Below are 48,729 nucleotides of genomic sequence, written 5' to 3'. Positions count from 1 at the left end.
AAACGGCTGAAGCTTCTCTCGACACTGCTCTACACCATCCCCGGAATGCCGGTAACGTTCCAGGGTGACGAGTGTGGCTTCCTTGGAAACAAGAACCACTACGATGAGCAGCGGTATCCCCTCCAGTGGGACAAGTGCAACTGGAGCCTGGTCGACCACTACCGGAAACTGGCGAAACTGAGGGAAAGCGTTCCCGCACTGACCAGCAGCAAGATAGAGTTTTACACGGCCAAAGGCGGGGTCCTGGCGTTTTTCAGGGGACACAGGAACGAGGCGCTCGTCATCGCGAACAATGGAAACAACGCAACTCCAATCAAACTTCCGGCAGGAACCTGGAAGGAGGTCTGGCCCACTGTCGAAGGCTCCATTAAAGGGAGAATAAGCGTCCCTCCGGTGAGCGTGCTGGTTCTCATCAGGGAGACAGACGGAGAATGAGCTTTTACTTTTTGCATCTTTTACAGTCAGGGGGCAGGGAGTTGGCACGTGTATCACCCCCTTTACAAATTGTGATTATTATCAATTCAACTGTGGGATATTGTCTGAGATTATTCTAAAACCATGGAAATTAGAACAGGTAATCTTTATATAGATCCAAAGTATATTCCCCACCGGTGGGATAATATGGGACGGATTTCTATCGGGGTGCCCGGACTCGATAAAATGCTCCACGGAGGCCTTATTCCTGGGAGAATATACCTAGTCAAAGGGGGTCCGGGTATGGGAAAGACAACCCTATCTATGCATTTTTTGATGGAGGGCGTTAGAAAGGGAGAGGGAGCCCTGTATATAACCATGGAAGAACCCGCGGCGCACATAAAAACTGACATGGGTAAGTTTGGGTTTAACGTGGAACACCCCAACCTTAAGATAATAGATGCGACTCCAACTGGGACAAAGACAAACATACTGGGAGATATTCGGTACATGGAGTTCGGTATTAGTTTTGATAAGCTTATAGCGGGCATAAAAGACATCCTCAAAGAAGAGCGATACACACGGATCGTGATTGATCCGATAACAATGGTCCGGGTTATCCTTAACAACGAAGCCGCTTACAGAAAGACGTTCCTACTGTTCGTTAACACCCTCATCTCAAACGACGCAACTATTATCTTGACAATGGAGAGCGACGAGGTTGGTGTCGAAGAGTATCTGGCGAATGGGGTTATTGAGCTTTTCAAGTTTGTTGAGCGCGGTAAGGTTCTACGAGGGATAGGTATAAGCAAGTTCAGAGGAAGCTCCTTTGACGAGGAGATACGGCCGTATAGGATAACAAACAGGGGGGTAGAGGTTTATCACAACGAGTCCCTTTTTATGGGGGAGGAGTATTGAAACTTGGCATCCCCAAACTCGACAAGCTGCTGGGCGATATTAAACCCGGTGCTCTCATCCTTATATCCACCGTCGGCGACCTTGGAATAAGCATTGTTATACAGGCACTTAAGAAGAACAGCGGCGGCAAAGTCATCCTTGTAACATCCAGACTAGAGAAGCAACTCAAGAGGGTGCCTGGGCTTGAAAACAGCAAGTATTTAACCCTCGGGAAGGATTTTGGGCCGCAAGAACTCTTCAGAGTAACACATCTTATGAAGGAACTACCTCATCAACAGCTCATTGGAGTGCTCTTCCTTCAACCGTTGCTTATTTTTCACCCCCCGATCACGGTGTACCGTTTCCTCCTAGAACTCGCTGATATCGCAATCTCCCATGATTTTGTGCTTGTGACGATAATCGACAAGCGTCTCATTGACGACAGAACCCTGGCAATGTTTGAGGAGCTCTCGACGTATGTGATTGATATCATCGAGGTCCTGGAAGGATTTCATATAAAGCGGGGGATAAGGATTAAAAAATCACCCAACAATATCACAGGATTTTACACACTGGATGTTAAAAACGGGAACGCGGATATAGGTGAGCCCCTTGAATGAGTATTCACTCATTATTCTTCTAATGGGCTCTATCTTGGCATGCGGGGTAGCGTACACTATCGGTCTCTTTCATAAGCTTAACGTCTATACCGTCCATAGCAGGTATCTTGAGGCTACCCAGTTAACCGGCGCGGTGCTACTGATCATGGGGAGCTCAATAACCAGTGTGAAAGGGATAACCTCTCCATACTGGCCTTGGATATTTCTTCCAGTCCTCATCTCTTTTATCGGGGCTTCCCTGCTAGTGTTCCCTTTCTCCAGAATGGGCTACCTTTTCGCGGATAGAGAGACCCTGCTCCAGGCAGGGATCATCAGTGCTTCCATTGTCCTGTATTCGCAGTTCACTGCTTCTCAACTTAGAGGATTTGTCTGGGGCACTCTGGTTGTTGGAACCTTAATATTAATGATGCTGATGATAAAGATCCCCTTATCCCTCCGGATCAACATGCCGCTTGGCAGATGCATGCTCCGCCTAGCATCCTGGATCCTAGTCCTTCATTCATGGGTCAGATATTATGGAATAGAGAAATCAGCCACGTGCCCCCATTACTGGATTATGTTACTGTACCTCTCGGCCCTTTTAATGTGGCTCTATTCCGTGGTGATGGTACATTGGATTCTCTCGAGGTGGCTGTAATGGAGTGTCCAGCTATCTATGAACTCCCCGATTTGATACTCGGTGTCATCCTGATCATTGGATTTTTTAAGGGGAAAAACTCGATTGTAGGGGGTTTTTATCCTGCCCTACTTGCAGGTCTCACTTTTTTAAGTAGCTCAACCGTCCAGCTTTTCCTAGGAATCCATCTTGAGGTTTTAGAGTTCCTTGCGATGCTGATCTTTATGACCATACCAGAAAAGTTTCTCAGGAGGAGCGGTAGTAAAAGGTTCTCATATATCACGTTTGGTTTGATCGTCATCATTACCTCCCTGATCGTTGATATAAAAGGGGATGTCTCATATTTCCGTGTAGGTACCCTTCTATTTCTCTCGGTTATGATGGCTAAAGTCTATTTACACCCCGAAGTTGCTGGAGAAGGGGTAGCAGAACCTCTTGCACTTTCGAGCGGTTTTGCACTCTTAGGAGTGGTCGCCCTTGTTCTTGGTTTCCGTGTTTTTTCAAGCTTCCTTTACTTCGCCTCTGTTTTGCTCCTTATGATGATAACTATTGAAAGGGGAACCGAACTGAGGGCTCGAACCTAAGAGTTTGCCCCCAAACCGTTAAATACTACGGACGTGTTTTCTAAATAGCATTCACCCGAAGGTGCGGACATGCCCGAGCGCGTGATTGGTATCCTGGGTGGTATGGGACCCTTGGCGACTGCAGACCTGTTCAGGAGAATAATAGAAAAAACCCCCGCAAAGCGGGATCAGGATCATCCCCGAGTGCTCATCTACAACGATTCAAAGATACCTGACAGGACGGACTTCATCCTCGGTAGGGGTGAGGATCCCCGACCGGAGCTCCTGGCCGCTGCAAAGAAGCTCGAGGAATGTGGAGCGGACTTCATAATAATGCCGTGCAACACCGCCCACTTCTTTGCCGAGACCGTACGGAGGGGTATAGGCATCCCCCTCGTCAGCATGGTGGAGGAGACTGCTGAGAGGGTTAAAGAAATGGGCATCCGGAAGGTTGGCCTGCTCGCTACTGACGGAACCGTGAAAGGACTGGTGTACCACAGGGCGCTGTTAAAGCACGGCGTTCAAATAGCCCTTCCATCGAAGAAGTATCAGGCGATGGTTATGGAGGGCATCTACGACGGTGTCAAAGCCGGTGACCTTACAAAGGGGCGTGAGCTGATTCTAACCGTTGCAAAACGGCTGGAAAGGCGGAGTGAAGCTATAATAGCAGGCTGCACCGAGGTCAGTCTGGTGCTGAAGCCCGGGGACCTTAGGGTGCCCCTTGTGGATCCAATGGGCGTAATAGCTGAGAGGGCTGTGAGGCTTGCACTGGGAATTGAGGACTTCTAAATCCACCCCTTATTCCTGAAGTAGCCCAGCATGGTCAGACTGATTCCGAGCATCCCAAGCAGAACCGCTGGGTAGCCGTAGTGCCAGTGAAGCTCCGGCATGTACCCGAAGTTCATGCCGTAAACTCCTGTTATGAAGGTCAGCGGGATGAAGATCGTAGAGATCACCGTCAGTATCCTTATTATGTCATTGGTTTTCGTCGAAAGCGTGGAATAGTACAGCTCCACCAGGCTGTTGGCGAGTTCCCTCTGTCCCTCAAGTATATCGAGAACTTCGGCCACGTGCTCGTGCAGTTCCTCCATGAGCTTGGCACCATCCCCGCGGAAGAAGGAGCCACCCTCAAGCCGGAGCTTCCTGAAGGCCTCAAGTAGGGGAAATATTGTGCGTCTCATGAAGAGTATATCGCGCCGAAGGCCGTGGATACGGCGCAGGAGCCCCGCATCGGGTTTCTCCAGAATCCGTCCCTCGAGCTCCTCCATCTGGGAGCTTATCCTCTCAATTATCGGCACGTAATTCCCAATCACAGCCTCCAGGAGGGCAAAAAGAAGGTAGTCCGAACCGCGCTCACGGAAGAGTCCTTCCCCCTGACGGATGCCCTCTCTCACGGGATCGAAGACGTCCCCCTCACGTTCCTGAACTGTAATAACGAAGTTGTCCCTCAGGATAAGTGCCGTCTTCTCCCTTCTAAGACCTCCCTGAGTCTCGTACACCTGGTAGATTAGGATAAAAGCGTAGTCCGGGAAGATGACGACACGGGGATGCGCCGTGGGACGGGAGCTGAGCCTCGATGGGAATCCCCTGAGGTCGAGGAGTTTTTCCAGTTTTGGAATGGCGGAGAAGCCGGTTATGTTTATCCAGACTGTAGGATATTCTTTGAACTGGAGAGCGGATTCCGGGCCGGCCACCTTCCTGCTCATGAAAGAGTCCTTTGAATAGGCCATTATGGTTATTGGGGGGTTCTCCATGGGGATCACCCGAGGTCAATGACCATGCCGGAATGGAGCTTGTGGAATCCCTTTCCGTAGGCGTCCATGAACGCAGCCTCAGCCCGAAGGCCCGTGCAGTGGCCGGTGTAAACCTGTTCAACACCCATCTCCAGGAAAGCCTTCACGGTTCTCTCTATCCGTGCTCTTCCAGCGTTTATTAGGTGGAACCCACCAACGACGGCTTTCACGTGCCGTTCTCCCGTCATCTTAATGGCGTGCCTGACTATGCTCACTATCCCAGCGTGAGAGCATCCACTGACCACCACCAATCCGTCGGGGCCCCTAATGACCAGGCTCATATCGTCCATAAGGCTGTCCCGTACGAGCCTGCCGTTCTGAAGGGTGTAAACAGTGAGCTCGGACTCCTCAAACCCCTCACGTTCCCGAACTTCCCCGGTAGAGTAGATAGTACCGTTGATAATCTCGAGGGGTTCTGGGGTGAGGATGAGCTCGCCCAGCTCCTCGATCTCGGACCTCCTGAACGGAATCCCAACGCTTCTTAGATAGGGTTCTGTGATGAAATGAGGACGGAAGATATCGGGATGTGCTATTACCGGTACCCTCCTCCCGATGCTCTCCAGAACTCCTTTCAGGCCCCCCGTGTGGTCGTAATGGCAGTGGGAGAGAAAGACGTAGTCCACGTTCCTGGGTTCAAGTTCGAGCAGTTCCATGTTGTGAAGGAGGGGTTCGGCGCTCTGGCCGGTATCGAAGAGTATCCGCCTTCCTCTGGCCTCGATAAGAAAGCTGATGCCATGCTGCGCAAGGAAGGGACTCTCATAGCCCGAATAATCTTCGACAAGGGTGTATATCCTCATAAGACCCACCGAAAGAATTAGGGCGAAGGGGAAGTTATAGTTTTCGGAAACCGCAACCCCTTAAAACCATAGCATTGAAATTGAGATGGTGAAATGGATGGAGATAGGAGTAGTCGGAAAACCGAACGTTGGAAAATCGACCTTCTTCTCGGCCGCAACCCTAGTTGATGTTGACATCGCCAACTATCCGTTCACTACCATAGACGCCAACGTCGGGGTTACCTATGCAATAACAGGACACCCCTGCAAGGAACTCGGTTGTAAACCAGATCCGCAAAATTACGAGTACCGGTCGGAACTGGCTATGATCCCGATAAAGATGATAGACGTCGCCGGCCTCGTGCCGGGGGCCCATGAGGGGAAGGGGCTGGGGAACAAGTTCCTCGACGACCTTAGAATGGCATCTGCCCTGATTCACGTTGTCGACGCAACGGGCAAAACGGACGTCGAGGGGAACCCAACCGACCACCACGACCCCGTTGAAGATATAGAGTTCCTTGAGCGGGAGATAAACTTCTGGGTATTCGGTATACTAAAGAGGGGCTGGGACAAGTTCTCGAAGAGGATAAAACTTCAACACCTGAAGCTGGCACAGGCGATAGCCGACCACCTCACCGGAATAGGTGTGGACGAGGAAGACGTCTGGGAGGCCCTTCACAGTGTTGGACTTCCGGATGATCCTACGAAATGGAGCGATGAGGACATAATGACCTTCGTCAGGGAGCTGAGGAGAACCAACAAGCCCATAATAATTGCCGCTAACAAAGCCGATGCCGCCGCGGACGCCCAGATAGAGCGTCTCGTAAAAAAGGGAAAGAGCAGGGGATATATAGTGGTTCCAACCAGTTCCGCCGCGGAGCTCACCCTGAGGAAGGCGGCAAAGGCCGGTTTCATAGACTACATCCCCGGCTCGGGCGACTTTGAGATCCTTAAGAGCATGAGTCCCAAGCAGGAGAAAGCCTTGGAACTGATACGGGAGAGGGTTCTTGAGAGGTTTGGTTCCACTGGCGTCCAGAACGTTATAAACAGGGCCACCTTTGAGCTCCTCAAACTTATTCCAGTGTATCCAGTCGAGGATGAACACAAGCTGACGGATGGGTTTGGGAACGTCCTACCTCACGTTCACCTTCTCCCGGAAGGTTCAACGCCAAGGGACCTGGCGTTTAAGGTCCATACGGATCTCGGCCGAACCTTCCTGTACGCCGTAAACGCAAAGACACACAGGCGCGTTGGGGACGACTACAGGCTGGAGTTCAACGACGTGATAAAGATCGTGGCCACCGCGAAGTGACCCTAGCTTCGCGGGGTCCGCCCCTACTACCTTTTGGCATCTCCAGAGAAGATCAAACGGCCCGTTACCGGGGGACCGATGCTCACAACCTCATGAGCTCCTGGTACAGCCTCGGCTCCACATCCGCTCTACTGAGCCCGAGCATTTCAGCGGTCTCCCATATCTTTCTCTTGGCCTCCGCGACGTCCTCGGTAATGACCTCAATGTCAAGGAAGTCCCCTAAGTTCTCCACACGGTTGAGCTCAAAGGTTACGTCACCAAGCCTATAGACCCTGCGGTATTTCTTAACCCATACGTCCTCCTCGTATCCCAGTCTCCTGAGGATCTCAACGGTGGTTTCGAAGTCGGAGACCTCCACCTCAATCTCGTCGAATTCCTCGTTCTGTCCTGGATCCTTGATGAGCTTATACGTCAGAAAAGAGCGACCTAAATTTGATATCCGGCGGACACGGAGAAGCTGGGGATACGGAAGGAGAAAGTACAGGTCCTCCTGGATCTCCTCATGAACGAACTCGGCGCCTATTCTCTCTATCCTTCTCATGACACTGTTGAAGTCTACCCTGAATTTAACCTCAACCTCCATTCAGACACCTACCAAGAATCCTACCAGATCCCTGCCCTTGGTGAACCCGTCGAGGTAGAACACCTCAACACGCTTGAGGGTCGGCAACACTCTTATCGTGTCATCTATAAAATGATCCAGCTTCTCGCGGTCCCCCTCTCCTATTAGGGCAATCAATCCGTCCTTCCCACTGCGTGCGACGGCGAGAACGTTTGGCAGAAGGGAGAGCGTTTTCATGATGTGGTTAACGTACTTCTCAAGGAAGTCTTCTATTATCGGGGTTTCAGTCTGGATATATACGATGGCAAGGTCCCTGGGCCAGAGATCCCTTCCAAGGATTATGGTGTACTTATCTATAACCCCCCGTTCTTGGAGTTTCTTGATCCTGAAATGTATGGTTGACTCGGGCCTTTGCAGGTGCTCGGCTATATCGGATATGGTCAATCGGGCGTCCTCTTTGAGCAGTCTTAGTATAGCCCGATCAAGGTCGTCAAGTTGGGACACCATCACTCCCCCACCGTGGGTATATGTTATGTTTAACTCCAATGATATCTAGGATTTTACCGATTATAAAGTTTGTTATATCCTCCAATGTTTTAGGTTTTGTGTAAAATCCTGGAGATGCCGGCATAACAACTGCACCGGCCTGTGCGACCTTCATCATGTTCCGGAGGTGAACCAAACTCAGTGGAGTTTCCCTGACGAGCAGCACAAGCTTCCGGCGTTCTTTGAGGGCGACGTCCGCAGTTCTGGTTATCAGGTTGTCGGCGTAGCCGTTTGCTATTGCTGCCAGTGTTTTCATGGAGCAGGGAGCTATCACCATGGCGTCGAAGGGGCTGGAACCCGATGCTACCGGGGCGAAGAGGTCCATTTCCCCGTAGTCCGGCCGGAACTCAATGCCAAGCTCGTACTCTATCACCCTGAGTCCGACGTCGGAGGCTATGGTGATGACATCGTGCCCCAGAGACCTAAGTGTCTCCACGAGTCTGACGCCGTATATGGCACCGCTGGCCCCCGTCAATCCAACGACGATCCTCATATCGATCCCACACGAAACTTGGATAATCCAGTTTTAACCTTTTCCACCGTCCGTTGGACAAAGACGGTAAGTTTTTATACAACGTTGGAGAATTTAAAGTGGCTGATCGGGATGGGGAGTACCTTTGAGACAATGCTGAAGAGTGCCATTGGGGTAGCGAGGGAGACCAATGCCAAGGCCCTTGTGGTCTTGGGGGATGTGAAGCCAGAAGAACTGCCCCAGGTGAACATCACGCTCGTGGTAGTCGGCTCCGTGTTCGACATAGAGGATGAACGCGTCAAGAGGGTCTCGATACCGCACAATCTCGACCTCAACAACGTTCTGAACTTGATCTCGGCGTTTCTCCTGGAACACGAACTCCTCAATGAGGGTGATTCCTTTGTCTATGCCACCGAGGACCTGATCGGTATAAAGAGCGTTAAAAAGGGAATCTCTGCAATGCGCGGCTTCTTCGCCCAGAACCAGAACGTGATGCAGAGGCTTCTTGAGATAGCAATTGAGCTGAGTGTCGAAGGGAGGGAAGGCGCCCACGTTGGAACGGTGTTTGTGATAGGTGACACCAGAAACGTCCTCAAGCACTCTCATCAGATGATCCCCAACCCCTTCAAGGGCCACAAGATCAACGTTCTCGACAGGGACAGCAAAGAGATAATAAAGGAGTTCGCCCAGCTCGATGGGGCGTTCGTGGTCAGCGGCACGGGCAGAATCCTAGCGGCAGGGAGGTACATCGAGGTGGATCCCAAAGCGATAGACCTTATGCTACCCCCCGGACTCGGTAGCAGACACATAGCGGCCGCGGGTATAACCAAACTAACGAAGGCCATTTCCATAAGCCTCTCCGAGAGTGGAACCATAAGGATATTCAAAAACGGCCTCATGCTTCTGGAGTACAACCCGAGGATAAGGTACTGAAGGAAACTTTGCGCCAGCAAAGTTTCAACAAAAGGTTTTGACTTTCAGCAGGATTAATTTTGGGGTGCATTATCATGTGATTGACTGTTCTCACTGAATTCCCCGTCAGTCTGCAGTTCAGCTTGAGTCCCGCTCACCCAACGTCCGTCGGACGTCTAAAAACAGTGAACTCGGTAACAACTCAGAACGAAAGAACTAAATGAAAAAGCTCAAAAGAGCCACTGGTTCTCTATACACTCATCACAGGGCGGTTTTTCGCCGGCTATGGCCTTGAACTTCTTGTAGATACATTCAGGTAGCCCCAGCGGGCAGTGATCGGGGGTTGCTCCCGGCCGGACCTTGGTTGGATCCAGCTTTATCTTAATGAAGGCCTCGTACTCCTCGACTTTCTTCCACGGAAGAACCTTGGCACCGTAGATGACGAGATCGTCATATATCTTAGCGTAGTCGCCGACCACCGCGTTTTCTTTGAGGATGACGTTTTTACCCACCACGACGCCCTCACCGAGTATCGAGTCCTTCAGCTCCGCACGCTCCTTGATGATGTCGTTGCCTATAAGGATGGCGCGTTTGAGGTACGCCCTCTCGCCGACCACGGTGTTCGGGCCTATGTAAGTGTACGCCTTGATCTTTACACCGTGTCCGATCTTCGCACCCTCGTCTATGTACACAGGACCCTGAATCTCCACGTCTTCCGGAACCTCCGCGGTCTCTTTTATGGTGTAGTAGCCGTTCTCTTTGGAGATCCTGTCGAGGGCCACCTGATGGGCGTAGAAAAGATCCTCAGGCGTCCCGAGGTCGATCCAGTACGTTTCCCTCGGCATTTTGTGGGCGTAGACCTCCCCGGCCGCCACGAACTTGGGGAGTACCTCGCGCTCGAAGTAGACTTCCCTGTCCTTGGGTATAGCCTCTAGCACCCTCCGGTTGAGGACGTAGATGCCGGCGTCCACCAGGTTGGTCTTTGGTCTTCTCGGCTTCTCCTCAAAGTGGGTTACTTTCCCCTCCTCGTCGGTCTCGATAACACCGTAGCGCTCGGGATCGTAGACCTTCGTGACCGCAACAGTTATGAGACCGCCGCGTTCCTTGTGGGCCTCTATAAGCTCCCCAAAGTCGAAGTCGGTGAAAACATCACCGTAGATCACCAGGAAGTCCTCTCCAACGTAATCCCCAACGTTCTTGATGGCTCCTCCCGTTTCCAGGGGCATGGGGTCGTTAACGAACCTTATTGACTTCGGGTAGTCTCCCATCCTTTCGTCGATGAACTCCCTTATCTCACCCCTCATGTAGTGGACGGAGAGTATGATTTCGTCGATCTCTGATACCCGCTCAAGGCTCTCCAGCAGATACTGGAGGTTTGGTTTCCCAAGAACCGGAACCATCGGCTTGGGCCGGGTTGATGAGAGCGGCCTGAGTCTGGTCCCAAAACCACCGGCAAGAATGACAGCTTTCATAGCATCACCGGTAGTTACTTCGCGGGCGGACTTATATATTTTACGCTCATTAAATATGGCCTCGTTTGAGGGAGAAACTCTTTCCGGTGATCTGGTATACGGTGGCGGTCTTTCTAACGCAGGATCCAAGGCAGATACTGCGGAGGGGACAGGCCTCACAAGCGTCCGATCCCCTCTCAATCCGTTCAACGTACCCCATGCTCTCCAGTATCTTTATGATACCATCGACTTCCTCGCGGCTCATCCCGAGTTTTCCCGCGATCTCGGCTGGGTTTCTCTCCCCATCCCGTATGAGATTCAGTACCATCTCGATCTTGCTCATCTTCAAGCCCCCACCTCAAAGGCCCAGGAAAAGGCCGATATGCCATATCAGGATCCCAATTACTGAGGCCACGGTTATCATGTATGCGGTAGAGAAAGCGGCCCATTTCCAATTGCTTTCGGCCCTTATGGCGCCAATCGTCGCTATACATGGAATGTACAGGGTTGTAACGACACCAAGGACGTACGCTTGCAGCGGGCTTAAGAGTCCTGCCATCGCACCCCTGAGTGCCTCCTCTCCGCCGCCCACCCCGTAGATGATGCTGTACGTTGAGATCACGTTTTCCTTTGCTATTATCCCGAAGAGCAGGCTGACCGCGGCCCTCCAGTCCAGTCCCATCAGCCCCATGTAGGGGGCAAAGATGTGACCGAGCCGCTCGGCGTAACTCTTTCCCGTCCCGATGGCGGCGGGGTAGTTGCTGAGGTACCAGATGAATATCGACCCGATTAGGATTATAGTGCCGGCTTTTTTAACAAACTCCTTGCTCCGTTCCCAGGAGTGTAAAAGAAGTGTTTTCCAGCCCGGAAGGAGATACTCCGGTAGCTCGATCACGAAGGGGCTCTCCTCCCCCCCGATTACGAAATGGCTGACAATCCACGCAGAGAACAGGGCGATCAGTATCGCAAGGGCGTAGATGCTAACTGCCACAATTGCCTGGTTTCCCCTGAAGAACGCTCCGGCAAGGAAGCTGATAACGCTGAGCCTCGCCGAACAGGGAATGAACGGGTTGACGAACATCGTGACCAATCTATCCCTCTCATCTTCCAGGGTTCTGGTGGCCATGACCGCCGGAACGTTGCAGCCGAATCCGAGTATTAAGGAGATGACGCTTTTACCCGGAAGGCCGAACTTTCTCATGATCTTCTCCATCAGGACTGCCACCCTCGCCATGTACCCTACGTCCTCCAATACGGCAAGGACAAAGAACAGCAGGAACACCAGCGGGAAGAAGCTCAGCACCGCCCCCACACCACCTACTACGCCATCGACCAGAAGACCCCTGAGAGCTCCGCTAGTTATATGGGGAGCAAGCCACCCTCCGAAAGCGCTGAACTCTGCCGCCAGCCAGCCCTGGATGGGGAGTCCCACCGCAAACACGAACTTGAACATCGCGTAGAACACGAGCAGGAGGGCAAAGAAGCCGTATACCGGGTGTACGAGGATCCTGTCGAGCTGGTCGGTCAGGTTGGGACTTTCCTTTGATGTGTAGCGGATGAACCTGTGCATCAGTGAGTCCACGAACTCGTATTTCTGGCCCGCTATTATGAGGTCCATAGTCCTCCCGTACTTCGACTCTATCTCCCCGATGTGCGTCATTACCTCATCGAGTTTCTCCTTCCCCAGGTGCCTAAGCACGAGTTTCATGACCTCATCGTCACGCTGGAGGAGCTTCACCGCAAGCCACCGGGGGCTGTACTTCGTGACCAGCCCTGTCCCGCTGAGGACCCCTTCAATGTGTGTGATTTCGCGCTCGATGTCCGGTTCATACTCCGGAACGATTGGGGCAGTCTTTATCCTTCCATTGGACATCTCATATATCCGTTTTTTCAGGTCGTTCACGCCGATTCCGGCCTTCGCGTTGAGTGGAACCACGGGAATGCCAAAGAGCTCCTCCAGCTTCTTAACGTCTATGCGGATACCCCTCTTCTCCGCGAGGTCCATCTTGTTAAGGGCGAGCACCACGTTAGTTACGCCCATCTCAAGGATTTCCATCGTTAGAAACAGATTCCTCATAAGGGCCGTTGCGTCCACCACGTTAACGACGACATCCGGGCCTGAATTTAAAAGGAAGTTCCTTGCGACGAGCTCGTCCACGGAATGGGCCGTCAGTGAGTAAGTTCCGGGGAGATCAACGACCAGAAACCTCTGTCCCCCGTATTCAAACACTCCCTCCTTCTTCTCCACGGTAACCCCCGGCCAGTTGCCAACGTGCTGCCTCATCCCGGTTAGTGCGTTGAAAACCGTGGTTTTTCCAACGTTTGGATTTCCAGCTAGAGCAACGACCTTCATCGCCATCTTTGAGCACCCTCAGAGTTTTTTAATCAAAATCCTGGCTGCCATCCCCTTCCCCATCGCAAGTCGGGTGCCCCCGACGTAGAAGATTATCGGGCCTGCCGCATACGATTCAACCACATGAACCGTTATACCGGGGGTTATACCCATGGATACAACACGGCTCCTGAACTGGTGGCCCCCCTTGATATCGACCACGATGCCGTTCTCCCCCGGTTTCAGTGAGCTTAATGGAACAATCATGTTCATCACCATTAGGCTTCCCTAATACGTTTTACGTTCTATCGAGAACCTTAAAAAGCTTTTGTTAGCCTAATAAAACGCTAAGGTTCGAATCCAAAAATCAGTGGGTGCTATCCCCCACCGCAAACTCGGAAAGGTATTTAAGGGATTAGAGAATTAGAGATTGTTTTAGGTTTGGAGGTGTACACCTATGGAGGATGTTTCCGATACCAAGCCGAGGGGGAAGACTTCCCTTGGCATCGAGGAGAATTTGGAGGGCCTGCTAGCCTACCTGGGCTGGTGGCTGACCGGGATAATATTCCTTCTGCTTGAGAAGGACAGCGATTTCGTCAGGTTTCACGCCATGCAGTCAACGATAACCTTCCTGGGCATTACGATTCTCGCATGGATACTGGCCGTTATACCATTTGTCGGATGGGTACTGTCAGAACTCCTGTGGCTCTTGGGAGTCATACTCTGGATAGTCGGCATGGTAAAGGCGTACCAGGGAGAGCGCTACAAGTTTCCCTTCATCGGGGACCTGGCGGAGCAGTGGCTCGGAAAGGTTAACCTGTGAAGTTAGATTTTTAAGGCCCTCCATTATTTTTTCCCTATGCTTGAGTCGGCCGTCAAAGCAGTCCGGGAGTTCTCAGCCGAGCAGGGACTCACTGGAGAGAGCATTCTCCTGATGTTCTCCGGTGGGAAGGACTCCAGCCTGGCCCTTTATCTTCTGAAGGAGGCAGGCCTCGATGTATCCGCAATCACCTTCTTCCACCGCTGGAGCTGGAAGGAACCCCTATACTGGGCCATGAGGTTCACGAAAAGACTCGGTGTTGAGCACTACCTCGTCGATATAACAGAAGGTCTCCTCCGCGAGGCGAGGGGAAGAAAGGGGCCAGTATGCATCAATTGCAAGAAGGTCATGCTCTGGAACGCCAAGTGGTTCGCCCTCAACAACGGCTTTGACATCCTGGCCAAGGGCGACAACGCCAACGATAAAATTATTGGGGCCCTGCTTGATCAGTGCCACGGCGATATAAGGCTCTGTGATATTCCAAGGATTGGGATTCCCCTCTTCAGGCCCCTGATAACGTACACCGTCAGACGAGTTGAGAAACTGGCGGAAGAGGCCGGTATAAGGCCCTACCGCATGTACGAGCACGCGAGGCGGAGGCAGTGGCGCGAGGGCTGTCCTTTACAGTATATAGATCGGGAGGAAATCGTCACCGAGGAGCTTATGGATTTGGTTTACAGAGTTAACTGCAGAGTCAGCAAAATCGCCAGGCAGAGAAAAGTTCGCGTAAGCGTCCGTGTCCCGAGCTTTGAGATAATGGCCTGGAACCCGGATGAAGAAACCCTCCTTGAGGTTAAGAGTGTAATAGAGCGATTCAAAGGTGAGAAAAATGCTCCCGTCCGGAAAGCTTAGGAACGACGTTCTGCACGATGCAGTCTTCCCAAATCTCGGTGTGGAGGACGCGAAGGTAATCTATGGGCCCAGGGAAGGCTTTGACTCGGCGGTTCTCGAATACGGCGAGGGGAACTATCTCGTAGTCGCAACGGACCCGACGCTCGGTGTTTCCTGGGAGACCTTTGGTTTCTTCATTTACCACTTCGCCTCGAGTGACGTTGCCGTCTTTGGAGCAAGGCCAGAGTGGCTCGTGGTCGATTTGCTCTTTCCTCCCGGGGCTTCAACGGATTTCCTGAAAAAAGCCATGGAGGAACTTAACAGAGAATGCAAGCGCTATGGCACCGCAATAATCGGCGGGCACACGGGGGTTTACCCCTCGATTTCCGAGCCCACGGCGACGACAACGGCAATGGGGTTGGTGGGGAAAGACGAGCTTAGGCTCCCCCTCGCGAAGCCCGGAGACAGAATAGTCGTCACAGGCAAAGTTGCCCTTGAGTTCGCGGTTTCTTCCGCTTATTTTAGAGCAGACGAGCTGAGAAAGGTCCTGACCCCCCGGGAAATTGCGGAGCTGAGATCCCTCTACCGGCTCGAAACCGTCGTCCCGGACGCTTTAATCGCTAAATCTTTCGTCAGGGGGATGCACGACGCGACGGAGGGTGGTTTAACGGCGCTCCACGAGATTGCCGACAACTCTAGAGTTGGCTTCACCGTTTACGGCGCGAGGCTACAACTCAACCCCTTAGTGGAAAAGGTTCTCTCCTTTTACGGCCTTGAACCCTGGAGCGTATCCTCGAGCGGGACGCTAATAGCGATAGTCCCACCAGAAAAATACAATTTCTTAATTAAAGAATTAAATAAAAATGGGGTCAAGGCCTTTGAGCTCGGGGAGTTCACAGCTAAAAAGAGGCGCGTCCTCGTGGAAAAGGGGGAAGAAAGGCCGTTTCCAAGGTTTGAAGGCGACCCCTACGTGGAGCTGTACGGCAAGGAACTCACTTCACTCTGAACCTCAGCAACGCCGCCAGGCCCCCCAGCGCTTTCAGCTTGTCGCCGCCCTCGTGCCCAGAACTGACCACGATGACCTCGCCGCGGGAACGTCTGACGGTTTCTAGAAGCTCCTCGATTTTATCCCTGTACTCCCCTTTCAGCAGTTCGTCCAGAACCAGAAGGGTTTCAACCGCACCGTAGTTGACGGCCTCTTCAACTTCCCTCAGTCCGTAGGTCACCATCCCGGTGTTCCTTCCGATGCCCTCAAGAACCTTCTCGACGAGCTGGACTTCTTTAGCAACGCGGTTCTCGTGGTAGACCTTGTCAACCGTTCCGCGCTTGATGACCTCGTAGATGCCCGTTCTGCCGGTTACACTGGTGTCCTCAACGACGACCTTCTTGGCCAACTCCGGGTAGTTCTCGCGCAGGAACTTGTAGAAGTCTTCCTTCACGAAGCCAGGGCCCGCAACTATGGTTTTCTCAACCTTCTCGCGCCGCATTATCTCCTCCATCGTCCTTGCAACGTCGTGAAAGAACCTCTTTTGCTCGCTTTCCCTCTCGGTGCTGTACTGCTTTCCACCCAGATTGCGTCTGATACTGTTCAAAATCTCAACGCCGTACTCCCTCACCAGGGCCATATCTGCCTCGCCATCGTCCATGACGACTATCATCACGCGCGCCCGCTTGGAGGCCTCAACGGCTTCCTTAAGTCTGTCCAGGAAATAACCCCTCCAGCGGGGCTTCTGGATGGTGACGACGGTTCCCTCCTCGATAATTATCGTGTGGTACTTCCCCACGGGGACGTCCTCGCGTGAGGAGTATACTATGGGCCCGGTAACGCGCACGTGGTTGGCGAACTTGTGAAAGCTGACCTTTTCAGCCTTGATGCCGAGGAAAACGGGGATCACCTCAACTTTCTCCGCCCTCAGGGAATCGGCCCGCTGGCTCTGCTTGCGGAGGGTCTTGGCGTAGATGACGTCGCCTTCCTCGATTATGTGGTACAGGTGCCAGAGGTCATCGAGGGTCTCCGCCTTGACCTTTATCTTGCCCTCCTTGACGTCCTGGTGAATTATCTGCATCCCAACCACCTCAAAGGTCTTCGTATATGCCCTCTCGTCTTCCGATTATAACGACATAGACGGTTTTGAATCTTTACCAGAGCACCCACTAATCGCTTCTTATTTTGACGAGGCACACTTTTTCAAGAAATTTCTGGAAAACTAAATCAACTCCCTCTCTGTCTTGGTGAGTCTCCTAGCCCCGCTCTCCGTGATGACGAGGGTGTCCTCTATCCTCACTCCACCGAACTTGGGCAGGTATATCCCTGGTTCGATGGTTATCACCATCCCCGGTTTGAGCTTCGTATCGTCCGTCTGACTGACCCTCGGCCACTCGTGTATCTGAAGTCCGACGCCGTGTCCGGTGGAGTGTATGAAGTAGTCTCCGTAGCCGTACTCCTTGATGACGTCCCTGACGATGGTGTCCAGCTCCTTGGCCGTCATGCCGGGCCTGGCATTTTTAACACCTTTCCGCTGGGCTTCAAGAACGATCTCGTATATCTCTTTCTGTTTCGCGTTGGGTGAACCTACTATTATGGTACGCGTCATGTCCGAGTGGTAGTGTCGGTACAGGGCCCCCTCGTCGATGACTACCAGATCACCCTTCTCTATTCTCTTGTCGCTTGCCACTCCGTGGGGCAGGGCGGCCCGCCAGCCGCTGGCTATTATTGTGTCAAAGGCCGGCTTTTCAGCACCGTTCATCTTCATGACGTACTCCATCTTCGCCGCTATCTCCCTCTCGCGCTTGCCCTCGCTTATCTCCTCAAGGGCAGCCATCATCGCCATGTCCGCTATCTCGCAGGCGGCCTTTATGACCTCAATCTCTTCGGGCGTCTTGATAATCCTTAGCTCTTTGATGATGTCATCAATTGTCTTGAACTCGGTTACCCCAACCTTTTCACGGAGGCTTTGAGTCAGGGAAAAAGATGTTCCCCCCTCTATGCCCAGCCTGCGGAGTCCGAAGGAGGAAAGCCTTTCGTAGAGGTCCTTGCCGCCCTTGAACTTTTCCACAGGAACCTTTGAGGTCTCCCGAGCCTCTTCATACTCAAGTTCGGGCACCATGAAGAGCGACTCGTCTGGTGTTACTACCAAGTAGCCGCCGAGAACCGGCGATGATCCAGTGAAGTAGTACAGATTCGGAGAGGAAATTATTAAGGCCCCGTCCAGCTCGTTCTGGGACAGGAATTCTTGGAGATGTTCTATCCTCATTGATACCACCGATGGGCATTGACCTCGCTGGATAAAACTCTTTCGGAAACCCATATAAACCTCCGAGGAGAGCCCAGCATATGACCGTCTATCTTTTTGACTTTGATGGAACGCTCGTTGACAGCACAGGGGCCGTTGAGAAAGCCCTTCGCCTCGCTATCGAAAAGACGGTTCCTGCAGTTATAGAGAGCGATCTATACGACGAGTACTACAAGGCGCTCTTCCTCTTCATAAAGGGAAGGCTGACGTACCGCCATCTGGGGGTCATTCATGAGCTCGTGGCCCAGGGCACTATACACGAGTACTACAGTCTGATGCCCCGCTTCATCAGGGACTTCCCCCATGCGCGAAGGGTTGTGAGGAAGCTGCGGAGGAGGGGAAGAACCGTGATCTCCTTCTCGGGCGAACACACGTACCCAGGAGGTAAAGTACTCTTCCTCAAGAAAACCGGCTGGTACGACGAGTTTGATGAGATAATAACCTTCAAGGGCACCAGAGATATGCTCCAGAAATTCGGGACGGTGAGGGAGCTTTATCCCGATTGCCCGGTTGTCTGGATTGACGACAGCCCGAGTAGATTTACGTACATCCTGGATGAAAACGCCCTCCTCGTCCAAAAGGCCTCCCCCTACAAGAGCGATGTTGCCCTCCTCTTTGAAAGGGACAACTTCATCAAGATAACAAGCCTGAGGGAGCTCCTTGAAGTCGACGACAGCCTTACGGAGTTTGGGGATGGAACAGGAGATCAGTGCACCGGCTCACAAAGAGGCTTGCTGGGGTAATAGATCCAGAATACCCCTGTAGACTTCGATGAGGACGGGCAGGTGGAGGAGTGATCAAGCGCCTTACCTAGATCATGGCAGGGGGGCAGAACAACCGCCGTATGATCTCCCGGTTCTCCTGACGTCGAAATCCTTTAAACCTCCCAACCTTTTCTTTTCCCGGTGAGATGATGGAGTTTGTTGAGGTGCGGGAAGGACTCGCGAGGATACTCATCCCAAAGGCCAACCGTATCTACGATGCGCCGGTCTTCTACAACCCCGTGATGAGATTTAACAGGGACATAAGCACGCTGGCGGTGCGAATCCTAGGCGTCAAGTCGGTTGTCGATGCCCTTTCTGCCACCGGAGTTAGGGGTATTCGATACGCGCTTGAGACGCAGGTTGAGGAGGTCTGGTTGAACGATATAAATGAAGACGCCTTCCGTTTGATAGTTGAGAACGTGAAGCGCAACATCGAGATCGAACCGGAATTAACGGGGAGAGTGGCCAAATTCCAGGGAGCAAAGAGGATTACCGTAACAAACGACGACGCCAACAGGGTGATGGCGAACAACTTCAGACACTTCGAGTTCGTTGATCTGGATCCATTTGGCTCGCCGATGGAGTTTCTGGACACCGCCCTTCGCTCTGTCAGGCGTAGGGGAGTTCTGGCGATTACAGCAACGGACACCGGCGTCCTGTGCGGGGCGTATAAACACGCCTGCAGGAGGAAATACCTCGCCGAGCCCATAAGGAGGGAGCTGTGTCACGAAGCAGGACTTAGGATACTGATAGGCGCTGTGGTAAAGTACGCCGCCAAATACGACCTTGGCGTTGATGTCCTTCTAGCGTACTACCGTGATCACTACTTCAGAGCCTTTCTAAGGCTGAAGAGCGGGGCAAAGAAAGCGGACGATACCCTGAAGCGGCTTGGTTATGTATGGCAGGAAAAAAATGGAAGGTTCGAGTACAATGATGACTTCCTCCCCAGGCGGCCCGGAGCCCACGGCCCGCTGTGGCTCGGTCCGCTGAAGAACCAGGCGTTTGTGGAGACCCTTCTCTCTGCCGTTGAGAGCGTCCCCCTCGGTGATCCCAGAAAAACCCCTAAGTTCCTCAGAACCTTGGCCGAAGAGCTGGACGTTCCGTTCCACTACGACACCCACGCCCTCGCGAGGAGGAACAACTTCCAAGTCGGAAAGCTCACGGGGGTCATCAAAGAACTGCGTGATAGGGGGCACAGGGCAACCAGGACGCATTTTTCACCGACAGCTCTGAAGACAGATGCACCGTTTGAAGATGTGCTGGACGCCTTGCGGGATCTTCGATGACCCTCATGAACCGTCGGGAGGTCCTACGGGGACACGTTCAAGGCTGCAAAAACTTAATAAACATTGCACCCTACCTGTAAAGCCAGAACCGGGGAGGTGAATCCTTGGGGGTTTAACACTTCTGGGACTCAGAGTGGGGGCAACGTTATTTGTTGGACTAATAGCGTTACTGGTCGCGGCGTACTTCATGAAGCCGGGTGCCAAAGTTGCCGGGATGGGGAACCCCACCCTGGGCAAAAGCCTCGTTGCGATACTGAGCGGAGGAATCTTGGCAGGGATCATTGCGGCGGTACTCTTCTTCTTGCCCGGGATAAACATTATAACAACGTTCATCGTGTACATCTGCGTGATCAAAGCCATTTTCAACACCGGTTGGGAAGGGTGTTCCTGGCATGGCTTATCTCAATAATAATAGCCGGGGTTACGTTTTTTATCCTCGGACTGATAGTCGCGGCCCTGTAACGTGCTCTTCCTTTTTGACTTGGCCTGTTTCAGACTTTCACGTACTTCCACTTGCCCCTCCTAAATATCCACCAGTACATCGCGGCGCTCGTGAAGGTTTCCAGACTCATCGCGACCCAGGCCGCGACAACCCCCATGCCCTCAAGGCTCAGCGGCCCAATGGTAAATCCAAATCCCAACAGATAGGCAGGGATTATCCTGAACAGAAGTTTACTGACCGCCGTCACGTACATCGGACTCTTGGTGTCGCCGGCACCCCGCAGGGAGCCGCTTAAAACGAAAACCCATCCAAGGGGAATCTCGCTTATTCCGACTATCAGGAGATATATTGAGGCGAGGTGCAGAACCGTACCATAGTTTGGATCGCTGGAGGTCAGGAAAGGCATCACTAGATAGCGGGGAAAGAGTATAAGAACCATGGCCATGGCACTCATAAAAAGGGACACCATCTTGATAGCCTCTTTTACCGTTCTCTCAGCTTCCTCAGGTCGCCCGGCACCGAGGTTCTGTCCCACCAGGGCAGAGGAGGCAACGTTGAAACCGAAGGCAGGCATATACGCTATACTTTCGACCCTAAGACCGATCTGGTGGGCAGCCAGGGCCACGTCCCCAAAGCGCGTGACGATGCTCATGTAGAGGAAGTTGTAAAAGCTGAACAGACCCCTTTCAACGAGCGTTGGAGTCCCTATCCTCACTATGCGTCCGACCATCTCCGGATAGAAGCTCCAGCTCGGCGAGAATTTTATTATCAGCCTTCCGGAGAGGAGTAAAATCATCACAACGACCGTGGCCGTCGTTATCCCTATACCAGAAGCCCACGCGGCCCCAACTGCCCCAAGTCTTGGGAACCCCAGCTTGCCGTATATGAGGAGGTAATCGAAGGTGGCGTTGAGAACGTTCATAAGTATTCCAACCTTCATGGGCGTCTTTGTATCTCCCGCACCCCTAAGTGCCGAGTTTGAAGTGAACAGGACAAAGCGTATGGGGTAAAAGAGAAAGACAACCTTGAGATACGAGTCGGCCAGTGACAGGAGCGCATCCTTCGCCCCCATTATCCTGAGCACGTCGTCACCGAAGAACCAGCCAAAGAGCATAACCGGGACGCCGAGGATGAACGCCAAGTAGAGGCTCTGCTCAAGAACCAACTCGGCGCTCTCAAAGTCCCTAGCCCCGACGAAGCGCGCCACGAGGGCCAGGGTCCCCACGGAGACCGTCATCATTATCGGAAACATGAACCAGCTGACCTGTCCGCCAAGGCCGACGGCGGCTATAGCGAGGGCGCTCACATGACCAACCATGAGCGTGTCTACTAGGTTGAGCATCGTCTGGGAGATGTTGGCTATTATAGCCGGCCATGCCAGTGACCAGATCCTCCGCTGGGTATTATTAAACTGAAACATTAAGACGCCCCTCTAATCGATGAAAGCATCATAGAGGTTTAATAAGGTTTCTGCTATGGGTTAGATGAACATGAAGATGTTCAGAAAAGGTCGGATGGAACTCCTCACGTGAAAAACCAAAATAAAAAGAATCAGTACGCGAGGTTCCTCTTCTTCTTCCACTTGTGGGACCAGCTGTACTTCCTCATGCGCCTGCTCCTGCCGAAGCCGCAGGCGGCGCAGTAGCCCTTCTGGACGTTAAAGGCGCGCCTACCGCAGCGCCTGCACCGTATGTGAGTTGGAGTGTGATTCCTCCTTCCCTTCGGCTCTGTTCCGCTTCCCATCGTATCACCTCGCTACTCAAAGCGCTCACTCAAGCTCAACCGGGGAGATGGCCAGAACGTTGTCTCCCCTGATGACGATTTTACCGTACTTCTTAACCACCTCGCCCTCCTGAATCAGGTCGGCATCGGCGAGGACTATGTTCAGGTGTATGTCATAACCGATAAGCTTACCCCTAAACTCCGAACCCCTCTTGAGGAGCACGAGGACATCCTTATCGAGGGACTTGTGTATAACGTCAAGTGGTCTTTCCGCCATTTTCACGCACCTCCAAATAATCAAAGCTCGTAACGATAACGAGGGAAACGGTTTATAACTCTTTCCCCCTTTGAGAATCAAAAATCGAGGAGAATGGGGAAAACCCAGTTACGGGACAGTGCGTTATCAAGTTTAACTAACACTTTTTAATTTCACGAGAGCGAAACGCTTAAATACTACAAACTATCTGACTTTACTTGACAACCCCGTTGGGGGGGTCGGATGCGACAGAAAGTGGTATGGTTCGTACTTGGTGTTTTGGTTGGAAGTCTGTTTGTTGTTTCAGCGTATCCAACAAACAGTAGCGTTCAGTACTCTGTCCCAGTGGTTCAGAAGATAAACAACACAGTTCCAGTTTACTACGTGGGGAGCAACGTCTCGAAATATTTCAAGGAAGCGATACGGATGAACCCTTCACTGAGCATTAAAACTCCACATATACTTGTCGTTGAAAGTTCCCACGTGAAAAACAGCTCCCAGCTCAGGGAACTCGTGAAGAAAGAAATCCTCTCAGGAATACCTGTTATTGTTATCGGTAGTCCCGAGGTTATCAGCGGAACTTTCAGGGGCCAGTTCTTTGCAGAGCTTGTAGCTGGTAGAGGTCCAGGGAGAAAGCCGGTTAAAAAAGCAACCGTCTACGGTTACGTAACCTATCCCTCCGATGCCATTCTTGTAAGCAGAGAGTTCGTTTCCATTGATAGCGTGCCAGGGGCAATTAAAGAGGCCTACATTTGGGCGGTCAAGAACTTAAAACCCAACGCCGGAACTTTCAAACTCGGGGTAGGGCCTCTGTCATCTGGAGCGTACTGGTCTTATCAGAGTCAGCTTGATTTTACCAGCGGTGATGACTGGAAACCGTATGGCAGGCTCAACGTTAGAACAATATACTACAAGCTCATAAACGACGGATCCACAACCTACGACTGGTACGATGTACATGTGAGACAGCAATCAGTCCCAGGCAAAGAACTGTGGAGTGACTCGGAGTGGAGAACAGCGGACATGTACACTTGGGTAGACGCTGATTATTACAACAGTTATGGTTTCCTTTCTGACTATGCCCCCACTACAACTTCAGGAGCCTCAACTGTGGGAGTTTCAATTGGGGTCTCTGCTGGTGAAGATGGAGCCACGATCAGTGCATCACAATCTTGGAGCTACACAATCCCCGATGTGTTTGTGCATGATCAAAGTGACTATTCACAGGAACTTGCAAAATGGTGGCACGATGTGGCCGAAGACAAGGCGGTTGGCTCGGACACGTACCAAATCGAGCCTGGAGCAACATTGAGGTTTCCAGAGTACGGGCTCAAAGGAGTGGAAAGAACACTATGGTGTAAAATATGGGCGACCGCCGACACTAACAGAATGCATCGTATCACCCGTATTACTTTGCCATTGGTACTACTCCTCCGAGGGCTGGGTTGAGTTCCGCATTTCCATGGGATGACGTCAAAATTCTTTCTTGCTCTACTCCCTTTATTCCATCTGCAGAGCATCACCAAGAGTTTCCAAAAGCTTTTTATGAAATGGCCTTACTCCAGTTTCAGGTGGTGAGTGATGGGAGAGGTGGATAAGTACGAGATTCTCCAGGATTTGATGAGGAGAAGGGGGTTCGCCTGGGGTAGCTTTGAAATCTACGGCGGTTCACGCGGATTCTATGACTACGGCCCGCTCGGTGCGGCAATAAAACGTAAAATCGAGCGGAAGGTACGTGAGGCCTTCCAGAGGGAGGGTTTCTTCGAGCTGGAAACACCGGACATCACGCCGGAGAAGGTCTTCATAGCGAGCGGTCACGTTGAGAAGTTTGTGGATCCATTAGTGGAGTGTCAGAAGTGCGGGGCCCGCTTCAGGGCCGACCACATAGTGGAGGAAGCCCTTGGTATAGACACAGAAGGCATGAGCGCCGAGCACCTCACCCAGCTCATCCGGGAGCACAACATCCGGTGCCCGGAGTGCGGCGGTGAGCTCGGCGAGGTGTGGTACTTCAACCTCATGTTCGAAACCAAGATCGGCCCCTACGGTGACCAGAAGGGCTACTTGAGGCCCGAGACTGCACAGGGTATCTTCGTGAACTTCAAGAGGCTGAACGCCTTCGCGAGGAACCGGCTCCCCTTCGGCGTATTCCAGATAGGTAAAGCATACCGCAACGAGATTTCACCGAGGCAGGGGATGTTAAGGCTGAGGGAGTTCACCCAGGCGGAGGCGGAGATATTCTTCAACCCGAAGGAGACCGAACATCCGCACTTCGACGAGGTCAAGGACGAGGTTTTGAGGCTCTACCCGATAGAGCACCAGCTCAAGGACCTCGGCATGATTGAGCTTACTGCGGAGGATGCCGTGGAGAAGGGCTACATCATGAACACCTTCTTCGCCTACTACATGGTCATGGTCAAAAGAACGCTCCTCGACATCGGCATCCCCGAGGATAAGATACGCTTCCGCCAGCAGCTGCCGGAGGAGCGCGCTCACTATTCGCGCGACACATGGGACGCCGAGATACACAGCGAGCGCTTCGGCTGGGTGGAGTGCGTCGGAATAGCCAACCGCGGCAACTACGACCTGAGCAAGCACATGAAGATGAGTGGTGCTGACCTAACCGTCCTCATACACTACGATGAACCCAGAACAGTCAAGCACCTAAAAGTGAGCCTCAACATGAAGCGCGTCGGACCTAAGCTGAAGAAGGACGCCAAGAGGATAAACGAGCTTATCCAGGGCTGGGAAGAAGAAAAGAAGCACGAGCTGGTTGAACTCCTCGAAAGGGGCGGAAATGCTATCATCGAGGGCCACGAGCTGGAGAAGGATGACTTCATAATCAAGGAGGTCGAGGAGAAGGTAACGGGGGAGAAAATAGTGCCCCATGTTCTTGAACCCAGTTTCGGTATCGACAGGCCTTTCTACCTGCTCCTTGAGAACAGCCTCGTCGTAGATGAGGACAGGACGTACCTTAAGATCAAGAAGGATATGGCGCCGATCGAGGTCGCGGTTCTTCCTCTCGTCGCCAAGGAGCCGCTCAAAGGTATGGCCTACGATATCCTAAGAACCCTCCAGAAGGTGGGCTTCATAGCGGTCTACGACGAGAAGGACACCGTCGGCAGGCGCTACCTCCGCTACGACGAGATTGGAACCCCCTACTGCGTCACAATAGACAACCAGACTCCCGAGGACAACACCGTCACGATTCGCGATCGCGATACGAGGGAGCAGATAAGGGTGGGCATCGAGGAGCTGCCCGGGAAGCTCAGGGAGCTGATTTTCGAAGAGTAATCTCCCCCTAACTCTTTTTGGTGTTTCTAATGAAAATCCACCTCATCTACCGCCGCCTTCCGAACAGGATTCTTGAGCGTGATGATGAGGTAGTCGCTGATTTGGGAGATGTCATAGTTGCCAAATCCCGCTTTGAGGGCATGCTCGCCCCGCTGAGGGTGAACGGCGTCGAGGTAATCAATAACGGTTATAATATGCTCTATTTCGCCTTTGTCGGAGAGAACTACGACGTCCTGAAGCTCTATGACGAGAAGGGCAACTTCAAAGGCCTCTATATCGACGTTCTAGCTTATACGAGGCGCGAAGGAAATACCCTTGAGATGCTGGACCTCTTCCTCGACATCTTCGTCTTCCCGGGCGGCGAGGCCTTCCTCCTCGATGAAGAGGAGCTTGAGATGGCGCTCAACTACGGCGTTATTGACAAAGAAACGTTTGAATTCGCCTACCGCGTTGCGAGGGAAATCCTCGAAAAGATTAAACGGAATGAGTTCCCGCCCGATATCGTGTGGGAGTACATTGGAGGGATTGATAATGAGCGCGAAGTTCCTGAAGGAGACCAAGGACGGGACGATTCTACTCGTTTACGTCCAGCCAAAGGCGAAGAGGAACGAGATTGAAGGCGTTGATGAGTGGCGCGGGCGTTTGAAGGTCAAAATCAAGGCCCCGCCCGTAGATGGAAAGGCAAACAAAGAACTCGTAAAGTTCCTCTCAAAGGTTCTCGGTGCGGAGGTTAAGCTCGCCAGGGGTGAGACGAGCAGGGAGAAGGATCTGGTGGTTAAGGATCTTAAGATTGATGAAGTGAGGAGAAGGATGGGGGTATAATACTCTGGCCAGTTACAATTAAACACTTGAACCAATAACTATATAAATGATGACTTCTGAGATGTAATTACCCACCACTAAATGGGGGGGAAGATGAACAAAAGAGAGTTGGCCTACACCATATTTGGGATAGTTGTGTTGGTGATAGCGGCAACCACAACACCCGCGTTGGCAACGCAGAGTGGGGTTGTTACCCTTGACACTATTCTGCATGGTAGTTTCTCAACTGCAAGAGTTTACATAGCTGCACAGTATGAATTCCAGGGAGATCAGCTCCAGCAGGGACCAATGACTCGAGTTCATTTTGGATCTTCAAGTGGAACAGGTTCAAATGCTTACTGGTACAGTACTGATTCGTACACTACCCCCCACTCAATATACGGGCAAGGCTCTTGGCACTTAAACAACTTTGAGCACTATGGTTTAACTGAATCCTCGTATGATGGCTCAAGTGAACTTCAGGTGTATCTGCAACCAGCCGGAGATGCCCCAACAGCTAACAAACCTGCTCCCATAGGGCGGATGTCTACTCAAGTTATATCCACGGCATCGGATGAACACTTCGAGATCATTATAGAGGCATATGTGGATAGCCATGGAGGAAACTCACTTAGTAAGTATATGACTGAGAACGTGGGTGCTTCTGTTGAGATACCAATAGATATTGAATAAAGCACCACGTTATAATCTTTAATTTTTTAAATACAAATATAAGGGGGGGCTACTAGATGGGTAGGAAGAAGACCTACACATTATCTGGTTTCATCGTTATATCCCTAGGAATTATGGTCGCCATGTATCCCATCGTGAATTATTATGCATCAAATTACTCCCACGATCCTCATGCAGTTTTAAAGCCAGGAAACAACTTTGTTTATGCTGGGATAATCCCGTACCAAAAAATGCTGATTATGTACAACATAACTTACATCGGAAACGGCAAATTCAATGTGAGCTTTGACACGTATAACATAACACAAAAAACCTCTCAATGTACTACGTTTCCAGCCTCTCGAAGCCTGGGACTATAAAAGGACGGTTAAAATTGCTCTCGAAAGTGAAGCTGGTCCTCAACGAGAACGATCCTCTCATAAGAACCCTGTTCCCCTCAAGTGTTGTGACGGTCTCGGCCCTAAATAGAACGAAGACCTCAAAGCTCTCGGTTAGGGAAATCCCATTTCCCTCCGACTTCAGTCCCAGTTCCGTGGGATTCCCATTTATCTACAGCCCCTCTTTACCGGAACCGTTATCCAAGTACGTAGGGGTAAGTTATTACCGTGGAGGGGATAGGTACTTCGCCAGAGTTCTAAGGGTTATTGGTCCCAGATTCCCGGCGCCAAATACCAGCGTGATAGACGGTCTGCCCACACATGTACCGATAGGGGTGAATCCAAAACAACTCGACCTGCCCAGACTCTTACCCCGGTTGGATTGGAACTTTGCTGAACGCAATTATGCAATCATTACCGACATTGGCCTCTTCAAAACCAGCGTCCAGCCAGTCCATCAGGATTGGACCGGGGCTCTAAAATATAGCTTCACTCAGTACAGCGCCCCGGTGGATTATGTCCTTGTTTTGATGGGGATAATCCTCCTTATATTCGCCGGGAGGTCCAGCCAATGATCGTCGAGGCTGAGAATCTTGGCGTGAGCTATGGTGGGACATGGGGGATAAGGGATCTCACCTTCAAAGCTAAGACTGACAGACTGGCCCTTATTGGACATAACGGAAGCGGAAAGACCACTCTCCTTTCTATTCTTTCTGGAATAAGACATCCAACCATTGGACGAGCTATGATAAATGGGCGGGAACCATACGAACGAAAAGATAAGTGGGTTGCTATAAGGTACTCATTTGAAAAACCCCAGTTCAGAATTCCCGTTAAAGTGCGTGATCTCGTGGAGGTGCTCCAGACAAATCCACGATGTCCACGAGTAGATGAGTTCATTGAAGCCCTTGGGATAATCCAGTTCCTTGATGGGCGGATAGACTCTCTCTCCAGTGGACAGGCACAGCTCTGCAATCTGCTGGTGGCACTCTCATGCGACTCTGAAGTCGTTGTACTTGATGAACCTACGGCTCATCTTGACTCGTACCGGGCCGGTATCGTGGATGAGCTGATATCTAAGAAGAAGGGAGTCATAATAGCCACCCACGACTTTGAGGAAGGTGAAGCCGTGGCCGACTACTTTTTAATCCTAAGAGAGGGAAGGCTGGTTTGGTCGGGAACAAGAAGGGAACTTTTCTCGAACGACGTTTATGAAGTAACTCTAGTTGAAACAGGGGGGCAACTGCCGTTTAAAACCCTCTACCGCTTTGGGGCAACGTTGATCGTAAAGGCTGACGGAGATGAGCTGGTGGATATGCTGTTCAAAGGGATCATAGCTGGATTCAAACGGGCAGGGTTGCGCTATGCTTACGCGAAAAGCAGTTAAGTGGCACATTAAAAACATGTTTCCCCATCCTGTGACTGAAATGCTGCTTGGACTGATGGTTCTGGCCACGTGGTATTCTCTACAGGACGCTAAGAGAATGGGGTTCTATGAGTCCGAAGTAATTGCTGAGATGGTGTTCCTGCCTGTTTATGGTATCCTGGTGGCTTCTCATGTTTTTAAAGGACAAAGGGTCACCCTTTTCGAGCTTACCCTTTTCAACGGGCCCGGTGGAGTGTTCGTTGGGCGTTTGGTTTCCGCAATTGCAGGTCTCCTTGTTGGCATTCTAAGTGTGGCCATTACAGTCTACGTTCAGGGGCACCCTTTGTTGATGGTTTCTGTTCTCCTCAAACTGCCCACGTACCTTGCTATAATGATGGTTCTGATGGTCTGGATGGATTCCCTCGGCGCCATCATATCTTTCTACATATTAACCTCAGCGGTCCCCATGGCCCTTTTTGTAATTCTAACCAAACCGTACCCCCCCGGTACTGCCGTGAGCCTGTTGGCCTACTTCCTCTCACCGATCGGGGCTACAGTTGAAACCGGAAAGCTCCCGATACCGGTTCTGGATGGCTATACCGTAACCATATCCCTGTCCACGGTGATGATACTACTGTCATATCTAGGCTTCAAGATGAAGGACTTTAACTCTCAATAAGAAAACGACCGAGGCTACCCCACAATCCCCAGGCTCTCGTTCGTCCTCCTTATGCTATCCCACTTCTCTGCCATCTCGAACATCGCCCTTATCGCGTCTATGTTCTCCGGAACGACGTCGCTCTCCTGGTGGACCGCCTGGATGTAGAAGAGCCTGTTTCCCCTCACGTTTACACTCTCCCTCCAGACGGCAATCTCGTATAGGTTGTTCCACTCGCGGTGCAGGTCGCGGGCGAACTCTATAAGCTGTGCCGTGCTCTCAAATCCCTTCTCCTTCTCAAAGAGGAGAACGCGTGTGGTGTCCTCGAAGATATCGATGATGTCCTTTGCCTCCACCGGCTTCTTCAGGTCGACCATGATGCTGTGGACGTGCATTAGCGTGGTTGGAACGATGAAGGCACTCGTTTCGATGTTAATCGGAATCACCGTCTGCACGTCGGGGCCGTGGTGCGAGGGAACGGTAACGCCAGGGGTTATCGCGTTCACAGGCCCGCGCCTGGTGTCGTTTGGGTCTGCTGCACGGCGAATCATGACCGCGTAGACGTGGTCGACGTACTCCTGAATGGCCGAGAGCGTTCTGGTAAGGCCCGTGGTGTTGCAGGAGACGACGCGGACGTAGTCTTTTCCGAGGGCCTTCTCGTAGTTGGCCTGGGCCACGAAGGAAACCTCCGCGGTGGTAGCCTTCTCGCCGCCCTGGAAAATCGCCTTGACGCCGGTCTTCTCGTAGAGGGCCTTGTTTCTAGCCCCCATACCGCCGGGGGTGGCGTCAACGATGACATCAACCTTTTCGAGCAAATCGCCGAGCGTTCCGACAACATCAAAATCGGCCTTTTCAAACCTCAACAGGAACTCCTCGCTAGCGGCGTAGACCGGGATTCCGAGCTCCTTCGCGCGGTAAGCCTCAAAGTCCGGCCTCGTCTTGGTAACGCCCATGAGCTTCATATCATCCTGCCTCATGACGGCGTAAGCGACTCGCTTTCCTATCGTCCCGTAACCGTTAATTCCAACCTTCACCTTCATGCTACCACCGGAGAATTTTATCGCAATAAAATACTTAAACGTTGTTTTCACTCCTGGTGAAATCCACGGCAATGAAGACGCCCGAAAAGGTGATAAGGGATTAATCCAAAAGAATGAGGCCGGGATAACCGACAGGGGTGCGGTGGATGATTCCCCATGAGGTGCAGTTGATACTCAGCGAAATGGAGGCGGAGCGAATACGGGGTGCCAGCTGGCTGGCTAGAAAAGGTGCCGAGACGTACGTTCTCCTTTCGGAGCTCCTCGAAGGGGACGAACTGAAGAGGGCACTGGAAGAGTTGAGGGAGAAACTTCCGGCCATCAACAGGACCATGGCGTCTCTCTACAACCTGGTCAGGTTCATCCCGATAACAGGGGACCCCGAGCTGGTCAGGTTGAAAGCCGAGGAGTTCATCCGCATAGGGAATGAAGCCAGGACAGAAATAGGAAACATCGGAAGCGAGCTTATTGACGAGAATGAGGTGGTAATAACGCATTCCTTCTCATCCGCGGTTCTGGAGATACTCAAGGTGGCGAAGAAGAAAGATAAAGCCTTCAGGGTAATCCTAACAGAGAGCGCCCCGGACTATGAGGGAATTGCACTAGCTGGTGAGTTGGAGCGTCTGAAGATACCTTTTGAGGTCATCACCGACGCTCAGCTTGGCATCTCCGCCAAAAACGCGACCCTGGCCTTGGTGGGAGCTGACAATATTACCCAGGATGGTGCGGTCGTGAACAAGGCCGGGACGTATCCCCTCGCCCTCGCCTGTCACGACAGTGGTGTTCCGTTCTACGTGGCGGCGGAGAGCTTCAAACTCCACCCGAAGCTGAAGGGTGATGAGGTTGAGATAGTTGAGAGATCGTACACCAGACAGGGGTTCAGGGTCAGAAACCGCCTGTTCGACGTGACCCCTTGGAGGTACGTCAGGGGGATAATAACGGAGTTTGGAGTTCTCATACCTCCAAAAGAGATCTAACCCCGGATAATTGACGGTTCTTCGGGGCAGATGATGCAGAAAAGTCAGGGAAAACATAAAAGGAAGAAAGAAACCTCAGTTCTCATGGATAAGCCACATTAAAGCGCCTTTTATGAAAGGCCAGTTGCTGGCTAGGTATTTACCGTGGTAGCTGTCGCTGAGCGCCCTACTGGAACCGTAAGCTATCACCCTGCCTCTTCCGACTTCCACCGCGGCAGCGATAACGGGCTCGCTTCCCTTGGCGTTAACGACGTTCTTGCTTGCATCTATGGAGTACGCAGTGTCGTATGCCCTGACCAGCCAGACCGCGTTTCCGCTCACATCAAGGGTGTCCCCACTATAGTACATCTTCCATCCGTCCGACATGAACTTCATCGCCGGGTGGTCCGTGTTGTATACCCCAACGAACGGATAGTACGACCGGCCGCTGTTCTGATCGTCATCCTCGAGCTCATCGTCGTTGAACTTGATACCGTACCCATTGACCAGCGCGTTGAGACTCTCAAGGTTAACGTACTTGTACCAGTCACCGGCTATGAAGAGACCGCCACCGTTTTCAACAAACTCCCTCAGGGCGTTTATCTCCCCACTGGTGAGGTCCTCCTTGGGGTTGAGCAGTATAACAACGTCGTAGTCCTTGAGGACGTCGGGGGTAAGGGGCAGTTGGGTAACGTTGACTTCCCACCCGAGCTCATTCTTTATCCTTGCGGTGAGGTTGGCAACACCGACGTCGTTGACGTAGTACTGACCGTGGCCTGCGTCCACGAGGACACGGGTTATATGAATCGTGATGTTGGTGGAGGGCATCACGTTGCTCTGGTTGGAAGGCGCAACGCTGGTTCCGTTTCGGGCCCCGCCGCTGTTCGTCTGATTTCCGGTGGTGTTGGTCTGGTTCTGGGAAGCAGGCGGCTGCGTTGTGGCTTCTATCTCCTCAAGGGTGGAGGTGAGGTAGGGCATGACGTACTCGATCTCCTTGAGGACCTCCCTGCTCATGAACGCGGCTTTTCTTATGTGTATCATGACGGCGTAGTAGTAGCTTATCTGATTGGGATTCTGGACAAGAAGGCTCCTCTTGAGGGCGTTGTATATTCCGTACTGCCTCTCCATCTCTTTCATCAGGTTCTCTATCCTCTGGATGCTGGGGGCAAGGTCCCCGAAATCAACCCCGTACTGTTTGAGGGCGTTGACGGTTGCAGTGAAGTTCTCGTAGAGCGGGGTGAGGTTGGCCATTTCTTCATTGTAGAACCTCTCGTAGTAGGGGGTGAGGCCGTAGGCTACCACGTTCGGGTCGGGAGCAACCCACACGTCCCCGTACCTGAGATCGTAGGACCCTATCCTAACCTGGATCCTGTGGACCCCGGTTGAGGCGGGAAGCCACTTGTAGTTAAAAGTCTCACTCTTTCCAGGATAGAGTGTTACGGAGTTGTTGAAGACGAGCTGATCATCCACGTAAATGCGTAATGGGGCGTTTTGAGTACCTTTTCCACTGTTCTTAACGGTTACGGTTATGGTCACAGGATGACCCTCTATTGCGGGTCTAGAAGTCTTGAGTCCAGTTATGCTTATAGGCACGTAATACTCCACCACGAGCCTTGGATCTGGGTTGTACTTGTTCTCTCTGGATGCGAAGTATATGTAGTCCTTGGTGTGAACGTGGCTGAGGTTTGAGTGGAGGTAGAAGCTGACTACACCGTCACCCGGCACTTGGCCAGCGACAAACTCCGTAACGTTCCAGCTGTAGTCGTGGTTTACGTTGCCCTTGGGAAGGCTTATAACAGTCCATGAGAGGGGACCGGTCACGTTGGCTGGCTGGTTGTACCATCTAAGTGATTTCTCGCTCCAGTTGTCATCGTAGACACCGTAAACGCTTACGTTGTGAGGGAGGGTTCCGTAGTGGTTGTAGGCGTGGAGTATGAGGGTAGCCTTTATGACCACCGCCGAGGGCGGGATGTACTTGCGCAGGTCGAATTTAACGTACGTTCTCTCCTCCTTCCCGTAATACGTTCCGACGGCCAGTCTCCATGTCTTATGGTCCACATAACCGCTCTCCGCTATCCACGTATCCGCCGTGGCGTTCATGATTACGGTCTTAGTTGTGTACTCCATCTGGGCACCAACCGGTTTAAGCGCCCACACGGGTACCATACTCAGGACTAAAATGACTGCCACAACTAGTGCCCATCTCTTCATAATGAACCACCCAAAGAAAAACGGCGTTGATGTATAAATAAGTTTTTCCTTCATTTACTACAGGTCTTTATCATCGAAGGTGTTCCCTAATGCCCGCAAACCCTAAAAGCCTGAGGTCCATGATGGGATTGGTGGTCAAAATGTCCATTACCACAAAAACCGGGGACAGGGGGTTGACCGGCCTCTTCACCGGCGATCGCGTAGCGAAGTTCTCGCCGATCATGGAGGCCAACGGAACGATCGACGAGCTCGACAGCTTTCTGGGAGAGGCCAAGCACTACGTTCCAGGGGAAATGGCTGAGAGTCTCGAGAGAATCCAGGCCCAGCTCTACGACCTCATGGCAGAGATAGCGAGCAGGGGAAGGTACACGAAGGTTGATGATGGAGAGATTGGATGGCTCGAAGGACTCATCCACAGATACGAGGAAGAGGTTCAGCTACGGGTCTTTGTCCTGCCGGGTTCAACCCTTGGCAGTGCAAAGCTCGACGTATGCAGAGCGGTAACCAGAAGGGCTGAGAGGAAGGTTGCGAAGCTCGTCCTTGACTACGGCTTTGGCCAGAACGCCCTCGTCTACCTGAACAGACTGAGCGACCTGCTCTTCATAATGGCGAGGGCGATAGAGAAGAGGGAAGGAAAGCTAAAGGAAGTTAAGTAAGCACCTACTGAGCTTCTCCATCCCCAACGAGCACCGCTGAGTAACGAATCCAGTAATATGCTACCACAACCCCCATCCCAGTCCACAGGGCCAGGGTAACCATCCAAGTTGGGAACCTGTCCAATAGGGGTCCTATCAGAACCAGGCCAAGCGGACCCGAAAGGTTCATGAGAACTATCATAGCGGACATAACCCTACCCCTCAGCTCACTTGGGATGGCCCTCTGTATCTTTGAGTTGAGGGGAACGTTGATAAAGGCCTCGATGGCACCCCAGAGCACGTTAACACCCGCCAGGAGGAAGAACGCTACGTCCCGCGACAGCCCTGAGTAGGGACTCACCACCCAGGCGAAGATCAGAATCATCACCCCATCGAAGAGCAGGGCATAGAAGAGGTACCTCCCGGCCTTCCTTCCAACTTTTGCCGCGATTATCCCGTTTCCAATCAGTGCCCCCGCCATAAAGGTGCTCTCCAGGAGACCGAATTGGTAGCTTGAGAATTTCAGCACCTCCCTGAACGCATAGGGCATTACAACGGCCCCGAGGGGCTGACCCAGGGCCACCATGAACAGGGCAAAAAACATGAGCGTCGTCAGGTACCTGCTGGAGCGGAAGAATGCGAAACCCTCCTTCAGATCCTCAACCACCTGGGAAAAGCTCTCCAGCTCCCGCGTCTTCCACTCGTACTCTATCAGGATCTCGAAGAGGCCGGAGCCAAAGAAGCTAACCGCGTTTATCAGAATAGCAAGCCTAATCCCGCCCATTGCGTAGATGAACCCGCCGAGGGCGGGGCCGATGAGTCTCGCCAGTATGTTCGAGGAACCTGCTATTGAGTTTGCCCTCTCGAGCTCGTTGGGTTCCACCAAGTCAGGGAACATAGCGTTGGTCGCCGCCCCGAAAAACGCGCTCATGGTACCCATAGCGAGCTGAACGACAAGAAGCTGATGTATCCCGAGGAAGCCAAAGGCAATGACTGTGAAAAGAAGAACACCCCTAATCAGATCAAACCCCACCATTAGGTGTTTTCTATTGTACCTATCCCCAACGACCCCCGCTATCGGCATGATCACAAGGACGGGCACCATCTCAGCGAGAATGAAGAGGGTCATCATGCCTCCGCTGTGTGTTTTGTCGAGAACGTAGAGCGGCAGGGCAACGTCCTGCACGGCCCAGCCAAGCTGGGAAACGAACCTGCCAACCGCGAAGAGCCAGAAGTTTCTGTTGAGGCTCAAACCACCACCTCCGGTATCTCCTCTCCGACCTTCATAATGGTTTCGCCGAACCGCAGGTAATAGAAAACGCTCACAGAGAAACTAACGGCCAAGAGAGCAGTTATAAGTGCGTAGGCGGGAAACACATTCAGAAGCGGACCGATGAGTGCCATTCCAATAGGAGTAGTTGCCATTACGACGGTCTCAAATGCCGTGAAGAAGCGGGAGCGGACTTCCCCGGGAACCGCCTTCTGGAGCTTGATGAAGAGGGGGACGTTCACCAGTGTGTTGAAGACGCCGAATAGGACAAAGGTGGCAAGGAGGAGGGGATAGGCAATTTCCCGGAACGCAGGGTAAGCTGCCACTACGAGAAGGGACAGTGAGACAAACTGAAGGAAGGCAGCCCTGAACAGAAGGTCCTCTGAGTGCTCTTTCAGTTTTCCGGCTATGAGAATGTTTCCGACCAAAGCCCCAAGGGTCGCAGAGGTCTCTACACTCCCGAACTGCACCGATGAAAGTCCAAGGGTGACCCTCGTGAGGTAAGGCAGAACCACTGCAAAGACGGGGTTGAGGAGGGTGTTCAGGACTATTGCGAGGCTGACAAGGATGAGCAAACTTTTGGAGGACTGTATAAAGAGGAAGCCCTCCATCATGTCGTCCCAGATCTCGCGAACGCTTGAAAGCTCCCGCGTCTTCCACTCGTACTCTATCAGGATCTCGAAGAGGCCGGAGCCAAAGAAGCTAACCGCATTTACCAGAATAGCGAGCTTAACCCCTCCGAACGCGTAGATCAAGCCACCCAGAACTGGACCGACTATCCTGAGAACCTGTCCGCCGGACCTCAAAATGGAATTTGCCTGTGCGAGTTGCTCCTTTCTAACCAGATCAGGAAACATCCCAACTATCCCCGCTGAGAAGAAGGTTCCAAGGACGCTCATGGCAACCTGGGTGAGCAGGAGCTCCCCAATTCCTAGAAGATTGAACGCCAGGAGACCAAAGAGAAGGATCCCCCTAACAATGTCAAGGCCGTACATGAGCTTCTTCCGGTCGTATCGGTCGCCTATGACACCGGCTATCGGATTTAGGACTAGCCTGGGTATCAACTCGGCCAGGACAAAAGCGCTCATCATCGCCCCGCTCCCCGTCTTGTCCAGTACGTAGAGTGGAACGGCAACATCCTGAACGACCCACCCCGCCTGCGATATCCACCTGCCGGTGGTGTAGAGCCAGAAGTTCCTCCCCAACGTCCTCAAATCCTCGAACATCCCCTCTAACCCCCATGTTTCTCCCACTTAATTACCCAATTAAGTAATTGAAGAATTAAAGAATCAAATCAGCTCGACCCTCACGTCGCCGTTCACGGTGCTGACCCTGACCTCAAACTCGCCCGTTCCTATAACGGGGTCGTTGGAATCTATGCCGACCAGTTTGACGTCTCCATTAACCCTCTTGCTGACAATTCTGGCATCGCAGAACTCGGTCAGGCGAAGCGTTATGTCTCCGTTGACGGTGCTCACTTCAACGTCCCCCTCGAGCTCCTCGATGGTAAGCTCGATTTCCCCGTTAACCGTTGAGGCCTTCAGGGGGCCGGCAACCGCTAGATGGGCCTTTACCTCGCCGTTCACGGTGTTAAGCTTTTCGGCCTCGCAGTCTTCTATGCTTATTTCGCCGTTTACCGTCGTGACGTCCTCAAAGCGCACGCCCCTGGCCTTAAGCTCGCCGTTCACGTCCTTCGCGCTTATCAGAACGCCCCGCGGAATCCTCACCACTATCTCGGCCCAGCCGTTTCCCCTGAGCAGGTTCAGGAACCTCCTCTTCGGTTCCTCCCTGATGATGAGCCTGCTTCCCTTCTGCTCGACTTCAACGGTTACCTCGCCGTGGACGGTGTAGCCCACCTCGACGTAGTCGTTTTCCCAGCCCCCAATCTCGACCCGACCGTTGGTGGCCTTTACCTCCACTTCCCGGACGTTTTCAAACCTCATCGGACTCACCCCAGGAACTCCATCAGCTCGTCGAGGAGCTCTTTAACGCGCCTGCTGAGCCGCGTCCTGTCTACCCCAAGGCCGTCTATCAGCTCGGCGCTCTGCTCCTCCACTACCTCCTTCGCCTTCCTGACCACCAGCCTGTAAGCGTCGCCGTTCTCTATGGTGTACGTTCTGCCCCCCGTCCTTATGCGCACCGTCCCATCTCTCGCGGAGATCACGATGTCCTCGATACGTATTTTGGCCCTTCCTCTGCCAACGCTGACCGAGACATCGCCCGAACGGAGCGAGACGGTCTCACCAAGGCTCAGCGTTTCGTTTCCGCTCCGGTAGGTCACCCTCTCACCGTCAACCTCAATGGAGTACTCGTCGGTCTGGACCTTCAGCCTCTCGCCGACCTTGGTGAGCTGGAAGCCGTTGCTTAGTTCTTTGATAGTCAGCATCTCAGCCGGGGGCATCTCTGGATTGCCCTCTCTGATGTGGATTGGACCTATCTTGACTTCCTCTCCGCCCGGCGTCTCTATGACCTCGATGAAGGGCAGCTTCACGTACTCGAAGCCTTCACCCTCATAGACCTTGATGAAGCCGAGGTCGACCACGCTGTCCCTCTTGCCCTTTTGATAGAGCCTCTCCGGGTTCACAAGTCCGTTTACCCTATCCACGAAAGAGGGATCGGGAGATATCTTCTTACCCCCGAGGTTTCCCTCCGTCCAAACGATAACGGGCGGGAGGAGCTTTTTGCTCACCCTTCCAAGTGGGGTCTCTGCATCCACCCTCACATCTCCGTCGATAACCCAGCCAATCTTCTTCCTGCCGAACCTCACAGGATACACCTTTCCGCTTCCTGATAGCCTGACATCGCCGAAATCAGCCTCACTGAACTCGTAGGCTTTCCTTTCAACCTTTAGATCAAGCCTCCATTCGTCGAACTTCGCGAGCAGCAGCCCGGCTATGGTCAGAATGACGGCGTAGGCGAAGGCCGTCCCATCGTAGGAGTGAAGCTTACTGCTCATGCTGAGCCACTTTCCAAAGAACAGGAAGACCGACGTCCAAAAGGCCCCCTTGGCCAGTGCGAACACCACCCCGCTCATAGTCACACCGAACCATCTACCGACGCTCAGCAACTCGAAGGCAAAGATTAGGGCTATTATGATATATACCATCTGATCGTTGTAGCCCTCAAGTCCCAGCGGCCCCTTGAAGAGCCATGCAATGAGCAGTATTGCTGTGAGGGCTTTGAGGTACTCCGCTAGCTTAAACCTTGGGCCTTGGTGCGGGACGGCCCGATACCCCCAACCAAAACTCATTCTTCCACCTCCCCAAGTGCGGTTATGATCTCAAGCAAGCGCAAAAATAAACGTCCGTTGGGCGTTATCTCATAAACGGTTCCCCTCCTCACCATTCCCGTCTTCGTAAGGAGCTTGAGGTGATGCGAGACCGTGGGACTCTCGACCCCAAGGGCTTCTTTTATCTCCTTGAAGCCTGCGGGCCCCTCAGACAGCATCTTCAGGATTCTTATCCTGTCCGGGTTGGCGAGGGCCTTGAGTGTCTTCGCGGCCTTCTCCTCGTCTATCTCGGGCAGGCTTCCGCCTTCGAGCTTTCTCCTGAGACGGGCCTTTATGGAGAGCATCACCTCATCAACAGGGTCTATACTCTCTTCAACGAGTTCCAGCCTCTTCTTCAACTCCTCCAGTTGAACCCTCAGGTCATTTTCCATGCTACCACCAGGTACAAATTTTTGTAGTACATTTTCTTGTACTTAACTAGCGTGCTAGGTATATAAAAATTTATCGGTCACCGGGTCAACTTCGACAGACTTTTAAACGCTAAGTCAAAGCTCTAATCATGGACATCTATGAGATGCTCGCACTCATCGGACTCGGTTACGTCCTGAAGCGTATAATCAGAAGCGAACGGTTATTCCGGGGAATAAACGTGCTCTCAACCCAGGTTCTGCTCACCCTCTTCGTCTTTGGAAACGTCGCGAGCAAGAACCTGGAGTATTTGATGAGTATAAAGACGGTCTTCATCTACGTGGTCCTGATAATCGTTCTCAGCCTCGGCCTCTCCTACCTGTATACCATCCTCTTCGTCAGAGACGAGCGCTGGGCCGGGGCGCTTATGATCCTCTCGACCTACCCAAACACAGCCGCCATGGGCTTCCCGATAGCGAGCCTCTTCATGGGTGACATAACCCCGGCGATCCTCTACTCCACCACCAACAGCCTCATCGTCCTGCCACTGGCGACGTTCATCGCGGCCCACTACTCCAGCGGCAAGGCCTCCATCAGAACAAGCCTGCTCAAGGCCCTGAAGTTTCCACCGACGGCCGCGAACCTGTTGGCGCTTGCCCTTGTACTCGCTGGGATAAGGATTCCAAACTGGTTCACGGGACCGGTCAGATGGATTGGATGGTGGAGCATTCCCCTCCTCCTGGTTTACTTCGGGTCCATAATAAACCTCCACGAGTTCAGACCCAAGCATCTGGCTGAAGTCGGTGTCTTCCGGGGTGTTGTCCCATTCCTCTTCGTCCTGCTCACACTCCACGGGGCTGGGAACATCTACTACGCCGTCCTCGTCGAGGCAACCATGCCCCCCGCGATAATGGCCAACGTCCTCCTGGCCCACTACAGACTCAAGGCGGAGGAGGGGATAGGTGTCACCGTCGTTCTAACCCTCATCACCTTGGCTTTCTTCACGGCGCTGAAGGCGGTCGGCCTCTAAGCGGTGACCTTTTTAACCCTTCGAGCAATTTCTTAATGGTGATATCATGGAACGCGTTGTTGAGATTCTGAGGGAAATCCTTGAGATTCCATCCCCCACGGGATACACGGGTGAGGTCCTGGCACACATCGAAAAGAAACTCAACGAAGCGGGTATAAATACTCACTACACCAACAAGGGAGCCTTACTCGCCTACAACCATCCGGAGCCTGAACTCATCATAGCGGGCCACGTTGACACCCTCGGTGCAATGGTCAGGGGCATCCTTCCAAACGGGCATCTGAGCTTCACCAGAATAGGCGGCCTTCACCTTCCGGCCTTCGAGGGCGAGTACTGCACGATAATAACCCGCTCCGGGAAGAAGTTCAGGGGAACGCTCCTCCTCAAGAACCCCAGCGTCCACGTGAACAAAGACGCCAGCAAGAAGGAGCGCAAGGAGGAGAACATGTACATCCGCCTTGATGAGCTTGTGGAGAAGAAAGAGGAGACGGAGAAGCTCGGCATAAGGCCCGGGGATTTCATAGCCTTCGACCCCAAGTTCGAGTACGTGAACGGCTTCGTTAAGGCCCACTTCCTCGACGACAAGGCAAGTGCCGCGGTGATGATAGACCTGATGCTCGACCTTGGTGCTGAAACCCTTAAAAAGCTCCCGGTGGCGTTCTTCTTCTCGCCCTACGAGGAGGTCGGCCACGGCGGTTCAGCGGGTTATCCTTCGAGCATGAGGGAGCTCCTCGTCGTCGACATGGGCGTCGTTGGAGAGGGCGTTGCGGGCAAGGAAACGGCAGTGTCGATAGCGGCCAAGGATTCAAGCGGGCCGTACGACTACGAGATGACGACCAGACTCATCGAGCTCGCTGAGAAGCACAATATTCCCCACGTCGTAGATGTCTTCCCCTACTACGGCTCCGACGGCTCCGCCGCTTTGAGAGCAGGCTGGGACGTTCGCGTGGCTTTGATAGGCCAGGGCGTCCACGCTAGCCACGGCATGGAGAGGACACACGTTAAGGGCATGCTAGCGACGAGGAACCTCATTAGGGCCTACATTGAAGACAGGTCCGGTAGTTGACTTCTTTTTTCCTTCAAGTGGATCTCAGAGGATTCCTCCAATTTTGTCGAGGCGACACCTCAAGGGGGCCCCGCATCTCCCGCACTCGGATACATCGAAATCAATGAAAGCACTCAAGACACTTAACATCCTCTGGGTACGTGGATATGCCCATTTTGAACTTCAAACCATGTTACTCTTTAAACCAGATATATTGTCAAAAGGAACTTATTCAGGTGTGGAATTCAAATAGGAAGTTTAAAATAGTACCCAAACAAATTTAGGGTTACCATAAAAATATACGGAAGGTCTAACCGGTGGTTTTTATGACAGCGGAAACTGGCAGAAGTGTGGGTTCTACTCCCTGGGAGATCGATCCCTTTGAGGAGCTTTACAGACTGTGGAAAGCTATCACTGAGGGAATTCAACTTGGGATTCCACATGTAGTCGGCAGGGCCCGGGTTGAGAAGGGCAGAGTATCGGGGCTTGAGATGAATGTTATCCTCCATGAGACGAAGACGGAACTCTCCTTCAAAGACGGAGATTACGTGTATTTCATAATCCCTGCAAAGCCGGAGGAAGGAATAGAGGGAATATATGTCAGGCTCAACAAAATTCTGGGTGAGAAAGGATGAAAAGAAAGGGCACATCCGTTAAGATAGAAGCCCCGAGGGAGTCAATCGAGGCCGTTCTTGGGGACGTTCCTGGATTTGTCACCAACTGGCCATACGTTGTGAGGGTCAGCAGGAGGGATGGACTGAAGGCAGAGATAATGATGCCCCGCTTCGTGTTCAGGTTCAGAGACACCTACAGTATTGAGTATCATTCAGATTACAACAGTCACATCTACGATGGAAGGGGTAATAAGGGCCATCTCACGCTTGTGGTCACACTGAAAGAGTGGCAGAAGTACGTTGATGTGGTGCTGGAGCTGTCCTACAAGGGTAAAGGCGAATTTTGGCTTGGAAAGATCCTTCAGGATTTCGTGGAGAAGGTTGGAAAGGCCATTAAGGAACTCGCTGAGAGCAGGCCGATTAAAGCTCCAGAGCCCGCGACCACTCCCGGTGGTGGCATAGCCGCAGGGGTTGATTTTTCGAACCCAATGAGCGTTGCGGAGTTTCTCTCGAAGTCTCAGATGGTTCACAGTGGGCTCCACATAGTTGGAGAGGAGGGCCTTCTTTCCCTCATATCCGAGCTCCGCTCGACGATAAAGGACCGGGTTCTCTACATCTCGGGCATAACGAACGACGGCGCTAATTCGTTTAAGGTTCTCCTCGAGGGAAGCAGGATACTTGCCATAGAGTACAGAAACCCGAAGGGCACCAGCGCCATGAAGGTTGAATCTGACGAAGATGCCAAAAAGGCCGTTGAGCTTGCCTCAGAGGTTAGGGGCACGTACATGACAAACGTCTGGGTTCCAGTTGGAGGTGTTTAAATGATAAAGAACATGAACAGCTACCCCCTCTACGACGACGGGGAGCACAAGGTTTACTGGCTCGGGATCGAAGAGGCCGAGGATGAGAAGGGAATCCTCACCAACCAGTACCTCGTGATCGACGGAAACGAGGGTGCCTTAATCGAGCCCGGTGGGTTCTTCGTCTTCTCCAGGGTTCTAAAGAACGTGTCCTCACTCATTCCGCCGACACAGCTCAAGTACCTGATGTACTCACATCAAGATCCGGACGTGGTTGCGGGGCTGAACCTCTGGTTCGAGTACGCACCCCTTGCAAAAGTTGTGATCTCCGAATTGTGGGTTCGCTTTATACCCCACATGGCCGTACTGAGCGCCGGAAGAACCACCGGAATTCCTGACAATGGAATGGACTTCCAGCTCGGAAGCTCCAGAATAAAGGCCATCTCTTCCCACTACCTTCACAGTCCCGGCAACTTCTCGTTCTACGACGAGAAGAGTGGGATACTGTTCAGCACAGACATCGGGGCGGCCGCGTTCCCGGAGGGGGAGTGGTACCTCTTCGTTGAAGATTTTGATGAGCACGCTGGATATATGGATGGATTTCATAGACGCTACATGAGCTCAACGAAGGCCCTGAAGGCGTGGGTTCACTCGGTGAAGAAACTGAAGCCCAAGGTCATAGCCCCACAGCACGGGGCGATATTCAGGGACGAGAACGTTGACAAGTTCCTCGACTGGCTTGAAAGCCTGAAAGTTGGAATAGACGTCTTTGAGAAGGAATTCTACGGGGAATGAATCCCCATCTTTTTTACCAGTTCAACAAGCTCCCACAGGTCGTTCACGTAGTAGTCGGCACCCTCAATTTCACCAAAGCGCGTTACGTTAACCACCTTCATGCCGGCGCGCTTTCCCGCCAGAACATCGTGAAGACTGTCACCAACCATCAGCGCTTCCTTCGGTTCCAGTTCGAGGGTTTTCAACGCCTTGTTGACAAGATGGGGGTTTGGTTTTACCCCATCCAGGTAGGAGTAGTCCTTTCCATAGACGGCATCGAAGTATTTTCTCAAATCGAATAAGTTCAAAACAAACTCTGTGCACTCCTGGGAGGCATTGCTCACCGCGGCGAGCTTCATGCCCATCTTTTTCAGCTCGTCAAGGACACCAACGTCCGGGAAGGGCCGTATCTTTCCCCGTTCGGCGAGCCATCTGCGGTACCTCATGTTAACTTCATCGACGATTTTCCAGAACTCCACGTGGTCTATCCCGAACCGCTTCACGTAGCTCCTGGGAAGTTCGCCGGTTACTGTCTTTCTGTAGGTCTCGTAGTCCAGTTCAACCCCGTGCTCCCGAAGCGCGGGCGTAACCCACCTCTCGTACCATTTTCTGTGATCGTAGCCCTCGTAGTAAACAAGGGTTTCGTCAACGTCGAATATCAGCCCTTTGAGCATGCCCCGGCCTCCTGGAACTACCATCACCCTCAGCCGGTTGACCTCTCATCATCTGCAGAGAAAGTAAAAAGGGGGTTAAAAACTTTCAGAACAGCTCCTCGAGCTTGACGTCAATCTTGTCCGGGTTGAAGGGCAGGACGTGTCTTGTTGTCTTCGGCGAGAAGACCTCACCGCGCTTGACGAGCTCCATGACTTCCTCCTTGCTCGGGGCTTTCCTGATGAAGACGTAGTCAATCTCGCCCCTGTCCATGTCCCCGCGGGCGTCCTCTTTGAGGCCGTAGTAGATGAGCTCGATTTTACCCTCAACGCTCATCTCGTCGAGGACCTTGCTGACCTTCTTCTGCTCATCAAGGCCGCCGGGTATGGCAAAGCTCTTCTCACCCACTATCGCGAAGGCGATCTCGCCCCTCTCGGCCTTCTCCTCAGCATTGGGATCCTCGACCACCTGGAGCCCCTCGGCCTTGAGCCTCTCAATGACCTCATCAAGGCTTCCCTTGAAGGCTGGGTACCAGGTGTAGACCTTAACGTCGTCGCTGAAGTAGTCGAGGATAACCGACGGAGCCTTCTTGGCACCGAGTTTTTGCAAACCGGCCCAGCGGTGGTGACCGTCAACGATGAGGTACATATCCTCACCGGGGACCTTGGCGAGGAGCATGGGCTTCCAGAAGATTCCACTACCGGTAACGCTCTCGATGAAGGCCTCAAGCTCCTTCTGAACGAGCTGTTCGTGGGGCTTCATCTTGTCGAGTTCGATAAAAACGTAGTCAACCTTCTTAGTTGGAATGTCGTACTTCGGAACCTTTTCAACTCCCATGAGCATACCTCCCGTGGGTTTACGATGGGGTAAACGTGCCGGGGGATAAAAAGGTTGTGGCAAAGGTTAAATCGTTTTGATACGAAGAAATAATGATGAGGAACGTTGCAGATTTGCCCCTCCACGGCGGCCACGTCCCGGCGTGGCTGGCGCAGAGGATGAGAAAGCTCACGCGGTTAGTCCTCATTCTCGCGGTTGATGAGTATGGGACGAAGGGCCTCCTTGAGAGGCTCTCCGACCCGGTCTGGTTCCAGGCGTTTAACAACGTCATCGGGATGGACTGGGACTCCTCCGGCTCGACAACCGTAACGGCGGGCATGATAAAGGACGCCCTCTGGAGGGATGAGCTGGGGGTTAAAGCCGCCGGGGGCAAGGGGAAGAAGAGCCGTGCTACACCGGAGGAGCTTAGGAGGATAGCAGAGCTTTACGACCTTGATCTGGAGCCTTACGTCAGAACATCACGTCTCGTAGCCAAGGTTGACACGGTTGCGCTCCAGACCGGCTACGGGCTCTACCACCACGTCTTCTTCCTCGATGAGGAAGGCAACTGGGCGGTCATACAGCAGGGCATGAACGAGAAAGAAAAGCTCGCCAGGCGCTTCCACTGGTTCGATGCCGAAACCTTTACGCTCGACCCACATAAGGCAATAGCGGGCCTGCAGAGGGAGTTCGCCCTCAACACCGTCTCAAAGGAAGCCAGAGAATACCAGAAAACGCTCCTCGATGTGATTCAGGAGAGCCCGGTCAAAATTGAGCGCGAGCTTGAGAGTCTTAAAGCGCTTGCAAAGGGCTACCGCCCGCTCGTTTACTACAAGCCCCGCAACGTCGATGAGGTTTCCATCCTGAAGCGCTACGAAAGTCTGGGAAGGTTTGAGCTGAACAAGAGGGCATTAGAGTTTGCCCGCGAGCTTAGTGTGAGCAACTACGAGGAGTTCCTCCTCCTGAAGGGCCTCGGCCCGAGCACTTTACGCGCTCTCTCGCTCGTCCTTGAGCTGGTCTACGACGTCCACCCGAGCTGGAAAGACCCCGTAACGCATCCGCCCGACCCCTTCAAGTTCACCTACGCCGTCGGGGGGAAAGATAGAGTACCGTTCCCGATAGACAAGCCTGCCTACGACGAGCTTATTTCCTTCTTGGAGGAGCTGGTCTCAAGGCACCCGGAGGAGAAGGCCCTCGTCCGGAACGTAACGAAGATAACCAAAAACTGGAAGTTCCCGGAGGAAGAGAAGAGGCCCACCTAAATCCTTTTAACTATCGGGGTGATAGTATACTATCGGGGTGGTAGTTTGTACTTTGATGAAAGACCCAAGGTCAGGAGAGATGACCTCTATGACAGGGAGGGGGAGCTGGAAGAGCTACTGAGCTCCATAAACTCACGAAAGCCCCTCATACTGCTCAAAGGAATACGCAGGCTTGGGAAGACCTCCCTCCTAAGGGTGGCCCTCAACGAAGCGAAACTCCCTCACGTTATAGTTGACCTCAGGGGAGTGAACCCCAACTCACGGCGTGACCTCTACCTCCGCTTCCAGGCGGCACTCAACGAATACCTATCTAAAAACGCTCCCCTCCTCAAAAGATTGAAGGACAGGATAAAGCTCATAGACGGCGTGAGGATTTCCGGTGTGGGAGTCTCGCTCTCGTGGAAAAACCCCGAAACGTTGTATTCCCTGATCTCCGCCCTTGAAAGCGAGGGATTCCTAATAGCGTTCGATGAGGTTCAGGAGATTAGAGGGCCGGCCGGAAAGGAGCTGGCTTCATTGATAGCCCATTTCTACGACTACGGAGAGACGAGCTTCATATTAACCGGAAGTGAGGTCGGGCTGCTCTATGACTTCGTAGGTATTAAGAACCCCAGTGCCCCCCTTTACGGGAGAGTTTTTCACGAGATAGAGCTTTCCAGATTTTCAAGTGAACAAAGCCTGGATTTTCTTAGAAAGGGGTTTGAACAGGCAGGAATTGATGCACCTGCTGAGATTTTGGAAGAGGCTGTTAACAGACTTGACGGCATAGTTGGGTGGTTCGTTAAGTTTGGGGTAATCTCTCTCAGAGAAGGACTGAGCAAAAAAACGGTTGATAGGGTTCTTGAAGAAGCGTCAAAGATGGCTTTGGGGGAGCTTGACCGCTTCCTTAAGAAGAGACCCCTCGCAAGAAAGCGTTATCTGACCGTTCTCCATGCAATAGCCCGCGGGAGGGACACCTGGAGCGAGCTAAAGGGGGAGCTTGAAAAAGCGGAAAAGCGCGAGATAACGGATGCAACCCTTGCGAGGCTCCTTGATGCCCTCCTAAAGGCCTCGTTTATAGAGAAAAAGGTCGAGGGCAGGAACATCACCTACCACATAGCCGACCCCGTGCTGGAGTTTGCGCTGAGGAGATAAAGCGGGTTATTGCAGAACTGATTCATTGCATCGAATCGAGCGAAGCTCAATATCAAAAGTGAAGTTTCCGGGGGGCATAGGGTCCCAGTAGTTTTTAGAGAAAAAGAGAGGCTACAGGGCGAAGCTCCATTACGGGGGTTTGAGGGTACAGAAAACTTTGTCCAGCAAAGTTGCCCGAGGAGGTTTATCAAAGTTTGTGATTCCTTATGAAATCGCTATTTAAGGAGGATTCTCTTTTGAACTGTGCAGTTTTTGTTGGGATTCACTTGGGACGGCAAATCTCAAAGGGTTCACAACCCTTCAGCGCTCCCTTAGAGCGCAAGTTAAAGCGAATCCACTAAAACGTATGGTGAATCCACTTGCAAGCCACCTGCTGAAACCGAGAATCCATTAAAACTTGGCTAATCAAAAGGATCACTCTCTTTTGATCAAACCTTTGCTCTGCAAACAAGCTTTGAGAAAGCTTGACCAAGAGGGTTACCTTTCTCCAAATGGATCGAAATGAGTTTGCATGTCTTTTCAAAACGGCAATTTTCAAGGGTTTAACTCAAAAATTCCCGGGCAATATGGTTTCACTCTTCTCTTAACGCCCTTCAGGCGTTATACTTGGATTAAAACACCGTAAAAACGCCCCTTATAAAGTAAAACCCACTTGAGAACGGTCATTAAAGAAGACATGCAAACTTTGATGAAACTTTGCGCAGGCAAAGTTTCTTATGGTGGGCCCGCGGGGATTCGAACCCCGGACCTCCACCTTGTAAGGGTGGCGTCATGACCATCTAGACCACGGGCCCGCCCGAAATAGGGGAAGGGAATGGAGTTATAAAATTTTCTACTTTTCAATGCCCCTCCTCACCTTCACGGCTAAACCGCTCCGGAAGACCTTCAGCTCCTCGCCGCTCAGGAGTGTCTGCCCGGTCGCTAGAAGCTCATCGCGCTCGTTCACCACCAGAACCTCATCGTAGGGCCTTATCTCGGGGTCGGCATCAAC

General features: G+C 52.5%; 55 protein-coding genes, 1 tRNA gene and 1 pseudogene. 32 read left to right on the top strand and 25 right to left on the bottom strand.

Annotated elements, in window-relative coordinates:
* From MVK60_RS06835 to MVK60_RS06810, 6 genes are all read left to right on the top strand, one after another.
* Positions 1-435: alpha amylase C-terminal domain-containing protein (locus MVK60_RS06835; RefSeq protein WP_297437784.1), on the top strand; the 435-nt coding region annotated here is incomplete at its 5' end.
* 186 nt (positions 436-621) lie between these two features.
* Complete coding sequence (locus tag MVK60_RS06830; RefSeq protein WP_297437782.1) at positions 622-1,332, top strand: ATPase domain-containing protein; 711 nt, start codon at positions 622-624, stop codon at positions 1,330-1,332.
* Positions 1,329-1,931: a hypothetical protein gene (locus MVK60_RS06825; protein ID WP_297437780.1), complete on the top strand. Its 603-nt coding sequence runs from the start codon at positions 1,329-1,331 to the stop codon at positions 1,929-1,931. The genes MVK60_RS06830 and MVK60_RS06825 overlap by 4 nt, the downstream gene beginning before the upstream one ends.
* Positions 1,924-2,568 carry a hypothetical protein gene (locus tag MVK60_RS06820; RefSeq protein WP_297437779.1) on the top strand — a complete coding sequence of 215 codons (645 nt, stop codon included), beginning with the start codon at positions 1,924-1,926 and terminating at the stop codon, positions 2,566-2,568. Before MVK60_RS06825 ends, MVK60_RS06820 begins: the two co-directional genes overlap by 8 nt.
* Positions 2,568-3,131, top strand: coding sequence for a hypothetical protein (locus MVK60_RS06815; protein WP_297437777.1), 564 nt, complete (start codon positions 2,568-2,570; stop codon positions 3,129-3,131). The genes MVK60_RS06820 and MVK60_RS06815 overlap by 1 nt, the downstream gene beginning before the upstream one ends.
* A 69-nt stretch (positions 3,132-3,200) precedes the next feature.
* Positions 3,201-3,899 carry an amino acid racemase gene (locus tag MVK60_RS06810; RefSeq protein ID WP_297437775.1) on the top strand — a complete coding sequence of 233 codons (699 nt, stop codon included), beginning with the start codon at positions 3,201-3,203 and terminating at the stop codon, positions 3,897-3,899.
* Here MVK60_RS06810 and corA read toward each other — a convergent pair.
* Together corA and MVK60_RS06800 are read right to left on the bottom strand one after the other, a co-directional pair.
* Positions 3,896-4,864 (bottom strand): magnesium/cobalt transporter CorA, encoded by a 969-nt coding sequence (gene corA, locus MVK60_RS06805; protein WP_297437773.1) that lies wholly within the window; start codon positions 4,862-4,864, stop codon positions 3,896-3,898. The genes MVK60_RS06810 and corA overlap by 4 nt on opposite strands.
* Before the next feature lie 5 nt (positions 4,865-4,869).
* Complete coding sequence (locus MVK60_RS06800) at positions 4,870-5,700, bottom strand: MBL fold metallo-hydrolase (RefSeq protein WP_297437804.1); 831 nt, start codon at positions 5,698-5,700, stop codon at positions 4,870-4,872.
* A 97-nt stretch (positions 5,701-5,797) separates the two neighbouring features.
* On the opposite strand from MVK60_RS06800, the gene MVK60_RS06795 reads away from it, so the two are divergent.
* Positions 5,798-6,991: a redox-regulated ATPase YchF gene (locus tag MVK60_RS06795; protein WP_297437802.1), complete on the top strand. Its 1,194-nt coding sequence runs from the start codon at positions 5,798-5,800 to the stop codon at positions 6,989-6,991.
* Positions 6,992-7,073: 82 nt separating this feature from the next.
* Here MVK60_RS06795 and cyaB read toward each other — a convergent pair whose 3' ends face one another.
* The 3 genes from cyaB to MVK60_RS06780 are packed head-to-tail and all read right to left on the bottom strand — an operon-like array spanning position 7,074 to position 8,592.
* The gene (gene cyaB, locus MVK60_RS06790) at positions 7,074-7,574 is read right to left on the bottom strand and encodes a class IV adenylate cyclase (RefSeq protein ID WP_297437771.1); all 501 of its coding nucleotides are present in this window, start codon (positions 7,572-7,574) and stop codon (positions 7,074-7,076) included.
* A complete protein-coding gene (locus MVK60_RS06785; RefSeq protein WP_297437770.1) occupies positions 7,575-8,060 on the bottom strand; it encodes an Lrp/AsnC family transcriptional regulator in 486 nt (161 codons plus the stop codon).
* Positions 8,044-8,592 (bottom strand): UbiX family flavin prenyltransferase, encoded by a 549-nt coding sequence (locus tag MVK60_RS06780; RefSeq protein ID WP_297437768.1) that lies wholly within the window; start codon positions 8,590-8,592, stop codon positions 8,044-8,046. Before MVK60_RS06780 ends, MVK60_RS06785 begins: the two co-directional genes overlap by 17 nt.
* Before the next feature lie 111 nt (positions 8,593-8,703).
* On the opposite strand from MVK60_RS06780, the gene MVK60_RS06775 reads away from it, so the two are divergent.
* Positions 8,704-9,504, top strand: coding sequence for a diadenylate cyclase (locus MVK60_RS06775; protein ID WP_297437800.1), 801 nt, complete (start codon positions 8,704-8,706; stop codon positions 9,502-9,504).
* A 209-nt stretch (positions 9,505-9,713) separates the two neighbouring features.
* Here the strand turns inward: MVK60_RS06775 and MVK60_RS06770 are convergent, their stop codons facing one another.
* The 4 genes from MVK60_RS06770 to MVK60_RS06755 are packed head-to-tail and all read right to left on the bottom strand — an operon-like array spanning position 9,714 to position 13,539.
* Positions 9,714-10,955 carry an NDP-sugar synthase gene (locus MVK60_RS06770; RefSeq protein ID WP_297437766.1) on the bottom strand — a complete coding sequence of 414 codons (1,242 nt, stop codon included), beginning with the start codon at positions 10,953-10,955 and terminating at the stop codon, positions 9,714-9,716.
* A gap of 49 nt (positions 10,956-11,004) precedes the next feature.
* Positions 11,005-11,277 carry a helix-turn-helix domain-containing protein gene (locus tag MVK60_RS06765; RefSeq protein WP_297437798.1) on the bottom strand — a complete coding sequence of 91 codons (273 nt, stop codon included), beginning with the start codon at positions 11,275-11,277 and terminating at the stop codon, positions 11,005-11,007.
* A 15-nt stretch (positions 11,278-11,292) separates the two neighbouring features.
* Positions 11,293-13,293, bottom strand: a complete 2,001-nt coding sequence (feoB, locus tag MVK60_RS06760; protein WP_297437764.1) for a ferrous iron transport protein B — start codon at positions 13,291-13,293, stop codon at positions 11,293-11,295.
* Between the two features lie 12 nt (positions 13,294-13,305).
* Positions 13,306-13,539 carry a ferrous iron transport protein A gene (locus tag MVK60_RS06755; RefSeq protein WP_367270869.1) on the bottom strand — a complete coding sequence of 78 codons (234 nt, stop codon included), beginning with the start codon at positions 13,537-13,539 and terminating at the stop codon, positions 13,306-13,308.
* 184 nt (positions 13,540-13,723) lie between these two features.
* Here MVK60_RS06755 and MVK60_RS06750 point away from each other — a divergent pair, with 184 nt between their 5' ends.
* Genes MVK60_RS06750 through MVK60_RS06740 form a run of 3 tightly spaced genes read left to right on the top strand, consistent with a single transcriptional unit; the run spans position 13,724 to position 15,923 of the window.
* Positions 13,724-14,089 carry a DUF4870 domain-containing protein gene (locus MVK60_RS06750; protein WP_297437762.1) on the top strand — a complete coding sequence of 122 codons (366 nt, stop codon included), beginning with the start codon at positions 13,724-13,726 and terminating at the stop codon, positions 14,087-14,089.
* Between the two features lie 36 nt (positions 14,090-14,125).
* Complete coding sequence (locus MVK60_RS06745) at positions 14,126-14,938, top strand: 7-cyano-7-deazaguanine synthase (RefSeq protein ID WP_297437760.1); 813 nt, start codon at positions 14,126-14,128, stop codon at positions 14,936-14,938.
* A complete protein-coding gene (locus MVK60_RS06740; protein WP_297437758.1) occupies positions 14,916-15,923 on the top strand; it encodes an AIR synthase family protein in 1,008 nt (335 codons plus the stop codon). Before MVK60_RS06745 ends, MVK60_RS06740 begins: the two co-directional genes overlap by 23 nt.
* Here MVK60_RS06740 and MVK60_RS06735 read toward each other — a convergent pair.
* Together MVK60_RS06735 and pepQ are read right to left on the bottom strand one after the other, a co-directional pair.
* A complete protein-coding gene (locus MVK60_RS06735; protein ID WP_297437756.1) occupies positions 15,910-16,983 on the bottom strand; it encodes an mRNA surveillance protein pelota in 1,074 nt (357 codons plus the stop codon). The genes MVK60_RS06740 and MVK60_RS06735 overlap by 14 nt on opposite strands.
* A gap of 141 nt (positions 16,984-17,124) precedes the next feature.
* Positions 17,125-18,171: a Xaa-Pro dipeptidase PepQ gene (pepQ, locus tag MVK60_RS06730; protein WP_297437794.1), complete on the bottom strand. Its 1,047-nt coding sequence runs from the start codon at positions 18,169-18,171 to the stop codon at positions 17,125-17,127.
* An 80-nt stretch (positions 18,172-18,251) separates the two neighbouring features.
* Here pepQ and MVK60_RS06725 point away from each other — a divergent pair, with 80 nt between their 5' ends.
* From MVK60_RS06725 to MVK60_RS06715, 3 genes are all read left to right on the top strand, one after another.
* Positions 18,252-18,953, top strand: coding sequence for an HAD family hydrolase (locus MVK60_RS06725; protein WP_297437754.1), 702 nt, complete (start codon positions 18,252-18,254; stop codon positions 18,951-18,953).
* Between the two features lie 170 nt (positions 18,954-19,123).
* Positions 19,124-20,260 carry a tRNA (guanine(10)-N(2))-dimethyltransferase gene (locus MVK60_RS06720; RefSeq protein WP_297437792.1) on the top strand — a complete coding sequence of 379 codons (1,137 nt, stop codon included), beginning with the start codon at positions 19,124-19,126 and terminating at the stop codon, positions 20,258-20,260.
* Positions 20,261-20,393: 133 nt separating this feature from the next.
* Positions 20,394-20,669 (top strand): hypothetical protein, encoded by a 276-nt coding sequence (locus MVK60_RS06715; RefSeq protein WP_297437752.1) that lies wholly within the window; start codon positions 20,394-20,396, stop codon positions 20,667-20,669.
* 82 nt (positions 20,670-20,751) lie between these two features.
* On the opposite strand, the gene MVK60_RS06710 is transcribed toward MVK60_RS06715, so the two are convergent.
* From MVK60_RS06710 to MVK60_RS06700, 3 genes are all read right to left on the bottom strand, one after another.
* Positions 20,752-22,122, bottom strand: coding sequence for an MATE family efflux transporter (locus MVK60_RS06710; RefSeq protein WP_297437750.1), 1,371 nt, complete (start codon positions 22,120-22,122; stop codon positions 20,752-20,754).
* A 131-nt stretch (positions 22,123-22,253) separates the two neighbouring features.
* Positions 22,254-22,445, bottom strand: coding sequence for a 50S ribosomal protein L37e (locus tag MVK60_RS06705; RefSeq protein ID WP_297437748.1), 192 nt, complete (start codon positions 22,443-22,445; stop codon positions 22,254-22,256).
* 25 nt (positions 22,446-22,470) lie between these two features.
* The gene (locus MVK60_RS06700; protein ID WP_297437746.1) at positions 22,471-22,701 is read right to left on the bottom strand and encodes an LSm family protein; all 231 of its coding nucleotides are present in this window, start codon (positions 22,699-22,701) and stop codon (positions 22,471-22,473) included.
* A 222-nt stretch (positions 22,702-22,923) separates the two neighbouring features.
* Between MVK60_RS06700 and MVK60_RS06695 the strand changes: the two genes are divergently transcribed.
* From MVK60_RS06695 to MVK60_RS06655, 9 genes and pseudogenes are all read left to right on the top strand, one after another.
* A complete protein-coding gene (locus MVK60_RS06695) occupies positions 22,924-24,129 on the top strand; it encodes a hypothetical protein (protein ID WP_297437744.1) in 1,206 nt (401 codons plus the stop codon).
* A gap of 132 nt (positions 24,130-24,261) precedes the next feature.
* The gene (glyS, locus tag MVK60_RS06690; protein ID WP_297437742.1) at positions 24,262-25,971 is read left to right on the top strand and encodes a glycine--tRNA ligase; all 1,710 of its coding nucleotides are present in this window, start codon (positions 24,262-24,264) and stop codon (positions 25,969-25,971) included.
* A 29-nt stretch (positions 25,972-26,000) separates the two neighbouring features.
* Positions 26,001-26,486, top strand: a pseudogene (locus tag MVK60_RS06685) (DUF402 domain-containing protein); the annotation flags it as partial.
* Positions 26,487-26,502: 16 nt separating this feature from the next.
* Positions 26,503-26,793 carry a DUF167 domain-containing protein gene (locus MVK60_RS06680; RefSeq protein WP_297437740.1) on the top strand — a complete coding sequence of 97 codons (291 nt, stop codon included), beginning with the start codon at positions 26,503-26,505 and terminating at the stop codon, positions 26,791-26,793.
* Positions 26,794-26,886: 93 nt separating this feature from the next.
* Complete coding sequence (locus MVK60_RS06675; RefSeq protein ID WP_297437738.1) at positions 26,887-27,465, top strand: hypothetical protein; 579 nt, start codon at positions 26,887-26,889, stop codon at positions 27,463-27,465.
* Positions 27,466-27,521: 56 nt separating this feature from the next.
* The gene (locus MVK60_RS06670) at positions 27,522-27,824 is read left to right on the top strand and encodes a hypothetical protein (protein ID WP_297437736.1); all 303 of its coding nucleotides are present in this window, start codon (positions 27,522-27,524) and stop codon (positions 27,822-27,824) included.
* Between the two features lie 26 nt (positions 27,825-27,850).
* Complete coding sequence (locus MVK60_RS06665; RefSeq protein ID WP_297437734.1) at positions 27,851-28,417, top strand: hypothetical protein; 567 nt, start codon at positions 27,851-27,853, stop codon at positions 28,415-28,417.
* On the top strand, positions 28,414-29,229 hold the full coding sequence (locus MVK60_RS06660; protein WP_297437732.1) for an ATP-binding cassette domain-containing protein: 816 nt from the start codon (positions 28,414-28,416) through the stop codon (positions 29,227-29,229). The genes MVK60_RS06665 and MVK60_RS06660 overlap by 4 nt, the downstream gene beginning before the upstream one ends.
* Before the next feature lie 40 nt (positions 29,230-29,269).
* Positions 29,270-29,887: a hypothetical protein gene (locus tag MVK60_RS06655; RefSeq protein WP_297437730.1), complete on the top strand. Its 618-nt coding sequence runs from the start codon at positions 29,270-29,272 to the stop codon at positions 29,885-29,887.
* Positions 29,888-29,901: 14 nt separating this feature from the next.
* Here MVK60_RS06655 and MVK60_RS06650 read toward each other — a convergent pair whose 3' ends face one another.
* Entirely contained in the window at positions 29,902-30,906 is a 1,005-nt protein-coding gene (locus MVK60_RS06650) for a phosphorylating glyceraldehyde-3-phosphate dehydrogenase (RefSeq protein WP_297437728.1), read from the bottom strand.
* A gap of 146 nt (positions 30,907-31,052) precedes the next feature.
* On the opposite strand from MVK60_RS06650, the gene MVK60_RS06645 reads away from it, so the two are divergent.
* Complete coding sequence (locus MVK60_RS06645; protein ID WP_297437726.1) at positions 31,053-31,880, top strand: translation initiation factor IF-2B subunit alpha; 828 nt, start codon at positions 31,053-31,055, stop codon at positions 31,878-31,880.
* A 75-nt stretch (positions 31,881-31,955) separates the two neighbouring features.
* Here MVK60_RS06645 and MVK60_RS06640 read toward each other — a convergent pair whose 3' ends face one another.
* Positions 31,956-34,070: a DUF4350 domain-containing protein gene (locus MVK60_RS06640; protein WP_297437724.1), complete on the bottom strand. Its 2,115-nt coding sequence runs from the start codon at positions 34,068-34,070 to the stop codon at positions 31,956-31,958.
* 140 nt (positions 34,071-34,210) lie between these two features.
* Here MVK60_RS06640 and MVK60_RS06635 point away from each other — a divergent pair, with 140 nt between their 5' ends.
* Positions 34,211-34,726, top strand: coding sequence for a cob(I)yrinic acid a,c-diamide adenosyltransferase (locus MVK60_RS06635; RefSeq protein ID WP_297437790.1), 516 nt, complete (start codon positions 34,211-34,213; stop codon positions 34,724-34,726).
* A gap of 4 nt (positions 34,727-34,730) precedes the next feature.
* Here the strand turns inward: MVK60_RS06635 and MVK60_RS06630 are convergent, their stop codons facing one another.
* From MVK60_RS06630 to MVK60_RS06610, 5 genes are all read right to left on the bottom strand, one after another.
* Positions 34,731-35,957, bottom strand: a complete 1,227-nt coding sequence (locus tag MVK60_RS06630; RefSeq protein WP_297437722.1) for an MFS transporter — start codon at positions 35,955-35,957, stop codon at positions 34,731-34,733.
* Positions 35,954-37,201 carry an MFS transporter gene (locus MVK60_RS06625; protein ID WP_297437720.1) on the bottom strand — a complete coding sequence of 416 codons (1,248 nt, stop codon included), beginning with the start codon at positions 37,199-37,201 and terminating at the stop codon, positions 35,954-35,956. The genes MVK60_RS06630 and MVK60_RS06625 overlap by 4 nt, the downstream gene beginning before the upstream one ends.
* A 63-nt stretch (positions 37,202-37,264) precedes the next feature.
* The gene (locus tag MVK60_RS06620; RefSeq protein ID WP_297437717.1) at positions 37,265-37,918 is read right to left on the bottom strand and encodes a DUF4097 family beta strand repeat-containing protein; all 654 of its coding nucleotides are present in this window, start codon (positions 37,916-37,918) and stop codon (positions 37,265-37,267) included.
* 5 nt (positions 37,919-37,923) lie between these two features.
* A complete protein-coding gene (locus tag MVK60_RS06615; protein WP_297437715.1) occupies positions 37,924-39,225 on the bottom strand; it encodes a hypothetical protein in 1,302 nt (433 codons plus the stop codon).
* A complete protein-coding gene (locus MVK60_RS06610; protein WP_297437713.1) occupies positions 39,222-39,635 on the bottom strand; it encodes a helix-turn-helix transcriptional regulator in 414 nt (137 codons plus the stop codon). The genes MVK60_RS06615 and MVK60_RS06610 overlap by 4 nt, the downstream gene beginning before the upstream one ends.
* Before the next feature lie 128 nt (positions 39,636-39,763).
* On the opposite strand from MVK60_RS06610, the gene MVK60_RS06605 reads away from it, so the two are divergent.
* The 5 genes from MVK60_RS06605 to MVK60_RS06585 all read left to right on the top strand — a co-directional run bounded on the left by MVK60_RS06605 (position 39,764) and on the right by MVK60_RS06585 (position 43,896).
* Positions 39,764-40,642 carry an AEC family transporter gene (locus MVK60_RS06605; RefSeq protein ID WP_297437711.1) on the top strand — a complete coding sequence of 293 codons (879 nt, stop codon included), beginning with the start codon at positions 39,764-39,766 and terminating at the stop codon, positions 40,640-40,642.
* A 46-nt stretch (positions 40,643-40,688) separates the two neighbouring features.
* Complete coding sequence (locus tag MVK60_RS06600) at positions 40,689-41,708, top strand: M42 family metallopeptidase (RefSeq protein ID WP_297437709.1); 1,020 nt, start codon at positions 40,689-40,691, stop codon at positions 41,706-41,708.
* A gap of 305 nt (positions 41,709-42,013) precedes the next feature.
* Positions 42,014-42,322 (top strand): hypothetical protein, encoded by a 309-nt coding sequence (locus tag MVK60_RS06595; RefSeq protein WP_297437707.1) that lies wholly within the window; start codon positions 42,014-42,016, stop codon positions 42,320-42,322.
* Positions 42,319-43,122 (top strand): hypothetical protein, encoded by an 804-nt coding sequence (locus tag MVK60_RS06590; protein WP_297437705.1) that lies wholly within the window; start codon positions 42,319-42,321, stop codon positions 43,120-43,122. Before MVK60_RS06595 ends, MVK60_RS06590 begins: the two co-directional genes overlap by 4 nt.
* Positions 43,123-43,896: an MBL fold metallo-hydrolase gene (locus tag MVK60_RS06585; RefSeq protein ID WP_297437703.1), complete on the top strand. Its 774-nt coding sequence runs from the start codon at positions 43,123-43,125 to the stop codon at positions 43,894-43,896.
* Here the strand turns inward: MVK60_RS06585 and MVK60_RS06580 are convergent.
* Both MVK60_RS06580 and serK read right to left on the bottom strand, forming a co-directional pair.
* Positions 43,884-44,549 (bottom strand): HAD family hydrolase, encoded by a 666-nt coding sequence (locus MVK60_RS06580; RefSeq protein ID WP_297437788.1) that lies wholly within the window; start codon positions 44,547-44,549, stop codon positions 43,884-43,886. The two genes, MVK60_RS06585 and MVK60_RS06580, sit on opposite strands and share 13 nt — an antisense overlap.
* An 85-nt stretch (positions 44,550-44,634) precedes the next feature.
* A complete protein-coding gene (gene serK, locus MVK60_RS06575) occupies positions 44,635-45,363 on the bottom strand; it encodes an L-serine kinase SerK (RefSeq protein WP_297437701.1) in 729 nt (242 codons plus the stop codon).
* A 95-nt stretch (positions 45,364-45,458) separates the two neighbouring features.
* On the opposite strand from serK, the gene MVK60_RS06570 reads away from it, so the two are divergent.
* The gene (locus tag MVK60_RS06570; protein ID WP_297437699.1) at positions 45,459-46,604 is read left to right on the top strand and encodes a DUF763 domain-containing protein; all 1,146 of its coding nucleotides are present in this window, start codon (positions 45,459-45,461) and stop codon (positions 46,602-46,604) included.
* Positions 46,605-46,649: 45 nt separating this feature from the next.
* Positions 46,650-47,738: an ATP-binding protein gene (locus MVK60_RS06565; RefSeq protein WP_297437697.1), complete on the top strand. Its 1,089-nt coding sequence runs from the start codon at positions 46,650-46,652 to the stop codon at positions 47,736-47,738.
* A 717-nt stretch (positions 47,739-48,455) separates the two neighbouring features.
* Here the strand turns inward: MVK60_RS06565 and MVK60_RS06560 are convergent.
* Together MVK60_RS06560 and MVK60_RS06555 are read right to left on the bottom strand one after the other, a co-directional pair.
* Positions 48,456-48,532, bottom strand: a tRNA-Val gene (locus MVK60_RS06560).
* Between the two features lie 38 nt (positions 48,533-48,570).
* Positions 48,571-48,729 (bottom strand): PUA domain-containing protein (locus MVK60_RS06555; protein WP_297437786.1); only part of this gene is annotated, 159 nt, incomplete at its 5' end.

This window comes from Thermococcus sp., from assembly GCF_026988555.1.
GTDB lineage: Archaea > Methanobacteriota_B > Thermococci > Thermococcales > Thermococcaceae > Thermococcus.
Note: the sequence above shows the minus strand (reverse complement) of the source record. Positions and strands in the feature narration are given on the sequence as shown.

Coding starts and splice junctions, on each gene's coding strand:
- MVK60_RS06830 (WP_297437782.1), top strand. CDS start 622: ATGGGACGGATTTCTATCGGGGTGCCCGGACTCGATAAAATGCTCCAC.
- MVK60_RS06815 (WP_297437777.1), top strand. CDS start 2,568: ATGGAGTGTCCAGCTATCTATGAACTCCCCGATTTGATACTCGGTGTC.
- MVK60_RS06810 (WP_297437775.1), top strand. CDS start 3,201: ATGCCCGAGCGCGTGATTGGTATCCTGGGTGGTATGGGACCCTTGGCG.
- corA (WP_297437773.1), bottom strand. CDS start 4,864: ATGGAGAACCCCCCAATAACCATAATGGCCTATTCAAAGGACTCTTTC.
- MVK60_RS06800 (WP_297437804.1), bottom strand. CDS start 5,700: ATGAGGATATACACCCTTGTCGAAGATTATTCGGGCTATGAGAGTCCC.
- MVK60_RS06795 (WP_297437802.1), top strand. CDS start 5,798: ATGGAGATAGGAGTAGTCGGAAAACCGAACGTTGGAAAATCGACCTTC.
- cyaB (WP_297437771.1), bottom strand. CDS start 7,574: ATGGAGGTTGAGGTTAAATTCAGGGTAGACTTCAACAGTGTCATGAGA.
- MVK60_RS06785 (WP_297437770.1), bottom strand. CDS start 8,060: ATGGTGTCCCAACTTGACGACCTTGATCGGGCTATACTAAGACTGCTC.
- MVK60_RS06780 (WP_297437768.1), bottom strand. CDS start 8,592: ATGAGGATCGTCGTTGGATTGACGGGGGCCAGCGGTGCCATATACGGC.
- MVK60_RS06775 (WP_297437800.1), top strand. CDS start 8,704: ATGGGGAGTACCTTTGAGACAATGCTGAAGAGTGCCATTGGGGTAGCG.
- MVK60_RS06770 (WP_297437766.1), bottom strand. CDS start 10,955: ATGAAAGCTGTCATTCTTGCCGGTGGTTTTGGGACCAGACTCAGGCCG.
- MVK60_RS06765 (WP_297437798.1), bottom strand. CDS start 11,277: ATGAGCAAGATCGAGATGGTACTGAATCTCATACGGGATGGGGAGAGA.
- feoB (WP_297437764.1), bottom strand. CDS start 13,293: ATGGCGATGAAGGTCGTTGCTCTAGCTGGAAATCCAAACGTTGGAAAA.
- MVK60_RS06755 (WP_367270869.1), bottom strand. CDS start 13,539: ATGAACATGATTGTTCCATTAAGCTCACTGAAACCGGGGGAGAACGGC.
- MVK60_RS06750 (WP_297437762.1), top strand. CDS start 13,724: ATGGAGGATGTTTCCGATACCAAGCCGAGGGGGAAGACTTCCCTTGGC.
- MVK60_RS06745 (WP_297437760.1), top strand. CDS start 14,126: ATGCTTGAGTCGGCCGTCAAAGCAGTCCGGGAGTTCTCAGCCGAGCAG.
- MVK60_RS06740 (WP_297437758.1), top strand. CDS start 14,916: ATGCTCCCGTCCGGAAAGCTTAGGAACGACGTTCTGCACGATGCAGTC.
- MVK60_RS06735 (WP_297437756.1), bottom strand. CDS start 16,983: ATGCAGATAATTCACCAGGACGTCAAGGAGGGCAAGATAAAGGTCAAG.
- pepQ (WP_297437794.1), bottom strand. CDS start 18,171: ATGAGGATAGAACATCTCCAAGAATTCCTGTCCCAGAACGAGCTGGAC.
- MVK60_RS06725 (WP_297437754.1), top strand. CDS start 18,252: ATGACCGTCTATCTTTTTGACTTTGATGGAACGCTCGTTGACAGCACA.
- MVK60_RS06720 (WP_297437792.1), top strand. CDS start 19,124: ATGGAGTTTGTTGAGGTGCGGGAAGGACTCGCGAGGATACTCATCCCA.
- MVK60_RS06710 (WP_297437750.1), bottom strand. CDS start 22,122: ATGTTTCAGTTTAATAATACCCAGCGGAGGATCTGGTCACTGGCATGG.
- MVK60_RS06705 (WP_297437748.1), bottom strand. CDS start 22,445: ATGGGAAGCGGAACAGAGCCGAAGGGAAGGAGGAATCACACTCCAACT.
- MVK60_RS06700 (WP_297437746.1), bottom strand. CDS start 22,701: ATGGCGGAAAGACCACTTGACGTTATACACAAGTCCCTCGATAAGGAT.
- MVK60_RS06695 (WP_297437744.1), top strand. CDS start 22,924: ATGCGACAGAAAGTGGTATGGTTCGTACTTGGTGTTTTGGTTGGAAGT.
- glyS (WP_297437742.1), top strand. CDS start 24,262: ATGGGAGAGGTGGATAAGTACGAGATTCTCCAGGATTTGATGAGGAGA.
- MVK60_RS06680 (WP_297437740.1), top strand. CDS start 26,503: ATGAGCGCGAAGTTCCTGAAGGAGACCAAGGACGGGACGATTCTACTC.
- MVK60_RS06675 (WP_297437738.1), top strand. CDS start 26,887: ATGAACAAAAGAGAGTTGGCCTACACCATATTTGGGATAGTTGTGTTG.
- MVK60_RS06670 (WP_297437736.1), top strand. CDS start 27,522: ATGGGTAGGAAGAAGACCTACACATTATCTGGTTTCATCGTTATATCC.
- MVK60_RS06660 (WP_297437732.1), top strand. CDS start 28,414: ATGATCGTCGAGGCTGAGAATCTTGGCGTGAGCTATGGTGGGACATGG.
- MVK60_RS06655 (WP_297437730.1), top strand. CDS start 29,270: ATGCTGCTTGGACTGATGGTTCTGGCCACGTGGTATTCTCTACAGGAC.
- MVK60_RS06650 (WP_297437728.1), bottom strand. CDS start 30,906: ATGAAGGTGAAGGTTGGAATTAACGGTTACGGGACGATAGGAAAGCGA.
- MVK60_RS06645 (WP_297437726.1), top strand. CDS start 31,053: ATGATTCCCCATGAGGTGCAGTTGATACTCAGCGAAATGGAGGCGGAG.
- MVK60_RS06640 (WP_297437724.1), bottom strand. CDS start 34,070: ATGAAGAGATGGGCACTAGTTGTGGCAGTCATTTTAGTCCTGAGTATG.
- MVK60_RS06635 (WP_297437790.1), top strand. CDS start 34,211: ATGTCCATTACCACAAAAACCGGGGACAGGGGGTTGACCGGCCTCTTC.
- MVK60_RS06625 (WP_297437720.1), bottom strand. CDS start 37,201: ATGTTCGAGGATTTGAGGACGTTGGGGAGGAACTTCTGGCTCTACACC.
- MVK60_RS06620 (WP_297437717.1), bottom strand. CDS start 37,918: ATGAGGTTTGAAAACGTCCGGGAAGTGGAGGTAAAGGCCACCAACGGT.
- MVK60_RS06615 (WP_297437715.1), bottom strand. CDS start 39,225: ATGAGTTTTGGTTGGGGGTATCGGGCCGTCCCGCACCAAGGCCCAAGG.
- MVK60_RS06610 (WP_297437713.1), bottom strand. CDS start 39,635: ATGGAAAATGACCTGAGGGTTCAACTGGAGGAGTTGAAGAAGAGGCTG.
- MVK60_RS06605 (WP_297437711.1), top strand. CDS start 39,764: ATGGACATCTATGAGATGCTCGCACTCATCGGACTCGGTTACGTCCTG.
- MVK60_RS06600 (WP_297437709.1), top strand. CDS start 40,689: ATGGAACGCGTTGTTGAGATTCTGAGGGAAATCCTTGAGATTCCATCC.
- MVK60_RS06595 (WP_297437707.1), top strand. CDS start 42,014: ATGACAGCGGAAACTGGCAGAAGTGTGGGTTCTACTCCCTGGGAGATC.
- MVK60_RS06590 (WP_297437705.1), top strand. CDS start 42,319: ATGAAAAGAAAGGGCACATCCGTTAAGATAGAAGCCCCGAGGGAGTCA.
- MVK60_RS06585 (WP_297437703.1), top strand. CDS start 43,123: ATGATAAAGAACATGAACAGCTACCCCCTCTACGACGACGGGGAGCAC.
- MVK60_RS06580 (WP_297437788.1), bottom strand. CDS start 44,549: ATGCTCAAAGGGCTGATATTCGACGTTGACGAAACCCTTGTTTACTAC.
- serK (WP_297437701.1), bottom strand. CDS start 45,363: ATGGGAGTTGAAAAGGTTCCGAAGTACGACATTCCAACTAAGAAGGTT.
- MVK60_RS06570 (WP_297437699.1), top strand. CDS start 45,459: ATGAGGAACGTTGCAGATTTGCCCCTCCACGGCGGCCACGTCCCGGCG.